Genomic DNA, 55995 nt, shown 5'->3' with positions numbered 1-55995 from the left:
GCTCGGTCCCCTCGGCGGGGGCCGCGCCGGGCCACTGCACGATCCGTACGTCGGCCCCCGCACCCCCGGTCCAGTGGAGCCGCAGCCCGCCGCTGTCCCGGGCCCGCGCACCGAGGCCGACGACGGCCTCGGGCCACGCGTGCACGGTGACGTCCCGCTCGACCCCGACCGACGACACGTCCCCCCGGGCCCCGGCGTACCGCGCCCGGACCCGCACGGCGTACGGCCCTGCCGCGAGCCCGCCGACCCGAACCCCTTCGCTCCCGCCCCCGCCGGGATGCGCGCCGGGCGCTACGGGATCCGCTCCCGCGTCACCGGAGCCGTGGGCGGCGGGTGCGGTCGCCGCCGTGCGACCCGGCCGCGGGTTCCCGGAGGCTGCGCGGGCGGCCGTGGCGGGTGCGGCTGCAGTGAAGCCGGGTATCACGGGCCCGTGCGGCACGGTTCGGCCGTCGGGCCCGGTCACGGTCACCTCGACGCCGACGGCCCCGGCCGGGCGTAACCAGGAGGCCTCGATCCGGGCGCGCCCGTCGGCGAGGACCAGCTCTCCCACCTCCGGCGCGACCAGCAGCACCGCACTGACCAACGGCCCGACCTCGCCGACCTCCCCGACTTCCCCGGCCGCCTCGTCCGCCGGGGCGCCGACCCGTACCCGGGCCGGGGTACGGGAGCCGGATGCGCGGGCGGCGTCGGGGCCGACCCCGGCCGCGGCAGCGCTCCCGGCCGCCGCGCCGCCGGCCGTAGCGGTTCCGCGGGGGAGGGCCACGTAGCGGACCTCGCGGGTCAGGGGGGCGTGCGGGTCGGTGACCGGGCCGTCCGCCGGGTCGCCCGGGACCTCCGTCAGCGGGACGGTGAGCGGTTCGCCGCGGGTCAGCCTGACGACCCGCCAGGACGCCCCGGACAACCCACCGACCCCGGCCGCCTCAGAAGCCCCGGGGGGTTCGTCCTCGGCGGTCGGGAGGTGCCGGAGCTCGACCGCCCCCGTCGGGGCGAGGGCGGCCGTCAGGCGGCCGTGGGACGGGGTGTGGGTGCGGACCAGGCCGCGGACCGCGCGGGGGCAGTCCCAGGCCAGCCGTGCGGCCCGCCCGTAGCGGGCCGCGGCCCCCTCCCGGTCCCCGGCGTCCTCGCGGGCCCGGGCCTCCTCCAGCAGCGCGTCCGTGTCCCGCACCCGCGCGGCGATCCCTATGAGCCGGTCCGTCAGCAGCCGGTCCCCGCCCGCCGGCGGCAGTGCGGCCGCGCACAGGGCGGCGGCGCGGATCCGGCCCTGCGCCCACGCGTCCTCCAGGCCCTCGGCGGCGGCCCGCCCGGACGCGTCCAGCCGGGCCCGCCCGGCCGCGGCCTGCGCCAGGGCGGCCGCCTCCGCGGGGTCGATCCCGAGGGCGGCGGCCGTTTCGGGCCGGTTCCCGCGGGGGTCGTCGTGCAGCAGCTGCACCAGCTGGTAGAGCAGGATCCGGCGGAGCGCGGCGGGATCCCGTTCCTGTATCTCGGCGAGCCGTTCCACGAGGCCCGCGGTCGCGGGTCCGCCGCGCGCCGCGACCGGCCCCCGCAACACCGCCGCCCCCACGTGCCGCCGCCGGCCCGGGCCTTCGACGACGAAGACCCCGTCCAGGACGCGCAGCCGCCCGCCCGGCGGGACCAGTAACTCTCCCAAGTGGCCGAGGCCGAGCTCGTGTTGCGCGGTGGCGAGTTCCCCGTACCGCTCCACCAGCGGAGCCACCGGCAGGCCGGTGAGCGCGCGCGACAGTCCGAGGGCATGCCCGAAGCCGGTCCCCGTGCCCGTCCCCGTCATGCCCCGTGCCCCCTGCGCCATGTGTCCTGAAGGTCATTCCAGCAGATCCGGGCGCCCACCGGGAGGGCTTTGCGTTCTCCCGGCGTACGGCGTGGCCGCACGGATCGCCGGGAGAGAAAGTGCTGAAGCCGGTGCGGGCCCGGATGTCCCAGCGCCTCGGCGAGCGTCCGGCAGTTGCGCCGTTCCAGCTCCATCAGCATGGCCTGCGTCATCTGCCGTGCCAGCAGTCGCGAGTCGCGACGCGGGAAGCAGCAGTCCACCTCGGCCATCACCGATCCGAACACTGTCGCCCACACCTGCTCGGTTGCCGTGGCCTCCACGGCCACCTGGTCCTCGATCGTCCTCACAAACGTTCATGGTCACGGTGGCCGTTCCCGGGCCCGCCCCGCCGACCTGCACGAACGCAGTGACTGAACGCCACAGTTGACCAACCTGAGCACGCTTGCTGGTCAGCGCCCCTGGGGCTATCCGGGGATAGTGCCGAGATCGACGCCGGTCAGGACACGGCTGGCGTCCCACAACCGCGCCGCTACGGAGGTGTCGGTGAGGTGGTTCCACGCCCGTTCACGTTGGGGCTTGCCGCGCAGGCCGAAGATGCGCGGTCCCCACAGCTGCCCTCCGCGCACGGTGGGGTCCAGCACCGCTCGGACCGCGGGCCATGCGCCGGCGTGCTTGCCCTGGACAAGGATGGCGGCTGGTGCACCGCGCAGCCGCGCACCAGCGGTCCGCACATGGACGGGCGGCCGTGACGGGGTCAGGGAGTCCAGCGCGCCGCCGGGATGGACCACCACGCTTGCCACCGTGCTGTCGACGGCGCGCAGACGGCGGTCCAGTTCGAGGCCGAAGTACATCTGCGCCAGCTTGGAGCGTCCGTAGGTGCGCTTGGGCCGGTAGTCCTTCAGGGACTGCAGGTCGTCGAGGTCGAGCCGCCCGGACTTCGCCGCGAAGCTGCCCATGGTCACGATGCGGGCCGCAGGTGCGGCCGACAGCAGCGGCATCAGCCAGCGGGTCAGCGCGTAGTGCCCGAGGTGGTTCGTGCCGAACACGAGCTCGTGACCGTCCCCGGTCTCCCGGCGCGGCGGGGCGTCGAGCGCGACGCCGGCGTTGTGGACCACCGCGTCGAGGTGTTCCACACCCAGTGATTCCACCGCCACTCTGAGCGACGAGAGGTCGGCGAGGTCCAGCCGTACGGCCCGCACCCGCGCGCCAGGGACACGCGAGCGGATCGAGGCCGTGGCGACTTCGGCCTTCGCGGGATTCCGGCTGCCCAGTACGACAGTGGCTCCGGTTGCGGACAACTGCTCGGCTACGAAGTACCCGATGCCGGCGTTGCCGCCGGTGACCAGGAAGACGCTGCCACCGGCACGCGGCAGCCGTTGCGCATCCCAGGGCGGGGTGGAGTACGTGGACGACATGGCGGCGGGGCTCCCCTGCTGTTGAAGGCGGCTGCGACTGCCCGGTCGACACCCACGGTTCCAGCGGCCCCCGACACATCGCCTACGGATCGCCGACAGCCTCGCCGGACAGCCGACATCCTGCCGAGGCGGTGCTGGGCGGTGCCGGCCCGTCGCGTCAGCGATCAAGACGTACAGTTACCGTTTCAGAGCCTGTCCGACGGGTCACGGGACCGGCGATGGACGAGACCGTTCCGGCTGCTGTGGGGTGGGGCGACCTTGTGACCGCAGCGGGCTCGGTCGGAGCCGTACCCCCGCCGGGGGCGGCTGCAGGCCCCCGGCGGCGCCGATCACGCCGGCGCGGTGGGGCGACGCACCTCAGTTGGGATGCCGGTCCTTGAGCGCGTCCGCGCACCACGGCCGGGTGGCGGTCGCCCGCGCACCCGGCCTGATCACCACAGCGGCGACGAGGCGTACTGACCGCCGCAGCCGTTCGCCTCTGGCTGCGCTCATCGCCCGCCCGGACCCCTCACGGTGACATGCGGTCAGCTCAGGCGGGCATCGGCGTAGACGGTCATCGCATCGCGCTGGTAGACGGCGAGACCGTCGGCGATCCTGTCGAAGTTGGCCCGCATCCGCGGGTCGTCGACATAGGTCTGGCCCACTCCCTTGTACGCGGCTGCGGTCGGGGTCCAGAACCGGCAGATGCCCTGGTAGTTGGCGTCCACCTCGGCCTGTACCGCGGGGTCGGACACCGGTGTGCCGGCCACCATGAACTCCGCCATACGGATCATCTGCGCCGTCACCTCACGCTGCCAGCGCTCCGTGTCCTCGGCGGTCATCGCCTCGACGGCCTGCCGGGACTGCTCCCAGGCCTGCGGCCACCGCTCCCGGACCTCGGCCTCGGCCTCCGAGGACGGCTGGAACCCCTCGAACAGGTTCTCCGGCTTGTTGATCTTCGTCATGTGGCTCTTGTCCTCACCTTCTTCCAGTTCGGCGATGGTGCGGCCGACCGTACGGGCCAGCGTCTCCAGCCGGTCCCGTTCCGCGAGCAGGCGTTGGCGGTGCTCACGGAGCACGGCCACCTGGTCGAGCCGGCTGTCCAGGACCGCCTGGATCTCGCGCAGCCCCAGGTCCAGTTCCCGCATCAGCAGAATCTGCTGCAACCGCAGCAGATCTGCCTCCTCGTAGTAGCGGTGCCCGTTGCTCCCGATCCATGCTGGCGGCAGCAGGCCGATCTCGTCGTAATGCCGCAGCGTCCGCGATGTCACCTTGGACATCCGCGCCACCTCCGCGATCGACCAGGCCATTGCCCGTGCCTCCCTCGCCGGGCCGGTCTCTCCGGCCACACGCATGACCGTAGAAGTTGCCGCAGCGGAAGGCGCAAGCCCGAAGCCCTGCCGGACGGGCACCCGGCCCTGACCCGTGGGGGTTTGCGTTCTCCCGGCGTACGGCGGGGCGTCACGGATTGCTCTCCGTCCGGTACCCCGGGGCCGCTGTTCTTGGGTCGCCCCTCGGTTCCCCGTCACCGCTCCCGGTCCCGGTCCCCGTCCCCCTCACCCGTAGAGGTCGTCATCCCCATGGCTGAACTCAACCGCCGCAGGTTCCTCCAGATCGCCGGCGGCACCGCCGCCCTGGCGATGCTGAACGAGAGCATCGCACGGGCGGCCGCCATCCCGGCGCAGGGCACCACCGGCACCCTCCAGGACATCGAGCACATCGTCGTGCTCATGCAGGAGAACCGTTCCTTCGACCACTACTTCGGCACCATGAAGGGCGTCCGCGGTTTCGGCGACCCGCGCCCGGTCGTGCAGGACAACGGCAAGTCCGTCTTCCACCAGTCCAACGGCACGAAGGACGTCCTCCCCTTCCACCCGGACGTGCCGGACCTCGGCATGCAGTTCCTGGAGGGCCTGAACCACGACTGGGCCGGCGGCCACCAGGCCTACAACAACGGCAAGTACGACAAGTGGGTCCCGGCGAAGACCGCCACCACCATGGCGTACATGACGCGGAACGACATCCCGTTCCACTACGCCCTGGCCGACGCGTTCACCGTGTGCGACGCCTACCACTGCTCCTTCATCGGCGCCACCGACCCGAACCGCTACTACCTGTGGACGGGCTACACGGGCAACGACGGCACCGGCGGCGGCCCCGTCCTCGGCAACCAGGAGGCCGGCTACGGCTGGAAGACCTACCCCGAGCGCCTGGAGGCGGCCGGGATCTCGTGGAAGGTGTACCAGGACGTCGGCGACGGCCTGAACGCGGCGGGCTCCTGGGGCTGGATCGACGACGCCTTCCGCGGCAACTACGGCGACAACTCCCTCCTCTACTTCAACTCCTTCCGCAACGCCCAGCCCGGCAGCCCCCTGTACGAGAAGGCCCGCACCGGCACCGACGCCAAGGCGGGCGAAGGCTACTTCGACCGGCTGCGCGCGGACGTGGTGAACGGCACCCTCCCGCAGGTCTCCTGGATCGCGGCCCCCGAGGCGTTCAGCGAGCACGCGAACTGGCCGACGAACTTCGGGGCCTGGTACATCTCCAAGGTCCTGGACGCGCTGACCGCGAACCCGGCGGTCTGGGCGAAGACCGCCCTGTTCATCACGTACGACGAGAACGACGGCTTCTTCGACCACGTCGTCCCGCCGTACCCGCCGGCGTCCTCCGCGTGGGGCCTGTCCACGGCCGACGTCAGGGGGGACCTGTACGCGGGCGGCGGGGGCTACGCGGCCGGACCGTACGGCCTCGGCCCGCGCGTCCCGATGATCGTGGTCTCGCCGTGGAGCAAGGGCGGCTACGTCTGCTCCGAGACCTTCGACCACACCTCGGTGATCCGTTTCATGGAGAAGCGGTTCGGCGTGCAGGAGCCCAACATCTCGCCTTGGCGCCGCGCCGTGTGCGGTGACCTGACGTCGGCCTTCGACTTCACCCGGGCCGACTCCGCGCCCGCCGCGCTCCCGTCGACGGCCGGGTACGTGCCGGCGGACAAGAACCGCCACCCCTCCTACCACCCCGTCCCGCCGGCGGCCGGCGCCCTGCCGCGGCAGGAGTCCGGCGCCAAGCCGACCCGTGCCCTGGGCTACGCCCCGTACGTGGACGGCCGGGCCACCGTCTCCACCGGCAAGTTCACCCTGACCTTCGCGTCCGGCCCCACCCTCGGCGCCCACTTCCACAGCACCTCGGGCAACCGCACGGACGGGCCGTGGCCGTACACGGTGGAGGCGGGCAGGACCCTGTCCGACACCTGGTCGACGAGCGGCTCCACCGGCAACACGATCGACCTCACGGTCTGGGGCCCCAACGGGTTCCTGCGGACGTGGAAGGGCCCGGCGAAGAGGACCGGCCCCGAGGTGACGGCCCGCCACGACGCCGCCACCGGCAACCTGGACCTGACCCTGACCAACTCCGGCACGGCCGCCGTCGACCTCACGGTGGCCAACGCCTACGACGGCGCGGCGACCCGCACCCTCCGGCTCGCGGTCGGCGCGACCGTCACCCACACGGTGGACCTGCAGGCCTCGTCCCGCTGGTACGACGTCACGGTCGTCTCGGACCGCGAGGCCACGTTCCTGCGCCGCTTCGCGGGCCACGTGGAGACGGGCGCACCGGGCGTCTCCGACCCGGCGCTCAGGACCGTCTGACCCGGCCCGGCGCACCGCGCGGCAGCCGCCGCTCCAGGACCTGCCGGTCCCGGGGAGGCGGCTGCCGGCGTGCGACGGGGGCGGAGCGGTATGGGCGCGGGCCCGGTGGGCAGTACGTACGGCGTCGGATTCCGCCACCTCCGTCACAGAGGGAGAACGCATTGGCCATCGCCCACCGCAGGATCGGCACCGGACCGCTGCGCGCCATCGTGCTGCACGACTGGTTCGGCACCTCCGCCAACTGGGGTTCCGTGCTGGACTTCTTCGACCCGGAGGGCTTCTCGTACGCCTTCCCGGACTACCGCGGCTACGGCGACCGCCGGGACGTCCCCGGCCGCTACAACCTCGCCGAGATCGCCGATGACGTCCTCGCCCTCGCCGACGAGCTCGGCTGGGCCACCTTCTCCCTCATCGGCCACTCCATGGGCGGCAAGGCCGTCCAGCAGGTCCTGGCCCGCGCCCCCGAGCGGGTCGAGAAGCTGATCGGCGTCAACCCGGTCCCGGCGGGCCCGTACGAGATGGACGACGCCACCCACGCCCTCTTCCACGGCGCGGCCGCCAGCCCGGAGAACCGGCGGGTCATCCTCGACCTGGTCACCGGCCACCGCGCGAGCCGGCACTGGCTGGAGCGGATGGTCGCGCACTCGGTCGCCGTCTCCCGCCCCGAGGCCTTCGCCGCGTACCTGTCGAGCTGGCAGTCGCTGGACCTGTCGGCGGCGGTGAAGGGCAGCACCGTCCCGGTGCTGGTCCTCGCGGGCGAGTACGACCTGGCGCTGAGCCCCGAGGTGATGCACGCCACCTGGCAGGTCACGTACCCGAACTGTCGGGTCCTCCCGCTCCCCGGGGCCGGCCACTACCCGCCGCACGAGACGCCGGTGGCCTTCGTCACAGCGGTCGAGGAGTTCCTCCGCTCCGACCGTGAAGGCAGGGAGTAGCGGAAACGCCCGCAGGGGCACGAGGAAGAACCTCGTGCCCCTGCGGTACGGAAGGGTGAGTGACGGGACTCGAACCCGCGGCCACCTGGACCACAACCAGGTGCTCTACCAACTGAGCTACACCCACCACGACGGGCGGCGGACCGCCCGTTCGATGTGCACGCACAGCATAGCCGATCAGACGGGGGGTCCTGCGACGCGATATCCGGCCGGGCCGGGAGCCCGCGCCCCGCGCGCGGCCCCGGGCCCGCCGGGCGCGCGGCTACGCGGTCGGCGCGGCGGCGGCGTGCGCGACGGCCGCGGCGGCGAGCGCCCTCACGATCGGGTGCGGCCGGCTGCCGTCGCCGTGCAGCTCCGGCTGGAACAGCGTGGCCAGGAAGAACGGGTGGCCCGGCAGCTCCGCGATCCGCGGCTGTCCGTCCTCGTCGTGCCCCGACAGGCGCAGGCCGTGGGCGGTGAGCGCCGGCAGGTGCCGGGGCGCGGGCCCGTAGTTGCAGTGGTAGCGCTCGGTGGTCCGCTCCGCGCCGAGCACGGACTCGGCGAGCGAGCCGGACTCCACCCGGACGACCCCCTCGTGCCCGACGAGCGAACAGGCCAGCGGGCCGATGAGGAGGTCCTCGGCGCCGGGGTCGTTCTCGGCGTGCGCGACGTCGGACAGCCCGCAGACCGTGCGGGCGTACTCCAGCAGGGCGTGCTGGAAGCCGCCGCAGGTCCCGAGGAACGCAATGCCCTCCTCACGCGCCACCCGGATCGCCGCCAGCGCCCCGGCCTCGCTGGCGTACGGGCTGCCGGGCAGCACCCAGACGGCGTCGAAGCGGGCCAGGGCCCCGGACGCGGCCTCGGCCTCCGCCTCGGCGGTGGAGATCCAGTACGCGTCCAGGACCAGCCCGTCTCGGGAGGCGAGGGCGTCGAGGAGGAGCGGGATCCGGGTGTGGGAGGTCACGTGCGGGGAGCGGTCGCCGACGAGGGCGATCCGGGCGACGGGGGTGACGCCGGTGGTGTCGGTGGTCGTGTCGGTGGAGGTGCCGCGGGTGGCGTTGCTGGTCATGACGATCATCCTGGGGGCGACCCCCACTTCAGCACCAACGATTGTTCCTGGTTGCTCCATAAGCAAAGCTGATGACCATGGATCCGCACCTCCTGCGCACCTTCGTCACCGTGGCCCGGTTGGCCTCCTTCTCCGCCGCCGCCCGCGAGCTGGGCTACACCCAGTCCGCCGTGTCCCAGCACGTCGCCGCCCTGGAGGGCGACCTCCGCACCGAGCTGCTCACCCGCCGGCCCGTCGCCCCCACCCCCGCCGGGCTGCGGCTGCTGGAGCACGCCGCACCGCTGCTGCTGCGGCTCGACGCGGCCCGGGCCGACGTGCTCCGGCTGGCCGCGGCCCCACCCGGCCGGGTCACCCTCGCCGTCTCGCCGCTCGCCGTCGGGCCGAGGCTGCTGGCCGCCCTGCCGGCCACCGGGGTCGAGCTGCGGGTCGTACCGCCCGACCAGGTGCCGGCCGCCGTCGCCACCGGCGGCTGCGACCTCGGGCTCGTCGACGGCCTCGCCGCCGCCAGCGACCCGCTGCGGCTGCCCGACGTGGCCCCGCTGACCGTCACCGGCGTCGGGGAGGAGCCGCTCGCCGTCCTCCTCCCGGCCAGGCACCCCCTGGCCGGGCGGGCCGCCCTCCGCCTGGACGACCTCGCCGACGCCCGCTGGCTCGACGCCCCGCACGCCGGCCTCGCACCGCCCGCCGCCGTCCGCACCGCCCCGGCCCTGCGCTACGACGGCACCGACCTGTACGCCCTGTGCGCCCTGGCCGCCGCCGGGCACGGCCTGGTCCTGCTGCCCCGCCGGGTCGCCGTGACCGCCGTGACCGCCGCGGCCGGGGTGGCCGTACCCCTGGCCGACCCCCGCCTCGTCCACCGCACGGAACTCCTCACCCCCCGTACGCCCACGCCCGCGGCCGCCGCCCTGGCCGCCCGGCTCGCCGCCCCGAACTGACCGGCGAGACTACGGCGCCAGCAGGACCGCCGACTCGGCCGGGACGTGGACGCGGCCCTCCGGGTCCGGGGGATCGACGGCGGCCCAGGAGGCCAGCACCCGGACGCCGTTGCGGCCCAGGGCGACCACCGCCGGCTCGGGGGCGAGGTTCACCACCACCCGTACGTCGCCCCGCCGGAAGGTGATCCAGCGCCGCTCCTCGTCGTACGCCACGCGCACCGAGGCCAGGTCCGGGTCCCGAAGGTCCGGGTGGCCGCGGCGCAGCCCGACCAGGGTCCGGTACCAGGCCAGCAGGCGCGCGTGCGGGTCGCGTTCGGGCTCCGCCCAGTCCAGGCAGGACCGGTCCCGGGTGGCCGGGTCCTGCGGGTCCGGGACCTCACCGGCCCGCCAGCCGTGGGCCGTGAACTCCCGCCGCCGGCCGGTGCGGACCGCCTCCGCGAGCTCCGGGTCGGGATGGTCGGTGAAGTACTGCCACGGAGTGCCGGCCCCCCACTCCTCGCCCATGAACAGCATCGGCACGAACGGCCCGGCCAGCACCAGCGCCGCCGCGCACGCCAGCAGCCCGGGGGAGACGGACGCGGCGAGCCGGTCGCCCTGCGCCCGGTTGCCGATCTGGTCGTGGGTCTGGCTGTAGCCGAGGAACCGGTGCGCGGGGGTGCGGCGGCGGTCCACCGGCCGGCCGTGGGTGCGGCCCCGGAACGCCGACCAGGTCCCGTCGTGGAAGAACGCCCGGGTCAGGGTCTTCGCCACGGCCGCGAGCGGCGCCTCGGCGAAGTCGGCGTAGTACGCCTGGGATTCGCCGGTCAGCGCCGCGTGCACGGCGTGGTGGAAGTCGTCGTTCCACTGAGCGTGCAGGCCCTGCCCGCCCTCCGTGCGCGGGGCGGTGGTCCGCGGGTCGCACCGGTCGGACTCGGCGATCAGGAACAGCGGCCGGCCGGTCTCGGCGGCGAGCGCGTCCACCGCCGCCGACAGCTCCTCCAGGAAGGTCAGCGCCCGCCCGTCGGCCAGTGCGTGCACCGCGTCCAGGCGCAGCCCGTCGATGCGGTAGTCGCGCAGCCAGGCGAGCGCACTGCCGGTGAAGTACGCGCGGACCTCGTCCGAGCCGGGCGCGTCCAGGTTCACCGCCGCACCCCAGGGCGTGTGGTGGGTGTCCGTGAAGTACGGGCCGAAGGCGGTGAGGTGGTTGCCGGAAGGCCCGAGGTGGTTGTGGACCACGTCCAGCACCACCCCGAGGCCGGCCGCGTGCGCCGCGTCCACGAACCGGGCGAGCCCCGCGGGGCCGCCGTACGGCTCGTGCACCGCCCACGGCGCGACCCCGTCGTACCCCCAGCCGTGCCGGCCGGGGAACGGGCAGACCGGCATCAGCTCGACGTGCGTGACGCCGAGCGCGACCAGGTGGCCGAGGCGGGCGGCGGCCGCGTCGAAGGTGCCCTCCGGGGTGAACGTCCCCACGTGCAGCTCGTACAGGACCGCGTCCTGCAGCCGGATGCCGGGCGCCGGCGCCCCGGGCGCCAGGGATGCGACGTCCACGACGGCCGAGGGGCCGTCCGGCCCGTCCGGAAGCCGCCGCCCCCGCGGATCGGGCCGTACGGTCGGGTCGTCGCCCAGCAGGAACCCGTACCGGTCCCCGTCGGCGGCCGGGGCGGCGACGGCCCACCAGCCGTCCCGGTCCGGGTCGCGCTCCATGTCGTACACGGCCCAGGCCTCGGCCCCGGCGTGCGCGAGCCGCAGGGCGACCCGGTCTGTCTGCGGTGCCCACACCTCGAAATGCACGGGCGGCTCCCTCGTCTGCGGCGGTACCGGAACGTGAGCTTTGCCATGTGTCGTACCCATCATCGCCGGTGGCCGGAGCGCTTCTGGACACTCCGGCCCTGACGGGCCGACAATCACCCTGTGACGTCGAGTTTCGAGTTCCCCGCCTACCCCGCGCCGCGCCTCTCCGATGCTGAGCGCGACCTCGCCCTGGGCAAGCTCCGCGAGGGAGCCGCCCTCGGCAAGCTGTCGCACGACACCTTCCTGCGCCGGATGGAGCTCGCCCTCGTCGCCCGTCGCCCGGAGGAACTCGCCGTCCTCGTCGCCGACCTCGACGGGCGGGACAAGGAAGCCGCCTGGACGCGCCGCCTGTTCGGCTGGGTGGGTCGGGTCTCGGCCCTGTCCGCCGGGGTCCGGCGCGCCTGGCACGCGGAACGGCTGCCGAAGCTGCTGCTCCCGCACCCGGGCGCGCAGCCCCTGCGGATCGGCCGCGACCCGGGCAACGGGCTCCGCCTCACCGACGAGACCGTCTCCCGGGTCCACGCCGAACTCGGCATGCGCGACGGGATGTGGGTCCTGACCGACCTCGGCTCCTCGAACGGCACCACCGTCAACGGCCGCAGGGTGACCGGCTCCATCGTGGTCCGGGACGGCGACCAGGTCGGTTTCGGCCGCATGTCCTTCCGCCTGTCGACGGTCTAGCCCCTTCCGGCGGGCGGGGAAGGGGCGGCGCGCGCCTGCCCCGCCTCGTCGAGCTGATCGGCCGGATCGAGCCCGTGGGGCCCGTGGGGCCCCTGCGTGGGGCCGTCGGACCCGTACGGCCCGTCGGCCGGCGCCGGCGTCAGGGGGAGGCGCGTTCGGCGTCGGCGAGGCGGGTGTACGCGGCGAGGACGGTGCGCGTCTGGTGCTCCACCTGGTCGGCGACCGGGACCCGGCGGGCGTGGAACCGGGTGGCGAACTCCGCGCACCAGCCGGTGACGAGCCGGTCCAGGCCGGGCGCGGCCGGGTGGTCCTGGGCGTGCAGCACCCGCAGCAGCATCGCGGCCGCGCGCAGGGACAGCCGCCGCCCGAAGGCGTCGATGCTGGCGATGCGGGCGGTCGAGGCCTCGGCGGGGGCTCCGGCGCCCGTCCACTCGGCGGTGATACCGGGGATCAGGCCGAGCGTCCAGTCGACGGCGCGCAGCAGCGGGGCGGCGTCCGGGGCCGCGCCCGGCAGCGCGTCCGCGGCCCGGTCCCGCACCGCGGAGACGAGCGCTGCGTCCCCGGCGAGCCGGTCCGCGAGGAGCCGCAGCGCACCGCGCGGGTCGGGGTGCGGGGCCGGGTCGTCCACCAGGTCGGAGGCCCACATCGGGACTTCCACGATGGCGGTGGTGCCGGCGTAGCGGTGGGTGCGGTACCAGGTGCTGAGCCGGATGTCCTCGGGGTGGAACGCCCCGGCCGCATCGTGCCCGTGCGGGGGCATCACGAAGATCCCGGGCCCGGGGGAGGGCCAGCCGACCGCGTCCGAGGCCCCGGTCTCCACGGGGATCCGCAGTTCGGCGGCCGACTTGGCGAACGGCTCGGCGAGCCCGGGTATGTTCCGCGTGACCTGCACCCAGGAACCGCCGAGGTCGGTGCCGTGCAGGGAGACCTGGAGCATCGGCCGCAGCTTGTCGATGAGGCCGGTCAGCGCCCGCGTTTCCGGCGGCAGCCGGTCCGGGGGCAGTAAGGACGGCGCCCACTCGGGCTGCTCGGGGCCGGGCGGCCGGTAGAAGTTCCGGTGGTAGTCGAGCAGGGAGTCCGGGCGCGGGGCCCGGTGCAGGGCGGCGCCGTCGGGATCGGCGCACAGGAGGAAGTGCCAGGTGCGGTCGGCGGCCTCCGGCGGCGTCCCGGGCCGCCCGGCCGGGGCGAGGCGGCGGGCCAGGGCGAGGGCGGTGGCGCCGCCGACGGGCTCGTTGGCGTGCGCGCCGGCCACCACGAGCACGCAGCGGTCCTGCGGCCGGCCGCCGTCCGCGGCGGCCACGGACAGCAGCCAGAGGGGTTCCCCGCCCCGGGAACTCCCGACCTGGCGCAGCCGGATCCGGCGGGGGTGTTCGTCCGCCAGAGCGCGGGCGGCCAGCGCGAGTTCGTGCGGTGTGGGGTAGCGCAAATCGCGGAGGTGGGTCACGTCTGATGCAATGCCCGCCGCGCACGCCCCCTACTGCTCCGCGCGCCCCACACTTCCCGATATCCCCTGGCCAAAGCCTCCCCCGCGGGGGAGGCATCCCGCCGTCCACCGCTGGTGCAGGCCGCGGCCGGCCAGCGTCAGGAACACCTCGCCCACCGCCTCCGACAGCGTCGGGTGGGCGTGGACGTGGCGGGCCACGTCGGACGGATCCGCGTCCCAGCCCACGACCAGCTGGCTCTCCGCGGTCATCTCCGACACGTGCGGCCCCACCAGGTGCACGCCCAGCACCTGCCCGCCCCGCTCCGCGACCACCTTCACCCTCCCGCCCTGCCCGTGCACCAATCCCCTTGCCGACGGCCGGCAGCGGCATCGAAGCCCACCACCACGTCGTACGCCAGGCCGCGGGCCTTCGCCTCCGTCAGCTGCTGTCCTTCGACCCGCCGTGGCACCGGCCCCTCGCCGTCTTCTCCCGCGTCCCGCTCACGGGCGCGGCGGAGGCCTTCGCCGGCCTACTGGCCGTCCCGCCCCGGGCCGCTCCCGCCGGGTCCGCCGCTCCCGCCGCCCCCGTCGTCCCGTAGGAGGACCGCCACCGGCCGGGCCGCCAGCAGCTCCGCCAGCCCCACCCCGCCCTCGTACGGGCCCTGCGGCGGCGCCGTGCCGGCCGCGGGCGGCAGGACGGGCCGCCACCGCCCCGGCGGCAGCGGCAGGACGGTGCCGCGCCAGCCCCCCGACCGGGCCAGCCGGAGCGAGAGCCGGGTCGCCACCGCGACCAGGCCGCCCGGCCGGACGAAGGCCAGGCAGTGCCCGGCGGACGGGCCGCGGGCGGCCAGCGCCGCGTACCCGGTGAACACCCCCGGTCGGTCCCGGCGCAGCCGCAGCAGGGCGGCCGTCAGCGCGAGCTTCTCCTCCGCCACCCCCTGGGGCGCGGCCCCCGCATCGAGCCGGGCCAGAGCCTCGCGGGGGAACAGCGCCGCGCGCCGGTTGTCCGGGTCCACCAGCGCCCGGTACTCCGTCTCGGCGCCCTGGTAGACCTCCGGGACCCCGGGCATCGCCAGGTGCAGCAGCGCCATCCCCAGCAGGTTGGCGCGGGCCGCCTCCGCGAGGGCCCGCGGGAGCTCCGCCCCACCGGCTCCCGCGGAGGCGTACCGGGCGACCGAGGCCTCGTACGCCGGGTCCTGCTCGGTCCAACTGGTGCGCAGGGCGGCCTCCCGGACGGCCTTGAGCAGCGCCGCCCCGAGCCGCTGCGCGCGGTCCGGGACCTCGCCGAGGCCGTACGCCGTCTGCCGCGCCACCCAGGCCAGCTGGGGGTCGTCCCCCGGGGTGGCCGCACCGGCCCCGGCCGGGTCCATCGCCTCCGGCGCCTGCGACAGGGCCGCGATCCGGGCCCGGACGTCCGCACTGCGCTTGGTGTCGTGGGTGGACAGCACCGTTCCGGAGCCCGGCCAGTCCTGATCGAGGGCGGCGCAGTACGCGTGGAACCCGTCCGGGTCCACCGCGGGCCGCCCGGGATCCCCGCCGACCTCCGTCGCCGACAGCAGCGGGGCGTACCGGTAGAAGGCCCGGTCCTCCAGCGCCTTGGCGCGCAGTGCCGCCGAGGTCTGCGCGAAGCGCGCCGCGAACGCCGAATCCCCCCGCAGGAGGTCCCGTACGCCGTCCGCCGCCCGCGCGCCGGCCCGTCGGGCGGCCTCCGCCAGGGCCCCCGCATCCGGCTCCCCGTCCCCGGGGTACGGCCGGTAGACGGGGTAGGCGATCAGCGCCTCGCGCACGGCCGGCGCCGCCTCCGGCCCGGCCGCCCGCTCCAGCGCCCCCAGCTCGGCCGCCAGGTCGCCGGTCAGAACCTCCCGGGCGCAGGCGCGGGCCGTCTCCTCCCAGCCGGGCAGCCCCGTGGACTCCCGGTAGCGGCGGTCCAGTTCGGCGGCGCCCGCCGGGTCGACGAACACCCCGTCCACCCGCCGCAGCGCGTCGTACCCGGTGGTCCCGGCCACCGGCCAGCCGGCCGGCAGCCGCTCCTGCCCGGCCAGGATCTTCTCCACCACCACCCAGCAGCCGTCCCCGACGGCCGTGCGCAGCCGCCGCAGGTACGCCGCGGGGTCCGCGAGCCCGTCCACGTGGTCGATCCGCAGTCCGGCGGCGACGCCGTCGCGCACCAGCTCCAGTACCTTCGCGTGCGTCGCCGCGAACACCTCCGGGTCCTCCACCCGGACCCCGATGAGCTGCGCGATCGTGAAGAAACGGCGGTAGTTGAGCCCAGTGCGGGCCTCCCGCCAGCACGCCGGCCGGTACCACTGGGCGGCCAGCAGCTCGGGCAGCGGCAGCCCCTCCGAACCGGCGCGCAGCGGGAACTCCCAGTCGTCGCCGACCCGCAGCAGCCCCGCGTCGGCCGTGCACGCGGCCGGGTCGAGGGGCTCCCCGAGCACCGGCAGCAGCAGCTGCCCGCCGCCGGCCTCCCAGTCGATGTCGAACCAGCGGGCGTACGGAGAGCGCGGCCCCTCCCGCAGGACCTCCCACAGGGGCCGGTTCAGCCGCAGCGGGGAGGGCACCGCCATGTGGTTCGGCACGATGTCCAGCACCAGCCGGAGCCCGTGCTCCCCGGCCGTTGCGGCCAGCCCGCGCAGCCCGCGCTCGCCGCCGAGCTCCTCCCGCACCCGGGAGTGGTCGGTGACGTCGTAGCCGTGGGCCGAGCCGGGAACCGCTTCCAGGACGGGGGACAGGTGCAGGTGGGAGACCCCGAGCGAGGCGAGGTGCGGAACGGTCTTCTCGGCGGCGGCGAAGGGGAACTCCGGGCACAGCTGAAGGCGATACGTCGACGAGGGCGACGGGGGCGACGAGGGTGACGAAGACGTCGCCCGGGCGACGGCTGTCGGAACGTCAGATTCTGTTGTGAGGTGAGTATGACGCCGGCTCATGAGAACGTACGTACCCTCCTCACCGGATTCCGTGCCCTGACCCAATGCATTCGGGTGACTGCGCCGGGTCAGCGTCTCCCGAGTGGTTGGAACCGTCGCTACCTATCGAAGAGGCGTCGCCCCGACCGGGCCCTCCTCCGCTCGTCTCCTTTCTCGCCCGGCAGCCCGTCGCCATGACGCAGTTCGGGAACGTGCTGCTGGTCGTCTCGGGGCGGCTCGCCGAGGCGTACGGGCCCGGTGGCGCCTTCGCGGTCGCCGTCGGCGCGGCCGCGGCGGCCCTGCTGCTCGCCCTCACCACCCGCGTTCCGGCCGCCCGCGGGCATTCCGCCGGCCGGGCCTTCATCCCGGCCCGGCAGACCGCGCCACCACAGGCGGTGGCCGCTCGGGCCGAGGCGCCGCGGGAGGTCGCACCGCGCTCCGTCTGACCGAGGCGCCGCCGCCCGGTCCCATCCGTCACGCAGGCCTTTGGAGCACCACCAGGGAGCGTCCCGCCAGCGTCACCCGGTCCCCGGCCGCGAACTGCGGCCCGGTGCCGGGTGGCAGCACCTCCGGCCGCGCCGTGTCCACCACGAGCCGCCACTGCGCACCGTGGCCGGCCGGCAGCGCGAACTCCTGCGACTCCGCGCCCGCGTTGAACATCAGCACGAACGAGTCGTCGACGATCCGCTCCCCGCGCGCCCCCGGTTCGGAGATGGCCTCCCCGTTCAGGAACACCGTCAGCGCCCGCGCGTGCTGCGCCTGCCAGTCGCGGGCCCGCATCGGCTCCCCGTACGGGGTGAACCAGGCGATGTCCGACAGCTCGTCGTGGGTTCCCTCGACCGGCCGCCCGTGGAAGAAGCGGCGCCGCCGGAAGACCGGGTGGTCCCGGCGCAGCCACACCATCCGGCGGGTGAACTCCAGCAGCGGGGGCACCTGTTTGCCAGGTTCCGGCCACTCCAGCCACGACAGCTCGTTGTCCTGGCAGTACGCGTTGTTGTTGCCGTTCTGGCTGCGGGCGAACTCGTCGCCGTGGCTGAGCATCGGCACCCCCTGCGACAGCATCAGGGTGGCGACGAAGTTGCGCATCTGCCGCTCCCGCAGCTGGAGGACCTCCGGATCGTCGGTGGGGCCCTCCACCCCGCAGTTCCAGGACCGGTTGTGGGGCTCGCCGTCCCGGTTTCCCTCCCGGTTCGCCTCGTTGTGCTTCTCGTCGTACGAGACGAGGTCGTGCAGCGTGAAACCGTCGTGGCAGGTGTGGAAGTTGATGGAGGCGAGGGGGCGCCGGCCGTCGTCCTGGTAGAGGTCCGAGGAGCCGGTCAGCCGGCTCGCGAAGTCCGCGAGCGTCTTCGGCTGCCCGCGCCACAGGTCCCGCACCGTGTCCCGGTACTTGCCGTTCCACTCGGTCCACAGCGGCGGGAAGTTCCCCACCTGGTAGCCGCCCTCGCCCAGGTCCCAGGGCTCCGCGATCAGCTTCACCTGGCTGACCACCGGGTCCTGCTGGACCAGATCGAAGAACGACGACAGCCGGTCCACCTCGTGGAACTGTCGGGCGAGCGTGGCCGCCAGGTCGAAGCGGAACCCGTCCACGTGCATCTCGGTGACCCAGTAGCGCAACGAGTCCATGATGAGCTGCAGGACGTGCGGGGAGCGCATGAGCAGCGAGTTCCCGGTCCCGGTGGTGTCCATGTAGTGCCGCGGATCGTCCGCCAGCCGGTAGTACGAGGCGTTGTCGAGCCCCCGGAAGGACAGCGTCGGGCCCAGGTGGTTGCCCTCGGCGGTGTGGTTGTAGACCACGTCCAGGATCACCTCGATCCCGGCCTCGTGCAGGGCCCGGACCGCCGACTTGAACTCCAGCACCTGCTGGCCGCGGTCGCCCGAGGCGTAGCCGTTGTGCGGGGCGAAGTAGCCGATCGTGTTGTAGCCCCAGTAGTTGGTCAGCCCGTCGTCGACCAGCCGGTGGTCGTGCACGTACTGGTGCACCGGCATCAGCTCCAGCGCGGTCACGCCCAGCTTCGTCAGGTGCCCGATGACCGCAGGGTGCGCGAGGGCCCCGTACGTGCCGCGCAGCTCCTCCGGGAGCTCGGGGTGACGCATGGTCAGCCCCTTGACGTGCGCCTCGTACAGCACCGTCCGGTGGTACTCGTGGCGCGGCGGGCGGTCGTTGGCCCAGTCGAAGTACGGGTTCACCACGACCGAACTCATCGTCCGCGGGGCCGAGTCGAGGTCGTTGCGCGAGTCGGGCCGGCCGAAGTGGTAGCCGTACACCTCCTCGCCCCAGTCGATGTCCCCGGCGATCGCCCGTGCGTACGGGTCGAGGAGCAGTTTGGCCGGATTGCAGCGCTGCCCGCGCTCCGGCTCGTACGGCCCGTGGACCCGGAAGCCGTACCGCTGGCCCGGCATCACGCCCGGTAGGTAGGCGTGCCGGACGAAGGCATCGGTTTCGCGTAGTTCCACGGCCGTCTCGGAGCCGTCATCGTGGAGCAGACACAGCTCGATGCGGCGTGCGGCCTCGGAGTAGACCGCGAAATTGGTGCCTGCGCCGTCGTAGGTGGCACCGAGCGGATACGCGTGTCCCGGCCAGACCTGCATGGACAACGACTCTTCTCCCGTCTTCCCCTCGGCGTCGGGCGGCCCGTCCGCGGCGCTTGGGCCGCCGATCCGTGCCATGGGCAGGATCTTCCCCGAAAGAGGGGCTGTACGCGGGGACTTGGGATACTCCTGCCGGGTGACCCGGTGTGGCGATATGCGGGTCAGCGGACTGTGTGCGCATCCGATAATGGGTCAACAGATCACCTGTGTACGGTCCATCGGGTCGCATCGGGCTGCACCGGGCGCCGACCTCGGAGTACCCTTCCGTGATCACTGGAGACGGGCGTCCAGAACGCAGAAGGCGGTGCACGGGTGAGCTCGGGAGGGCTGGAGCTTCCCCCTGGTGACGGCGGTCACGAGGGTGGCTCGGCGGACGCCCCAGGAGGCGCACCCGGCGGTGCCTCCGGCGGGGTGCCGGAAGGGGCCGGGGGCGGCGGGATCGGGGGGCCTGGCGGGTCCGGGGGAATCGGGGGCTCCGGGGGGCCCGGGGGATCTGGGGGAACCGGAGTACCCGGTGGGTCCGGAGTGCCCGCAGGTTCCGGCACGGTACCCGGCGGGACGGTGTCCCTGGCGGTGCCGGAGGCGCCCGGGACGGTACGGGCCGGCGCCGAGCTGGACTGGGGCGCGGACGCCTGGACCGAGGTGCGCACCCGGGCGCAGCGCGCGGGCCGCGCGTACATCTGGCTGAATCTGATCGAACAGCGGCTGCGGTCGGTGGTCGGCGCGGTCCTGCGCCCGATCTACGAACCCGTCCACGGCGAGGACGACTGGGTCGTCGCCGCCGCCGGACCCGCCGGACAGGAATGGGTGCAGCGGGCCGTCGCGGTCCGCGAGGTCAGCCGCCGCAAGGGGTACCTCCTCGACCCCGCCGACGACAACGTCCTCAGCTTCCTGACGCTGCCCCAGCTGCGCGAGCTCATGGTCCAGCACTGGCCCTGCTTCGAACCGTACTTCGACGACCGGCGCGAGATCGAGCTCGCCCTCGACGAGCTCGAAGTCACGCGGAACGTGGTCTCCCGCAACCGCGCCCTGTCCCGGCCCGTGCTGGAACAGGCCGAGCGCGCCTCGGCCCGGCTGCTGGAGGTGCTGGGAGGGGGAGCCGGCTCCCCGTCGGCGGACCGGCTGCCGATCGACGCCGTCGAGGACCTGGTGGGCGACCGGTACGCCGACGTGGTCTCCGTCCACCCCGACCGGGTCCGGCTCCAACGGCAGCTCCCCGCCGAGGACCTCTTCGGCGGGGCGCGGCGGCTCGACGCCATCGGGATAGGGCTCAACCTGCTCGTGCAGAACTACTCCGGCCGAAGACTCGTCCGGCTCACCGAAGCCGGCTGCCGGGTCCGGCTGCTGTTCCTCAACCCGGCCAGCAGCGCCGTCAAGCGCCGCGAACGGGAGCTCGGGCTGCGCAAGGGCGAGCTGAGCCGCTCGGTCGAGATGAACATCCTCCACGTCCGGCGGGTCCGGGCCGGGCTGCGGGACCCCTCGCGGTTCGAGATCCACGTCTTCGACGAGACCCCCCGCTTCACCGCCTACCTGGTGGAGGGGGAGAACTCGGGCATCGCGGTCGTCCAGTCGTACCTGCGCCGGGCGCGCGGCATGGAGGCCCCGGTGCTGGTCCTCCGGGGCGGCGGGGCGCGGGCCGCCGCAGCCTCGCCGCGTGATGTGGAACACGGACTTTTCCCCACGTACCGGGAGGAATTCGAGTCCATCTGGCAGGACTCCCGCCCGGTGTCGTGACTGTCAGTGGGTCGTGGCAGGCTGAAAGTCGTTGGCCGGGGGATGTGCGCCGGTCGACGGCTCATGGCTGACGGCTGGCCTATGGCCGACTAGTGGTGCCGGGAACCGAGGACTTGCGGCCCGGACGGTACGGGGGAGGGGCGCGTGATGGGGGACCGGCACGCCGGAGCGGGGGGTACGCGATGACCTGGATCAGCGGGCCCTTGGTGGCGTTCGACCTGGAGACCACGGGTACGGACGTCGAGAACGATCGCATCGTCACCGCGGCCCTCGTCCGGCTGGAGCCGGACGGGGTGGTCTCGGCGGAGCGGACGTGGCTGCTCGATCCGGGGGTGGCGATACCCGAGCAGGCCTCCGCCATCCACGGCATCTCCACGGACCACGCCCGCGAGCACGGGATCCCGGCCCCGTCCGGGGTCGAGGAGATCGCTCGGGACGTCGCCGAGGTCCTGCGCTCGGGGACGCCGCTCGTGGTGATGAACGCGCGCTACGACCTGTCCCTGCTGGACCGGGAGTGCCGGCGGTACGGGCTGGAGTCGATCGGGGAGCGACTCGGCGGCGAGCCCTCGCCGGTCATCGACCCCCTGGTCATCGACAAGCACGTCGACCGGTACCGCAAGGGCAAGCGCGCCCTGCACGCGCTGTGCGCGCACTACGGCGTCTCGCTCGACGACGCGCACGACGCGCGGGCGGACGCCGTGGCCGCCGCCCGCGTGGTGCGCCGCATGGCCGAGAGGCACCGACCCGTCGGGGCGATGGCCCTGACCGACCTGCACGACCTCCAGGTCCGCGCGGCGGCGGCGCAGTCCGCGTCCCTGCAGGCCTACCTGCGGCGGACCACGGACCCGGCGGCGGTCGTCGAGCCGTCCTGGCCGCTCATACCGCGGAGCCGGTAGGTCTCGGACTAGAAGGCGTGCCAGCGCAGTTCCGTGTCGCCCTCGCGGAGGGATGTCACCCGGCGCCGGAACTCGGTCAGGGCCTGCGGGTTGGTGGGGGCGTGCTGGGCGACCCAGGCGCAGCTCGCGGTCTCGCGGGCGCCGCGCAGGACGGCGCAGCCCTCCCAGTCGCGCACGTCCCATCCGTAGGCGGTCGCGAACGCGTCGTACGACGCGGCGGGCAGGCCGTACCGGTCCCGGGACAGGGCCATGACGACCAGGTCGTGCTCCCGCAGGTCCGTCGAGACGGTCTCCAGGTCCACCAGGACCGGACCGTCGGGGCCGACGTGCACGTTGCGGGGGAGCGCGTCGCCGTGGATGGGGCCGGGCGGCAGGTGCGGGGTGAGGGCGGCGACCTGGTCGGCGTAGCCGTCGCGCCGGGCCCGTAGGTACGCGGCGTCCGCCGGGTCGACGGCGTCGCCGGCCAGCCGCAGCCATCGCTCCACCCCGCCCAGCAGGTCGCGCGCGGGCAGCGCGACCTGCGGCGCCGGCAGTGCGTGGATGCGGCGCAGCAGCACCGCCAGGTCCTCCGGTCCGGCGGGCCGGACCGCGTCCGGCAGCCGGTGCCACACCGTCACCGGATGCCCGTCCACCAGGCGCGGTTCCGGCTCGGCGGCCCGCACCGCCGGGATACCGGCCTGCTCCAGCCAGAGCGCCACGGCGAGTTCCCGCTCGGCCCGCGGGAGGAGGGTGTCCTCCCGGCCGACCTTGACGACGAGGTCGGCGATGGCGAACACCGCGTTCTCGCCGAGAGAGAGGAGGGTGGCGGTGGCGGACGGTTCTCCGGGCGGTCGGGTGAACCCTGCGGTCGCCAGTACGTCTCTGGCCCGGGCCTCGTCCATGGGGGTCACGGCCTTCTTCCGGATGGGGTGGTGGGGTGGGTGCCTTGAGGCGTTCAGTCTCGCACTGGGGGGAGGGTGCGCCGGTCACGCCCAGGGTGCGCGGGGGCTCGCCCGCTTTCCGCGGGAACACCACATCACCGTGGTGGAGGTGGACCGGCTCTACGGGCGGTGGTGTGCGATCAGGGTTGAACGAGACGTCTCGTCTCGTTATGGTTCTGGGCATGACCTCAGCCAAGGCCGCACACATCGCCATGTTCTCGATCGCCGCCCACGGGCACGTGAACCCCAGCATCGAGGTGATCCGCGAGCTCGTCGCCCGCGGGCACCGTGTCAGCTACGCCATCCCGGCCTCCTTCGCCGAGAAGGTCGCCGCGACCGGCGCCACGCCGGTCGTGTGGTCCTCGACCCTGCCCACCGACGACGAGCCCGAGGCCTGGGGCACCGAGCTCATCGACCACCTCGAGCCGTTCCTCGACGACGCCGTGCAGGCGCTCCCGCAGCTCGCCGGTGCCTTCGAAGGGGACGAACCCGATCTCGTGCTGCACGACATCACCGCCTATCCGGCGCGCGTCCTGGCCCACCGGTGGGGAGTGCCCGCGGTGTCGCTGTCGCCGAACCTCGTGGCCTGGGAGGGGTACGAGGAGGAGGTCGCCGCGCCGATGACGGCCGCGCTGCGGGCCTCCGAGCGGGGGCGCGCGTACTACGCCCGGTTCGCCCGGTGGCTCGCCGAGAACGGGATCGACGACGATCCGGACCGGTTCGTCGGGCGGCCGCGGCGCAGCATCGTGCTGATCCCGCGGGTGCTGCAACCCCATGCCGATCGGGTCGACCCGGACGTGCACACGTTCGTCGGGGCCTGTGAGCGCGGGGTCGAGGGCGTGTGGGAGCGGCCGGCCGGGGCGGAGAAGGTGCTCCTCGTGTCGCTCGGGTCCGCGTTCACCAAGCAGCCCGCCTTCTACCGGGCGTGCATCGAGGCGTTCGGGGGACTGCCCGGCTGGCACGTCGTGCTGCAGATCGGCCGGTTCACGGATGTCGGGGAGCTGGGGGAGGTGCCGGCGAACGTGGAGGTGCACCGGTGGGTTCCGCAGCTGGACGTGCTGAAGAAGGCGGACGCCTTCATCACGCACGCCGGGGCCGGGGGCAGCCAGGAGGGGCTGGCGACGGGGACGCCGATGGTCGCCGTGCCGCAGGCCGTCGACCAGTTCGGGAACGCCGACATGCTGCAGGCGCTGGGCGTCGCCCGGCACCTGCCCATGGAGGAGGCGAACGCCCGTACGCTGCGGGAAGCCGTCGAGGCTCTGGTCGCCGACCCCGAGGTCGCCCGGCGGGCCGCCGAGATCCGGGCGGAGATGGCCCGCGAGGGGGGCACGCAGCGGGCCGCCGACCTCGTCGAGGCTATGGTTCGGGCATGACCACATACGCGGCCCTGCTGCGCGGCATCAACGTCGGCGGGAAGAAGAAGGTTCCGATGGCCGAGCTGCGCGAGGTGCTCGAAGGCCTCGGGTACGAGGACGTGCGCACGTACCTGCAGAGCGGCAACGCCGTCTTCGGGGGCCGGGACGCCGCTCCGGAAGTGCTGGCCGCGGAGATCGAGCGGGGCGTCGAGGAGCGGTTCGGGTTCTCCGTGGCCTGCCTCGTGGTGGACGGCCCGTATCTGGAGTCCGTGGTGGAGGGGTGTCCTTATCCCGCTTCCGAACTGGAAGGGAAGCAGTTGCACGCCACCTTCCTCTCGGCGCAGCCCGACGAGGGGCGGTTCGCCGCCATCGACCGGGAGGCCTTCCTGCCGGAGGAGTTCAGCGTCGGCGAGAAGGTCGTCTACCTGTACGCCCCCGAGGGGCTGGGGCGGTCCAGACTGGCCGAGGCGGTGTTCCGGCCGGCGGTGTTCAAGGGCATCGACGCCACGACCCGGAACTGGAACACGGTCGTGAAGCTGGTCGAGATGACGCGCTAGCCCCAGTCGGTCCGGGCCGGAGCACGCGGCCCGCCTCGCGGCCCGCCCCGGCGGCCGCACCGGCCGCCGCATGTGCCAGGCTCCGCACATGCGCTACATCATCATCGGCGCCGGAGCGATCGGCGCGACGATCGGCGGCCGGCTCGCCGAGGCAGGCAACGAGGTCGTCCTCGCCGCGCGGGGCGCGCACGCCCGGGCCCTGCAGGCGGACGGGCTGCGGCTCACCACGGCCGACGGGACCCGGGTCCACCGGCTGCCCGTCGTCGACGGTCCGGCGGAACTCGGCGAACTGCGGCCCGACGACGTCCTGCTGCTGGCGGTGAAGACACAGGACGCCGTCGCCGCGCTCGACACCTGGGGCGCCGCGGAAGTCGCCGGCGGCGGGACGGCCGCCCAGCGGCTGCCGGTGCTGTGCGCACAGAACGGCGTCGAGAGCGAACGCCTCGCCCTGCGGCGCTTCGCGCGGGTGTACGGGGTCTGCGTGTGGCTGCCGGCCACCTTCCTGGAGCCGGGTGTCGTCAGCGCCCTCGGCGCACCCCGGACCGGCATCCTGCACGTCGGCCTGGCCGTCGGTGGTTCGGACGCGCGGGCCCGGCGGATCGCCGCCGACCTGGCCGACGCCGGCTTCGACGCGCCGGTCGTCGGGGACGTGATGCGGTGGAAGCACGCGAAGCTGCTGGGCAACCTCGGCAACGCGATCCAGGCCACCACCGGGCCCGAGCCCGACCCCGCCAAGGCGGCGCTGTACCGGCGGGCCCGCCGGGAGGGCACGGCCGTCCTCGCGGCGGCCGGCATCGGCTACGCCTCGGAGGCGGAGGAGACCGCGGCCTGGGAGGGCCGGGCCGTGCAGCCGGCGGTGCTGCGGGGCGGGTCGTCCTGGCAGAGCCTGCAACGCCGGACCGGGTCCATCGAGGCCGACTACCTCAACGGGGAGGTGTGCCTGCTGGGGCGCCTGCACGGGGTGCCGACGCCGGTGAACGAGGTGCTGCGGCACGCGGCGAACATCTTCGCCCGCGAGGGCATCGCGCCGGGCTCGATGTCCATCGCCGACCTCACGGCCCTGGCCGACGAAGCCACGGCCCGCAACTAGCCACCGTGCCCGGGGCCTCGCCCCCGTACCCCCGACGCCTCAAGGGGCTGGATCGTGCCGGCAGTGTCGACGCTTCGGGAAGGGGCGGGGTCGGGGAACGGCTCCGCGCGGCGGGACCCGGTGCTGCGGCTCGGCCCGGCGGAACGCGGCTTGCGGCCGAGGGAGTCGGCGCGGGGCGGCGTCAGGGCGGGGCGGTGCCGGGCCGCGTCACGCCGAGAGGGGGGTGCGGTGGCGGCCGGCGGGAGCCACGGCGGCGGCGGCGTACCGCCGCAGCAGGAGCCGGGCCAGCTGCGGGGCGGCGCCCAGCACCCCGGCCACCACGTCCGCCCCGGCCTCCCGCGCCCCGCCGGCGATCCGGTCCGGCAGCCGCCCGGGGGCGATGACGTAGGACGCCACCGCGACCCGGCGGGCACCCTCGGCCCGCAGGGCCCGTACGGCGTCCTCCGTACGGGGCAGAGCGGCGGAGGCGAACGCAGGCCGCACGGCGCACCAACCGGTGTGCCGCCACTCCCGCGCGGTTTCAGCGATCACTGCGATCGCCTCCGGGTCCGATGAGCCGGCGGACGCGAGCACCACACCGGTGGTGGCCCGGTCCGCCGGGGTGATCCCCGCCTCCCGCAGCCGCAGCTCCAGCGCCGCCGTCAGCAGCGGGTCGGGGCCGAGGACGTCGGCGACGCGGACGGTCAGGCCCGGCAGCCGGACCAGGGCCTCCGCGAGCACCGCGGGGACGTCCGCCTTCGCGTGGAAGGCGCGGGTGAGCAGCAGCGGCTGCGCGACCACGTCGTGGACGCCGTCGGCATGCAGGGCGGACAGCACCTGCTCGACCCGGGGGGCGTTGAAGTCGAGGAAGGCCGTCTCCACCCGCAGACCAGGCCGCAGCGCCCGTACGCGCCGGGTGAGGGCGTGCACGGTCGCGGCGTGCCGCGGGTCGCGGCTGCCGTGGGCGATGACGAGGAGGACGGGGGCGGGGGACACGGCGATCAGCTCCGGGCCAGCAGGCCGCGGCTGCGCAGCACCCACCGCTCGACCGGGCTGAAGATCAGCAGGTCGATGGCGATGCCGACGACGAGGATCAGGATGATCGCGAGGAAGACGCCGGGCAGGTCGATGTTGTTGCGGCCGTTCTCCAGCAGCTGGCCCAGGCCCAGACCGAGGTCGGGGGAGGAGGCGATGATCTCGGCGGCCATCAGGGACCGCCAGGAGAACGCCCAGCCCTGCTTGAGGCCGGCGAGGTAGCCGGGCAGCGCGGCCGGCATGACCACGTGCCAGACGCCCTTGACGCCCGTCGCGCCGAGGGTGCGGCCGGCCCGCAGGAACAGCGGCGGCACCTGGTCGACTCCGGAGACGAGGCCGTTGGCGATGGAGGGGACGGCGCCCAGCAGGATCACCGTGAACATCATGGCGTCGTTGAGGCCGAACCAGAGGACGGCCGGGGGCACCCAGGCCACCGACGGCAGGGACTGCAGGCCCGACAGGATCGGGCCGAGCGCCGCGCGGACCGCCTTGACCCGGGCGACCAGCAGGCCGAGGGGGGTGCCGATGGCCAGGGCCAGCAGGAAGCCGAGCAGGCCGCGGGAGACGGAGGTCCATATGACGTCGAGCAGGGTGCCCTTGAGCCACATGTCGGCCAGGCTGGCCCACACCGCGGACAGCGGTGGCAGCTTGCTCTCCTCGGTGACGCCCGCGGTCACGAGGACCTGCCACACGGCGAGGACGAGGGCGACGGCGAGGACCGGCGGGAGGACCTTCGCGAGGAGGACTTCGCGGACCGGGGTGCGGCGGACCTCGACGGCGTCGAGCGCGTCGAGGCCGGCTTCCAGGCCTGCGAGGTCGTCCGTCTTCGCCTTCGTTTCAGTGCTGGCCATGGCGGCGGATCTCCCCACGCAGGTGTTCGGTGATCTCCAGGGACAGTTCCGCGACGTCCGCGTCCTCGATGCGGCGCGGCTGCGGGATGTCGACGGCCCATTCCTTCGCGACCCGGCCGGGCCGGGACGAGAGCAGGACCACGCGCTGGGCGAGGCGTACGGCCTCGCGCACGTTGTGGGTGACGAAGAGGACCGACAGGTCGGTCTCCTGCCAGATGCGGGTGAGCTCGCCGTGCAGCACGTCACGGGTGATGGCGTCGAGCGCGGCGAACGGTTCGTCCATCAGCAGCAGCCGGCTGTCCTGGGCGAGGGCGCGGGCCAGGGCGACGCGCTGGCGCATGCCGCCGGACAGCTCGTGGACGCGCTTGCCGTACGCCCCGCCGAGCCGGACCAGTTGCAGCAGCCGCTCGGCCTCCGCCTTGCGGTCGGACCTGGGCACGCCGCGCAGCCGCAGGGCGAGTTCGATGTTCTTGCCCGCGGTCAGCCACGGGAAGAGGGCGTGCTCCTGGAACATCAGGGCGGGGCGGCCGGCGGTCTGGATGCTGCCGGCGGTGGGCCGGTCGAGGCCGGCGACCAGGTTGAGCAGGGTGGACTTGCCGCAGCCCGAGGCCCCCAGGATGGTGACGAATTCGCCGGGAGAGACATCGAGACTGATGTCGTCCAGGACGAGCTGCGATCCGGCCGGGCCGGTGAAGGACTTCGAGACGTGCTCGATCCGGGCGGCGGGGGCGGCCGTCGCGACGGCGCCCTCGGCGGCCTTGGCAAGCGTGGTGGCCATGGTCGTCACCTCCTGGGGGTTGTTCGTGCGGACTTACTTCGCGCCGAGGCCGGCGTCGGCGACCTCGGGCTTGCCGGCTTCCTTCAGCACCTTGTTCAGGAGCGTCAGGTCGTAGATGCCGGCGAGGTCGGGCTGCTCGATGAGCTTGGCCTTGACGGCGTGGTCGGCCTGGGATTTGAGGGTGGCGGCCAGCGGGTCGTCGGTGACGAGGATGCTCTTCCAGGCCGGGTCGAGGACGGCCGCGTCCAGCTCCTTGCCGGTCTCCTTCTTCAGGGCGGCGTTCGCGGAGGCCTTGGCCTTGTCCGGGTTGGCGTTGATCCACTCGTTGGTCTTCACCGTGCCCTTGAGGACCGCCTCGACGACGTCGGGGTGCTCCTTGAGGAACTTCTGCGACACGATGACGTTGGTGATCACGAACTTCTTGTCGGGCCACAGGTCGGTCTCGTCGAGGAGGACCGAGGCGCCGTCGGCGACCAGCTTGGAGGCGGTCGGCTCGGGCACCCAGGCCCCGTCGACGGAGCCCTGCTTGAAGGCGTCCGGGGTGACCTTGTTGTCGGTGCGGACGACGGAGACGTCGCCCTTGCCGGACTCGGGGTCGACCTTCCAGCCCTTCTGGGCGATCCAGTTGAGGAAGGCGACGTCCTGCGTGTTCCCCTTCTGCGGGGTGGCGATCTTCTTGCCCCTGAGGTCGTCCGGGGTCTTGATCTTCTCCGGGTTCACGACGAGCTTCACGCCGCCGGATGCGGCGCCGGAGACGATCCGCAGGTTGGATCCCTTGGACTTGACGTAGCCGTTGATGGACGGCGAGGGGCCGATGAAGCCGATGTCGAGGGAGCCGCCGCTCAGGGCCTCGATCTCGGACGGGCCGGCGTTGAAGGTCTGCGGCTTGATCGCGGTGCCGCCGAGCTCCTTCGCGATCAGGCCTTCCTGGAGGCCGACCAGGGCGGTGGCGTGCGTCAGGTTCGGGAAGTAGCCGATGCGGACCTCGGACGCGGACAGCTTGCGGCCGGTGTCGGCCGCGGCGCCGGCCTTCGTGTCGGTCCTCTCCGCCTCGGATCCGTAGCCGCACGAGGCGAGCGCGCCGATCAGGAGCGGGAGGGCGGCCGCGGCGGCGAGGCCGCGGCGGGGGGTCTTGCTGGCGGTGCGGTGGGTGGCAGGCACGGGAGGACTTCCTCTCGTGACGTCGTCGTCATGACGCACGTCTTCGTCTGTGGAGCGAGGTCGGGTCGAGCTCGTGGCGCTCGTGGGCGGTGGGGGTGCGCCGGCAGGATGCCGACGGCGATTCGGTCATCGCACACATCGCGCCACCCCTCCCTGGCCGCTGCCGAGGGCGCCGCTGCCGACGCGGCCGCCCTCCTTGGCGAAGGTCGCGAAGACGTCGCTGTCCATGGTGTCCATCGGTTAGAAGTCCCACCCCTCGTCGTCGGCGGGCGCGCCGGCCTCGGCGGCGCGGGACGCGAAGGACTCTCCGGCCATGCCCGCCGCGAGGGTGGTGCCGTCGGCCGGGTCGATGAGCAGGAACGATCCGGTGCGGCGCGAGTCGGCGTACGCGTCGAGCGCGAGCGGCTCGGCGGTGCGGACGACGACGCGGCCGATGTCGTTGGCCACCAGCTGGCCCGGGGCGGGGTGCTGGGACAGGTCGTCCAGCGTCAGGCGGGACGGGATCTCCTTCACGATCGCCTTGACCGTGCGGGTCGTGTGCTTGAGGAGCACCCGCGCGCCCACGGCCAGCGGCTGGTCGGCGACGTGGCAGACGGTCGCGACGACGTCCTGCGTGGTGGCGGGGGCCGCGGCGGCCGGCGCGATCAGGTCGCCGCGGGAGATGTCGATGTCGTCCTTCAGGCGGAGCGTCACCGACTGCGGGGCCCAGGCGATGTCGACGCTCCGACCGAGTGCGTCGATGCCCTCGATGACCGAGGTGCGGCCCGACGGCAGGACGGTCACCGGCTCGCCGACGCGCAGCACGCCGGAGGCGATCTGGCCGGCGTAGCCCCGGTAGTCGGGGTGTTCGGCGGTCTGCGGGCGGATCACGTACTGCACCGGGAAGCGCGCCGGGCAGGCGGCCAGGTCGTGGCTGACCGGGACGGTCTCCAGGTGCTCCAGCACCGTCGGGCCGCCGTACCAGTCCATGGTGGCGCTGGGCTCGACGACGTTGTCGCCGGCCAGGGCCGAGATCGGGATCGCGGTGATCTCCGGGACGCCCAGCTCGGAGGCGTACGCGGTGAACTCCTCGGCGATGCCCGCGAAGACGGCCTCCTCGTACCCGACCAGGTCCATCTTGTTCACGGCCAGGACCACGTGCGGGACGCGGAGCAGGGCGGCGACCGCCGCGTGCCGGCGGGTCTGCTCGACGACGCCGTTGCGGGCGTCGACCAGGACCAGCGCGAGGTCGGCCGTCGAGGCGCCGGTGACCATGTTCCGGGTGTACTGCACGTGCCCGGGGGTGTCCGCGAGGATGAACCGGCGGCGGGCGGTGGCGAAGTAGCGGTAGGCGACGTCGATGGTGATGCCCTGCTCGCGCTCGGCCCGCAGGCCGTCGGTGAGCAGCGCCAGGTCCGGGGCGTTCTGCCCGCGGTCGGCGGAGACCCGCTCCACGGCCTCCAGCTGGTCCTCCAGGACCGACTTCGAGTCGTGCAGCAGCCGGCCCACGAGGGTGGACTTGCCGTCGTCGACGGAACCCGCGGTGGCGAAGCGCAGCAGCGTCGTCGCGCTCAGCTGCTCGGTGGTGCTGGTCATCGTTAGAAGTACCCTTCGCGCTTGCGGTCTTCCATCGCGGCCTCGGACAGCTTGTCGTCCGCCCGGGTCGCGCCCCGCTCGGTGAGGCGGGAGACGGCGATCTCGGCGATCACCGCGTCGAGCGTGGTGGCGTCGGAGTCGACGGCGCCGGTGCAGGACATGTCACCGACGGTCCGGTAGCGGATCAGCCGCTTCTCCACCGTCTCGCCGTCCTTGGGGCCGCCCCAGTCGCCGGCGGTGAGCCACATGCCGTTGCGGGCGAACACCTCGCGCTCGTGGGCGAAGTAGATCTCCGGGAGCTCGATGCCCTCGCGGGCGATGTACTGCCACACGTCCAGCTCGGTCCAGTTGGACAGCGGGAAGACGCGGACGTGCTCGCCCGGCGCGTGCCGGCCGTTGTACAGCTGCCACAGCTCGGGGCGCTGGCGGCGCGGGTCCCACTGGGAGAACTCGTCGCGCAGCGAGAACACCCGCTCCTTGGCGCGGGCCTTCTCCTCGTCACGACGCCCGCCGCCGAACACCGCGTCGAAGCGGTGGTTCTGGATGGCCTCGGTCAGCGGGACCGTCTGCAGCGGGTTGCGGGTGCCGTCGGGGCGCTCCCGCAGCTTGCCGGCGTCGATGTACTCCTGGACGGAGGCCACGTGCAGCCGCAGGCCGTGCTCGGCGGCCGTGCGGTCGCGGTAGTCGATGACCTCGGGGAAGTTGTGCCCGGTGTCCACGTGCAGCAGCGCGAACGGCACCGGCGCCGGGGCGAACGCCTTCAGCGCCAGGTGCAGCATGACGATGGAGTCCTTGCCGCCGGAGAACAGGATCACCGGCTTCTCGAACTCGCCCGCGACCTCGCGGAAGATGTGCACCGCCTCCGACTCCAGGGAGTCCAGGTGCGACAGGGCGTACGGGGCGTCCGCGTCGGCGGCGCTGTCGTGCAGGTGCGCGGCGGTGGTCATGCCAGTCCCTTCTCGGTGAGCAGCGTGAACAGGGACGCCGCGGACTCCTGGACGGTCTGCGTGTGCGACTCGATGCGCAGGTCCGGGGTGACCGGGGCCTCGTACGGGTCGTCGACGCCGGTCAGGCCGGAGATCTCGCCCGCCGCCTGCTTCGCGTACAGGCCCTTGACGTCGCGGACGGAGCACACCTCGACCGGGGTGGCCACGTGCACCTCCAGGTACGTCGTGCCGGCGGCGGCGTGCCGCTTCGCGACGGCCTCGCGGCTGTCGGCGTAGGGGGCGATCACCGGGACCAGGGCCTTCACGCCGTTGCTGGCGAGGAGTTCGGCGACGAAGCCGATCCGCTGCACGTTGGTGTGCCGGTCCTCGCGGGTGAAGCCCAGGCCCGCCGAGAGGAACTCGCGGATCTCGTCGCCGTCGAGGACCTCCACCCGGTGGCCGCCGCCGCGCAGCCGTTCGGCCAGCGCGTGGGCGATCGTGGTCTTGCCCGCGCTCGGCAGACCCGTCAGCCACACCGTGGCTCCCCGGTCCGTCACGCTCATCTGCTTCTCCGTAGGTTCCGTCATCAGCCGTGCAGTCCGCACTCGGTCTTGGCCCGGCCTGCCCAGCGGCCGGCCCGGGCGTCCTCGCCCTCCGCCACGCGGCGGGTGCAGGGGGCGCAGCCGACCGAGGCGTAGCCGTCCATCAGCAGCGGGTTGGTGAGGACGCCGTGCTCCGCGACGTACGCGTCGACGTCGTCCCGGGTCCAGCGGGCGATCGGGGAGACCTTGACCTTCTGCCGCTTCTCGTCCCAGCCGACGACGGGCGTGTGGGCCCGGGTCGGGGACTCGTCGCGGCGCAGCCCCGTTGCCCAGGCGTCGTAGCCGGTCAGGCCCTCTTCCAGGGGCTTGACCTTGCGCAGGGCGCAGCACAGGTCGGGGTCGCGGTCGTGCAGCTTGGGGCCGTACTGGGCGTCCTGCTCGGCGACCGTCCGGCGGGGGGTGAGGGTGATGACGTTGACGTCCATCACGGCCTCGACCGCGTCGCGGGTGCCGAGGGTCTCCTCGAAGTGGTAGCCCGTGTCGAGGAAGACGACGTCCACGCCGGGGAAGGCGCGGGACGCCAGGTGGGCGACGACCGCGTCCTCCATGGACGAGGTCACGCAGAACCGGCGGCCGAACGTCCGCGCCGCCCAGGCGAGGATCTCCGGGGCGGGGGCGTCCTCCAGCTCGCGGCCGGCCCGTTCGGCCAGCTCCTTGAGCGTGGTGGTGGTCATGTGTCCTCCCCTCCTGCGGTCGCGGACCGCAGACCGCGGGCCAGCAGTCCCAGGTACTTCAGCTGGAAGGCCCGGTTGCACGAACGGCACTCCCAGGCGCCGTGGCCCTGCTCGTTCGGGAACAGGTCCTCGTCGCCGCAGTACGGGCAGTGGAACGGGGCTGCGCGCTCGCTCATGCCAGGCTCTCGTCACTCGCGCGGGCGACCCAGGCGGCGAAGCGTTCGCCGTCCTCGCGTTCCTCCTGGAAGCGGGTGACGACCCGTTCCACGTAGTCCGGCAGCCCGGCCGAGGTGACCTTCAGGCCGCGGACCTTGCGGCCGAAGCCGGCCTGGAGGCCGAGCGCGCCGCCGAGGTGGACCTGGTAGCCCTCGACCTGGTTGCCGTCGTCGTCGAGGACGAGCTGGCCCTTGAGACCGATGTCCGCCACCTGGATGCGGGCGCAGGCGTTCGGGCAGCCGTTGATGTTGATGGTGAGCGGCTCGTCGAAGTCCGGCAGGCGGCGCTCCAGTTCGTCGATGAGCGAGGCGCCGCGCGCCTTGGTCTCGACGATCGCCAGCTTGCAGAACTCGATGCCGGTGCAGGCCATCGTGCCGCGCCGGAACGGGGACGGCTTGACCCGCAGGTCCAGCGCCTCCAGGGCGGCCACGGCCGAGTCGACCTGGGCCTCCTCGATGTCGAGCACGATCATCTTCTGCTCGGCGGTGGTGCGCAGGCGGCCGGAGCCGTGCTGCTCGGCGATGTCCGCGATCTTGGTGAGGGTGGCGCCGTCGACGCGGCCGACGCGCGGGGCGAAGCCGATGTAGTAGCGGCCGTCCTGCTGCTGGTGGACGCCGACGTGGTCGCGCCACCGGCCGATCGGCTGCTCGGGCGCGGGGCCGTCGGTGAGCTTGCGCTCCAGGTACTCGTCCTCCAGGACCTGGCGGAACTTGGCCGCGCCCCAGTCGGCGACGAGGAACTTCAGCCGGGCGCGGGTGCGCAGTCGGCGGTAGCCGTAGTCGCGGAAGATCGAGATGACGCCCTCGTAGACGTCCGGGACCTCCTCCAGGGAGACCCAGGTGCCCAGGCGCACGCCGAGCTTGGGGTTGGTGGACAGGCCCCCGCCGACCCAGACGTCGAAGCCGGGCCCGCGCTCGGGGTGGTTCACGCCGACGAACGCGACGTCGTTGATCTCGTGGGCCACGTCCAGCAGCGGGGAGCCGGAGATCGCGGACTTGAACTTGCGGGGCAGGTTGGAGAAGTCCTTGTTGCCGACGATGCGGCGGTAGATCTCCTCGATGGCGGGGGTGCCGTCGATGATCTCGTCCTTGGCGATGCCGGCGACGGGCGAGCCGAGGATGACGCGGGGCGTGTCACCGCAGGCCTCGGTGGTCGACAGGCCGACGGCCTCCAGGCGGCGCCAGATCTCCGGGACGTCCTCGATGCGGATCCAGTGGTACTGCACGTTCTGGCGGTCGGTGAGGTCGGCGGTCCCGCGGGCGAACTCCTCGGAGACCTCGCCGATCACGCGGAGCTGCTCGGTGGTCAGCCGGCCGCCGTCGATGCGGACGCGCAGCATGAAGTACTTGTCGTCCAGCTCCTCCGGCTCCAGGACGGCGGTCTTGCCGCCGTCGATCCCGGGCTTGCGCTGGGTGTACAGGCCCCACCAACGCATGCGGCCGCGCAGGTCGTTGGGGTCGATCGAGTCGAATCCGGACCTGGAGTAGATCGTCTCAATGCGTGTCCGCACATTGAGACCGTCGTCGTCCTTCTTGAACTGCTCGTTGCCGTTGAGGGGAGTGTGGTGTCCAACGGCCCACTGGCCCTCGCCGCGGTGGCGGCCGGGCTTGCGGCGCGCGGCGGCGGGTGTTGCAGGGGTGGCGGCCATGGCGGTACGTCCTTCTTCGGCGGCTCAAAAGCAAGGGCAGGGGGAGTCGGCGGCGCGGCCCCTGTGACGTCGCTGATGCGGAGCAGGTGCGGCCGACCGCCGCGCGGCTCCGGTTGTGCCGGAGGTCAGGGGCGGGGTCTGGCTTCAGGGGGCTGGCGGGGTGACGGCGCACCCGCGACGACGCTGTGCGGTGCGCTGTGCGGCGGTGGCTGGTTCTGTCAGCTCGCCGGACAGATGGCGCTGGACATGCGGCCGAGGTCGACGTGCCGCCGACTCACCAAGGCTGTTCCAGCTCCATTCATGGCCGAAGCGTGTCACGGGGCTATTGGAGGAGTCCACTACTGTCCATCATGCGGACGATGTGGTCCCGAAATGCGAGACGAAGTGACGGGGGTCACGTACGGGAGGGGCGCCCGGGGCCGGTGGTTCCGACCCCGGGGGGCGCGCAGGGCGTACGGGAAGGGGTGCAGGGGGCAGGTGGGGCGTGCCGGCGCCGGAACTACGCGCCGGGCCAGGGGCCGGGCGTCGGGGTGTCCTCCTTCTCCTCGGTCTCCGTCCTGAAGACCTTGAAGCCGCGCCGCAGGTAGTTGTCCATCGCCGTCGGGCCGTCCTGGCTGCAGGTGTGCACCCACACCCGGCGCGTGGGCGTGCGCCCGGGCCAGCGCTCCGCCAGCGACCAGGCCGCGGCAGTGCCGGCCGACAGCAGGTGCCCGCCGATGCGGCGGCCCCGGAAGTCGGGCAGCAGCCCGAAGTACATGATCTCCACCACGCCGTCGTCCTGCGGGTCGAGCTCGATGTACCCGGCCGGCGTCCCGCGGTCGTACGCCACCCAGGTCTCCACCCCGGGCCGGTCGAGGTACTCGACCCACTGGGCCCGGGTCAGCGACAGCCGGTCCGTCCAGTGGATGTCGCCGCCCACCGAGGCGTAGAGGAAGCGGCTGAACTCGGGCGAGGGGACCTCCGCCCGCTGGACACGTATCTCGGATCCCGGAACGGCGGCCGGGACGAGGTCCTCCGGGGAGGTCATCTCCAGGGACCAGGTGGTGAGGGTGATGGTGCTCATGCACGTCAGGGAACCACGCCGGACCCCGAACGGCCCAGGCGGGCCCTCACCACCGCCGGCGCGGTGGAATGCGGCAGCAGCCCCGCCGGGTCCGCGGGCCGGACCAGCTCCACCTCCACGTCCTCCGCGAACCGGTACGGGCGGTGGGCCAGCACCCCCGCCAGGTGCCGCCGCACCCGCGACAGCTCCGCCCGGACCGTCACCGTCCGCGTCGGGTCCCCGAACAGCTCCTCCGACAGCTCGGCCGCCGTCCGCCCCCGCGGGCTCTGCGCCAGCAGGAACAGCAGCTCGGCGTGGCGCGGGCTCAGCTCCAGCGACCAGCTCCCGGCGGCCCCGTACACCGTCGCCGTCCACACCCGGGGCCGGCTCAGGTCCAGCACCACCCGGCCCGCCGCCGCCCCGACCGGCGGCGCCTCCGCGACCCGCAGCAGCCAGCCGCCCGGCAGCGGCTCCACCGCGCACTGCCCGAGCTGCGGCAGCCACCCCCGCCCCGGCCCGAAGCCCTTCGGCAGCGGGATCCGCTCGGGCGGGGCGAAACCGGTCACCGCCGCCGTCCAGCCGTGCGGGTCCACCACCGCCGCCCGCGCCGGGTGCAGCCGGGCCAGCAGCGGCGCCGCCACCGCCCGCAGCCGCTCCAACGACTCCAGGTGCCGCACCCGCAGCTCCCGCTCCGCGAGCCGGGCCACCGAGCTCACCCAGGCCAGGGTGGCCGGGTGCATCGTGGCCAGCGGGCCGCTCACGTCCACCACGCCCAGCAGCCGCCCGTCCCGCGGATCGTGCAGCGGAGCCCCGGCGCAGGTCCACTCGTGGTGGCTGGAGACGAAGTGCTCCGCCGAGAACACCTGGACGGGCCGCCGCGCCACCAGGGCGGTGCCCACCCCGTTGGTGCCGACCACCGCCTCGTCCCAGTCGGCGCCCACCCCGAAGCCGAGCCGGTCCGCCGCCCGCAGGATCGGCGCGGCCCCCTCCCGCCACAGCAGCCGCCCGTCCGCGTCGGCGACGACCATGATGTGCAGGGTCGTGTCCAGCGCCGGCAACAGCCCCTCGCGCAGCACCGGCAGCATCTCCCGCAGCGGCGACCCCTGGCGCCGCTCCTCCGTCTCGGACGCCGACAGCAGCCGCGAGCGGTGGTCCCGGTCCGGGTGCACCCCGCGCTCCAGCATCCGGCGCCAGGACTCCGCGATCTCCGGGCGCGGCAGCGCCGGCGGGCGCTCCCCGGCCAGCGCGGCCGCCCGCACCCCCTTGAGCAGCCGCGTCGCCTCCCGCGGCTCCATGGCCGAGATGCGCGCCACATCGACCGTGCTTCCTGCGGTGTCGGCCACCGGAACCTCCCCGTGCGGAACAGGACGTACGAGGGAACCCGCCCGGGTCGGCCCGGGCGCGCGCTTCCCCTCGCGCACCCGGCGGACGGTTCCGTCTCAGAGGGTTGCAACGGTATGCAACCCTCGCCAAGTCCCGGTCACCCGACCGAAACTGTCCGCGCGCCGTGAGCGGCGTGACAGCTCCTCCTCGGGGCTTTCGGGCCAGCGGTGGTGCCGAGTCGGCGCGGCGCCACCCCTGGTCCGGTCAACGGGTCCGGATCCCGGCGGCGGCGTGGTTTGGGGACCCGCCTATCCCGTGATCCGCGCCCGTTCCACCAGCGCCCCCAGGTCCAGGGTGTGCGGCAGCGTGCCGAAGGCCCCGCCCCGGTCCCCGCCCAGCCGTCCCGCGCAGAACGCGTCCGCCACCTCCGGCGGGGCCCACCGCACCAGCAGCGACGCCTGCAGCACCAGTGCCATGCGCTCCGACACCCGCCGCGCCCGGGCCTCGATGCCCGTCAGGTCCGCCAGCTCCGTCAGCAGCCCCCGGACCGCCGCGTCCAGCCGGTGGTCGGCGCCGCTGGCCTGCCCGATCTCCCGCAGGAAGGCGTCCAGCGCCTGCGGCTCGCGCCGCAGCACCCGCAGCACGTCCAGGGCCTGGACGTTGCCCGAGCCCGCCCAGAGAGAGTTCAGCGGGGACTCGCGCAGCAGCCGCGGCAGCCCGGACCCCTCCAGGTAGCCGCTGCCGCCCAGGCACTCCAGGGCCTCCGCCACCATCGGCGTGCAGCGCTTGGTCACCCAGTACGTCGCGACGGGCACCGCGATGCGCAGGAAGGCCCGCTCCCGGTCGCTGTCCGCGTCGCAGGCGGCGGCCAGCCGCAGGGCGAGGGTGGTCGCCGCCTCCGACTCCAGGGCCAGGTCGGCGAGGACGTTGCGCATCAGCGGCTGCTCGACGAGCGGAGCTCCGAGAACAGAGCGGTGCTCCGCATGGTGGACGGCCCGGGTCAGCGCCTGCCGCATCAGCGCCGCCGACCCGAGCGCGCGGTCCAGCCGGGCCGCCGCCACCGTCCCCATGACGGTCCGCACCCCGCGCCCCTCCTCACCGACCCGGCGCGCCCACGCCCCGTCGAGCTCGACCTCCGCCGAGGCGTTCGACCGGTTGCCGAGCTTGTGCTCCAGCCGCTGGACCCCGAAGGCGTTGCGCGTCCCGTCCGGCAGCACCCGCGGCACCAGGAAGCAGGTCAGGCCGTCCCGTCCCGCCCCGGCCGCCGCCCGCGCCAGCACCAGGAACCCGTCCGACATCGGCGCCGAGCAGAACCACTTGTGCCCGGTCAGCTCGTACGCGCCGGACCCGCCGCCCAGCGGCCGCGCCGCCGTCGTGATCGCCCGGACGTCGCTGCCGGCCTGCTGCTCCGTCATCGCCAGGCCGAGGAGCGCGCCCGCCTTCCGCCCGGCCGGCCGGAGCCCCTCCTCGTACACGTGCGAGGTCAGCCGCGGCTCCCACTCGGCGGCCAGCTCCGGCTCCGCCCGCAGCGCCGGCACCGCCGCGTGCGTCATCGACACCGGGCAGCCGTGTCCCGCCTCGGCCTGCGTCCACACGAAGAACCCGGCCGCCCGCCGCAGGTGCCCGGCCGGCCGGGTCCGGGCGTCGGTGAGCCCGGCGCCCACCGCGTGCCCCAGCAGCCGGTGCCAGGCCGGGTGGAACTCCACCTCGTCGATCCGGTTCCCGTCCCGGTCGTGGGTGCGCAGCCGCGGCGGGTGCTCGTCGGCCTGCCGGGCCCATTCCTGCACCTCCGCGGACCCCGCGGCCCGCCCCAGCTCCGAGAGCTCCCCGCGCACCCCGGCGAGCAGTCCGGGCGGTGCGTCGCCCAGATGACGCTCCACGTTCTCGGTGAGGACCCGGTCGCCGGCGTAGACGTCGTGTCCCACCAGGGGAGGAGCCTGATTCGTCACGGTGTGGGTGGTGGCTGCCATGCGGATACCGTAAGGACGTGCAGCCAGTAGAAGAAACTCCCGGGCGGGTCCCCGGGCGACTCCACCGGGCCCGAGCCCTCTACCGCAACGTCTCCAAGCGCAGGATGGCGTGGCTGCTCCTCAAGGACACCGTGAACTCGTGCATCGAGTACCGGATCCTGGGACTGGCCGCGGAGGCGGCGTTCTTCACGCTGCTGTCCCTCCCGCCGCTCTTCCTCGGCCTCCTCGGCGTCCTCGGCTACGTCGACGGCTGGACCGGCGGCACCTTCGTGGCCTCCATCGAGGAGAACATCCTCCGCGCCGTCGGCACGGTCCTCTCCGACCGGGGCGTCCAGGAGATCGCGAGACCGATGCTGGACGACGTGACCTCGCGCGGCCGGCCCGACATCATCTCCCTCGGCTTCGCCTTCGCCCTGTGGTCCGGGTCGCGCGCCGTCAACGTCTTCATCGACACCATCACCGTCATGTACGGGCTCGACGGCCACCGCGGCATCGTCAAGACCCGGCTGCTGGCCTTCCTGCTGTACGTGATCGCCCTGATGATCGGCGCGGTCGTGCTGCCGCTGATGGTGGCCGGGCCGGACGCCGTCGTGCGGTGGCTGCCCTGGAGCACGGAAGTGATCGCCGTGCTGTACTGGCCCACCGTCACCCTGCTGTCCATCGTCTTCCTCACCACCCTCTACCACGTGTCCGTGCCCGTGCGCTCGCCGTGGATCGAGGACGTCCCCGGTGCGCTCGTCGCGCTCGCCATGTGGGTGCTCGGCTCGTTCCTGCTGCGGCTCTACCTCATCAACACGGTCGAGGGCCCCACCATCTACGGATCACTGGCCGCCCCCGTCGCCGTGCTCCTGTGGATCGGCGTCTCCGCCTTCGCGGTCCTCGTCGGCGCCGCCGTGAACGCCGCCATCGACCGGGTCTGGCCGTCCGTGGCGACCGCCGCCGCCCGCGAGGCCAACGAACGGGCCCGCGAGGCGGAGGCCGCCCAGCTCGTCGCGCGGGCCGCCGCCTGGCGCGCACTGGCCGAAGGAGAGTCCGAGGACGAGGACGACGAGGACGGCGACGGGGACGCCGGCACCCCCTCGGAGTTCCCCGAACGCTGGTCGAACTTCCTCCCCCCGGAGGACTACACGGCCCGCCTGCGCAAGCACTGACCCGGCCGGTGGACGCGGCGGAAAAACAATTGGTGCCGCCGCGGGCGTACTTGCTACGGTGGATCCGTCCTCGCCGAACGGTGCGGGGCCGATCGAGCGTTACCCGAGCGGGAGGTGAGTCCATTGATGACTGTCACTGCGCAGAGTGCTGTCCGCACTCAGAAGACCATCAATGCCACTCCCGTGGCCTCCGGCTGACCTCGCACCCTCTTTCGCGCGCCACAGGCGCATGCGAGGCCGGGGCCACCCTGTGAAGGGTTCCCCTTGACGCTCTCCTCCTTCTCCTCTGCTTCCGCTTCTTCTTCTTCGGCTGCTGCCGTTTCCCCGATCTCCTCGGGACCCTCGGACTCCTCCGCGCTGACCTCCCTCGGCTGGGACGCGGCCTGGGAGGCCGAGTTCGCCCCGTACGCCGCCCAGGGCCTGCTGCCGGGCCGCGTCGTCCGGGTCGACCGCGGCCAGTGCGACCTCGTGACCGCCGAAGGCACCGTCCGCGCGGACACCGCCTTCGTCACCCCGCACGACCCGCTGCGCGTCATCTGCACCGGTGACTGGGCCGCGGTGGAGCCGGCCGGGAACCCGCGGTACGTCAAGGCCTACCTGCCGCGCCGCACCGCGTTCGTCCGCTCCACCTCCTCGCAGCGCTCCGAGGGGCAGATCCTCGCCGCCAACGTCGACCACGCGATCATCGCCGTCTCCCTCGCCGTCGAACTCGACCTCGGCCGCATCGAGCGGTTCCTGGCCCTCGCGTGGGAGTCGGGCGCGCAGCCGCTCGTGGTCCTGACCAAGGCCGACCTCGTACCGGACCCGGCCGCGCTGGCGTACCTGGTCCAGGACGTGGAGACCGCGGCGCCCGGCGTCCAGGTCCTCACCGTCTCCTCCCTCACCGGGGAGGGCACGGACGTCCTCGCGGCGATCGTCGCCGACGGTACGAGCGTGCTGCTCGGCATCTCCGGCGCCGGCAAGTCCACCCTGGCCAACGCCCTGCTCGGGGCCGACGTCATGGAGGTCCAGGCCACGCGCGACGTGGACGGCAAGGGCCGCCACACCACCACCACCCGCAACCTGCTGGCCCTGCCGGGCGGGGGCGTGCTGATCGACACGCCGGGGCTGCGCGGCGTGGGCCTGTGGGACGCCGGGACCGGCGTCGGACAGGTCTTCTCCGAGATCGAGGAGTACGCCGCCGACTGCCGCTTCCAGGACTGCGCCCACGAGGCGGAGCCGGGCTGCGCGGTGCTGGCGGCCATCGCCGCCGGGGAGCTGCCGCTGCGCCGCCTGGAGAGCTACCGCAAGCTGATGCGGGAGAACCAGCGGATCGTGGCCAAGACGGACGCACGGCTGCGCGCCGAGATCCGCCGCGACTGGCGCAGCAAGGCGGCCGAGGGCCGCGCCAACTACGCGGCCAAGCGGGGCCGGAACGCCTGACCGGCCTCCGGCGGTGCCCGGTCCGACGGGGCCCGGGTGCGGGCGGGGCGTGGCGGGTGCTGCCGGGGCGGGGGCGGTGGGGCGGTGGCGGCGGCCCGGGCGGTACCTGCCGTCGCCGCCCCCGCCCCTGCCGCCGCCCCGCCCCGTCCGGCTCGTCCGTCCTGCCCGACCCGTGGCTCACGGGCCGTCGAGGCCCCAGGCGAGGACCCGGTCCGGGTGGATCCGGATGACCTCCGGGCTGAAGTGGGCGCCCAGGGCGTGCGGTCCGACCTCCAGCGTGGCGCGGCCGCGGATCTCGATGCCGCGGACCCGCCACGGCCGGGTGCTCACCAGGTCGTCGACGACCAGCGCCAGCCGCGGGTTCCCCTGCAGGTTCCGCCACTTCTTCGTCGTCCCCATGGCGAGCCCGCCGACCAGGATCGTGCCGTCCTCCTGGGTGAAGAACCCGACCGGATTGGCCTGCGGCTGGCCCGTCGCGTCCACCGTCGCCAGCCGGCCCAGCGGCTGCGACCGGAGGTATGCCAGCTCCGCCTCGCTGAAACCCTCGAACTCCCTCATACGCACACGGTCCCGCATCCCGGCCGGCGCCGCATCGGACGGCAGGCCGATACGGGACCCGTACCGGACCCAGGTCCGCGGTCCCGGCCCGGTGCGCGGCGCGTCGGCCCCGCTTCCGGACGCCCGAAACCCCGTCCGTGCCCCGTTCGTGCTCCCGTCCGGCCCTTCGGCCGGCCGGGGGTACGGGAGCGTCAGCTCGACAGCACCATGCCCACCCACGCCCCCACCACCATCAGACAGGCCAGCAGCTCCACCAGCACGCTCGTCCCCACCGCCCGCATCACCGCCCGCACCGACGCCCACGCCTCGCCGTGCGTGCCCAACCGCATGCGCTCGCACAGGTAGATGCCGCCGACGAAGCCCGGGACCGCGCCCACCACCGGCAGCAGCACGAAGCCGAGCAGCGTGCCCACCCCCGCGTACACCGCCATCCGGCGGGACGCCCCGACCCCCTGGAGCCGGCGCGGCGGCAGTTGCCACTTGACCACCTGCACCACCAGCAGCAGGGCGGTCGCCGAGACCAGCAGCGACCAGGCCGCCGCCGACCGCTCCCTCAGCGCCCACCACAGCACTCCGGCCCAGACGAGCAAGGTTCCGGGAACACCGGGGACCAACACCCCGGCCACCCCGAGCAGCAGCACCAGCCCCACCAGGAGCAGCTGTGGCAGATCCACATGCTCAGCGTGCCCGACCAGGGGCTACCGGGCCACCCAGCCCCGCTCCCGCGCGTGCCAGCCGAGCTGGAGCCGGGTCGTCACCCCGGCCAGCTCCATCAGCCCCTTGACCCGCCGCTGCACCGTCCGCAGCCCCAGCTCCAGGTGCTTGGCCACGCTCGCGTCGGTCAGCCCGGCCAGTAGCAGCGTCAGGATCTCCAGGTCCGTGGCGTCCGGCACGCCGCCCGACTCCTCCGCCGCCCCCGTCGTGCCGAGCCGCAGCGGTACCGCCTCCCGCCACACCGCCTCGAACAGGCCGGTCAGCGAGTCGAGCAGCCCCGACGCATGCACCACCAGCGCCGTCGGCTCCGCCCCGCGCGCCGTCAGCGGGACCATCGCCAGGGACCGGTCTGCGATCACCAGCTTCGTCGGGACCCGGTCCGTGACCCGTACCTGCTCCCCGCGCGCCAGCGCCGTCGACGCCTCCCGGATCCCCGTCGGCCCGCCCAGCACGTCCTGGTCGACCACCACCCGGAAGACCACCCCCCGCGCGGCGGCGGCCCGCTCCTCCTCCTCGTTGTCGGCCGCCGTCACCGCGTGCGGCCGGCCCGTGACCAGCGCGCACACCTCCTGCACCGCGCCCAGCTGGAGCTGCCGGAACCGGTGCGCCACCGCGCTCGCGCCCGTCACCACCTCCAGCAGGTCGTGCACCGTCGGCTCGGCCGCCTCCCCCCGGTACTCCTGCGCGAGCAGCGCAGCCGACAGCTCCGCCTGCTCCAGCTCGCTGCGCTGCCGCGCCAGCAGCGCAGCCAGCGCCACCCCCGGCGGGGCCGCCACCCAGCGGCCCGGCCGGGCCGAGGACTGCGCGGCCAGGCCGTGCCGTTCCAGATGGCGCAGCGCCCGCTCGGTCTGCGGCACCGGCAGCGCCAGCCGGTGCGCGAGATCCGGCACCTCCGACGCCCCCAGCGCGACCAGCGCGCGGTACGCCGCCTCCTGGCCCTCGTCGAGCCCTATCGCCGTCAGCACATCCGTCCACCCCCACCTCGCGGCACACCGCCCCTGGCGGGAAGCGGCCACGGCGCAAACCCGCCGCGGACATCATCGCCGTACGCCCGGCCGCAGCACCAACACCCCCCGGTCGAAAGCAACTTGTGCGACGGTTGCCCGGAAATCTCCGGGAGGGGCAAATGCACCCGATTTCGCGAGCGGGAGCGGGGCCGCGTCGGGCCGGTCGGACGGCCGGGCGAGCGGCCGTACGGATGTGCGGAATTCGCGGAGCTGCGGGAAAGAAACGGAAGGGACCCCATTTCGTGTATTCCGCGTTCTCCGCGGCGGCGGGGGGCCGAGAATAGCGGCATGAGTCAGCAGGGCGCGGACGACTGGTGGCAGAGGCTGTACGAGGACCCCGACGCGGGCCCGGACCCCGACCCGGGGGACACCCTCGAAAGCCGGTACGACTCGGCGGCCTCCGTGACCGCCCCGCTGCCCCCGCCCGCACCGGTCGCGGCGCCGCCCGGAGTACCGCCGCAGCCGGGGCCGCCGGACGCGCCGCCCCTGCCGGACGGGCCGGTGGGGGCCGGGGGATACGGTGCGGCGCCGGGGGACCGGCCGGGGCTGCCCCGGCCGCGGGATCCGCGCGAGGGCGGGATGACCGGGTACGGGCTGGGGGACGTGACCGTGCCGCCCGTCCTGGCCGAGGAGGACACGCCCCCGCCCCCGCGGCCCGCACCGCAACCCGTACCCGAACCCGCGCGGCCACCCGCCCCGGTCGCCCCGCGCGTGCCACCCGCCCCGCAGGCTCCGCCACCGTCCGCGCGGCCCGAGGTGCGCCACCTCGGGGACCGGGCGCCCACGTACGCCCCCGAGCCCGGCGCACTGCCCCTCGCCGACCCCGCCGCGCTCGACGCCCTGGTCCCGGACACCGTCCTCGAAGGCGCCCGTCACGGGATCTGCACCCTGCGCGCCGCCTCGGTCCGCGGGGACTCCGCCCGCTACCGCGGTGAGGCCCGCCGGGACGTCCTGCTCACCGCCCGCTTCGGCACCGGCGACGACGCCCTCGTCCTGGTGGTCCTCGCCGGCGGCGACCGCGCCGCCCCGGCCGCCGCCGACGCCGCCGCCGAACTGTGCCACTGGATCGGCGCCGCCGTCGGCCGCAGCCAGTCGAGGCTGGCCGACGACATCCGCTCCGGACGCCGCGAAGCCCTCCGCTCAGGGCTCCAGCGGCTCACCGACCGCGGCTACGGGCGGCTGCGGGCCCGCGCCGCCGAACTCGGCCACGCGGAGGACGCGTACACCGCCGGGCTGCGCGCCCTGCTCCTGCCCATCGACCCCGAATGCCGCACCCGCGTCTGCTTCGGCGCCGGCGCCGGCGGGCTGTTCCGGCTCCGCTCCGGTGCCTGGCAGGACCTGGAGGCCGCCGAGCCGCCGCCCGCACCCGCACCCGCACCTGCGCCCGCGCCGACCGCCCGGTCCGACCGGAACCCCGGCCTCGACCCGGGGCCCGGCTTCCGGTTCCGTGCGGCCGTCGCCCGTCCCGGCGACACCCTGCTGCTCTGCTCCGGCGGCCTGGCCGAACCGATGCGGGAGGAGGAGCTGCTGCCCGCCGAGCTCGCGGCCCGCTGGTCCGACGGGGAACCGCCCGGCCTGGCCACCTTCCTGGCCGACACGCAGCTGCGCGTCAAGGGGTACGCCGACGACCGCACGGCCGCCGCGGTCTGGGAGTCGTGAAGCGCATTCGCGTCCCGGTGTCCCGGCCGCGCGGAACCGAGGGGAGATTTCCTGGCCCTCCTGCAGTACGGCCCGACCGTCAAAGTAGTCCCGTCCGGTAACGCGCCCCCGCGGAACGGGCGTGTGGGGAATGCCGCTTTCCGGCCTTTTTCCGGACGGGACCCCGTTCCGGTCCTTGAGTGCTCCGGAGCGGACCCTTCCTCGTGGGCGGGGTGACCGGCCCCGGACCGCCGTACGTTCCACCGGGGAACGGACCCGGGACGGTGGCCGGATTCGGACCTTCCGACGGGGCGTCGGTGCTCGGCGGCGGGGCGGCCGGGAGACCGGGATGGCCGGATTACCGCGCTGCGACGTGATGCGGCCGGGAGCCCGCAGGAGTGCGGAAAACCCCCGCGGGCATGCATTCCGGAGACCTGTTCGAGATCCAGGGGATACGGGGGAGGGGCATCGCCGTGCGGGTGGAGGCGAAGACCGGGAAGCAGTGGCGCAGAGGGCGGCCCCTCCAGCGGGAGCCGTCCGCTACGGAGCCGGCGGCGGGCAAGGAGGCGGCCATGGAGCTGCGGCACAGTGTGCGCCGTGCCGATCTCAGGGCCGTCGGCGAGGTCCGCAGGGCCCTCAGGGAGCTGATGCGGCACCGCTGCCGGGCCGACACCGCCGAGGCGGCCGAGCTCCTGGCCACCGAGATCGTCACCAACGCCCTCGTCCACACCGACCAGGGCGCCGAGGTGTCCGCCCGCCTCTGCGCGGGCCGGCTCCGGGTGGAGGTCCGCGACCACGCCGCGGGCCGGCCCCCGCTCCCGTACGTACCGGCCGCCGACGACGGTACGCACGGGCGGGGGCTCGTACTCGTGCAGGCGCTCGCCGACGCCTGGGGCGTGGACACGGCGGGCGCCCCGGCGGCGGGCAAGGTGGTGTGGTTCGAACTGCACGGCGTCGCCGAGGCCTGAACGACCTGAGCTACCTGCACGACGTGCGCGACGTGTGCGACGTGAACGGTTCGAACGTCGAAGGGCCCGCCTTGACCAGGCGGGCCCTTCGGGCTGACCGGCCCCCGCCCGGCGACGGGCGGGCGGGACCGGCGGGACGGCGGGACCTCAGCCGAACTGCTGTTCCAGGTCCTTGAGTTTGCGTTCCAGGGAGTCGAGCCGGGGGATCGTCTGGGTGTCGTCCTCGGCTGTCAGGTCGACCGTGCGCGGGCCGGACACGTCACCGAGGTCCGATCCGGTCACGGCCTGCAGGGAGAGGTGTCGGCGCGGGGAGGGCAGCTGTCCCTGATCCGCTATGGCCGGCTCCGCGCCGACCGGCGCGGAGCCCGTCGCGGAGGCAAGCCCCGCCATGTCCACCTGGCGCCCGCGCGAGCGCCCGAACACGAACGTCCGGTTCTGCCGGCCCAACGCCTTCAGCCGGGCCCGGTTCAGCCGGTTCTGGTCCCGCCTGCGGTGGCGGTCCAGTTCCTTCTCCCGCTTGTCCTCGCGCACCTCCTCGACGGCCTCGTCCAGGGTGCGGACGCCCTCCAGCAGCATCAGTGACCATGCGCCGAACGTCTCGCGCGGCGCCCGCAGCCAGCGGACCATGCGGATCTGCGGCAGCGGTCGCGGGATCAGGCCCTGCTCGCGCAGGGCGGCCCGGCGGGTCTGCTTGAGGGCCCGGTCGAAGAGGACGGCGGCCGACAGCGACATGCCGGCGAAGAAGTGGGGCGCCCCGTCGTGGCCGATGCCGCGCGGCGCGTGCACCCAGTTGAACCAGGCCGCCGCGCCCGCGAACAGCCAGACCAGCATGCGGGAGCCGAGGGCGGCGTCACCGTGGCTCGCCTCGCGTACGGCGAGCACCGAGCAGAACATCGCGGCGCCGTCGAGGCCGAAGGGGACCAGGTACTCCCAGCCCCCGGAGAGGTTCAGGTTCTGCCGGCCGAAGCCGACCAGCCCGTGGAAGGAGAGTGCGGCGGCCACCGCCGCACAGCAGAACAACAGGGCGTAGGAGGCGGTTCCGTAGACGGCTTCCTTGCGCCGCCGCCGTTCCTCGCTGCGCTCCCAGGAGTCGTCGTTCGCCGCCTTCTCGCTCTCCCGCTTGCCCCGGGCCAGTACCGCAACTGCCGCAAGTACGCCCAGGATCAACAGGCTGCCGGGCAGCAGCCAGTCCAGCGATATGTCGGTCAGTCTCATGCGGATGTCCCTCGCCTTTGCATCGACTTGCGGCCTACCGGGGCCATGGTGGCGCAGGAGATCGGCTCGGCATGGGGGTTTCTGGGCAAGTGGACGCCATCGGGGTGCGCGGCCCGCCGGATAGGGTGTTGTCGTTCGAACTCCCGCCCGCGTGGCGGGAGTTGTGTTCGATTAAGGTCAGCCGGACGGGTGGGTTGGCGCGCGAGCCGCTTGACGGGGACCGGCGGCTACGCCTCGGGGAGGAGGACTCCTTCGAGGACGGTCTCGTCGATCAGGGGCCGGTCCCACAGGGCGAGCAGCTCGTTGGCGACGGCCACCACGCTCCGCCGGTCCTGCCCCTCCTCCCTGACGGCGGCGGCCGACAGGGTGCGCGGTACGGCGCCGGCGTCCAGCAGGGTGCGCCATTCCTGCGGGCCGAGTGCCAGGAACTCCAGCCCGGTGAGCCCCGGGATCTCCAGGGGGTCGGCGAGCGTCCCGGGGGCGGCGGTGAGGGTGCGCAGACGGGGTAGCCCGGTGACGGGGGCGAGGCCGAACGGCGCGCCGTGCCCGGCGCCGACGGTCAGCACTTCGAGGGCCGGATGGGCTGCCGCCCGGACGGTCGGCAGGCCGGCGCCGCCGACCTCGGCCACGACCGGAAGCCCCTCGTGGCGGGCCCGGGGCCGCTCCCCGTTCCGGCCCAGGACCAGGTCGGTGAAGGAGTCGGCGACGAGTTCGGCGCCGAGGCTCTGCTCGTGGTCGATCAGGACGACCTGCCCGAGGTACCCGCCCGGGCCGGGGGTCAGGTCGACGGCTATCTCGTCGCCGCCGTTGCTGCCGAAGACGATCCAGCCGGGCGAGCCGGCCAGGCCCTGCACCGCGGCGTCGGGCGCGGTGCGGAGCCCCTTCGTCGCGCCGAACCTCCAGCGGGAATGACGGACCGCCGGGTCGGCGGCGTACAACTCGTCCAGGGCGCAGACCTCGTAGCCGACCGCCTCGGAGGCCCGGTCCAGCTCGTGCAAGTCGCTCCGGTCCTCCCCCTGTACTCGGGTCACCCGGTAGAAGACCTTCAGCTCGTCCGGGAGGGTGACGCCGAGCCGGGCCTCGGCCGCGGCGATGTCCTCCTCCGTCGCTCCGACGGCGTCCGGGAGCTCCTCGCGGAGCGTGCGCTCCAGCAGCTCCAGGTCGGCCGAGGGGGCCGGAGCCGCCCCCGGCACCGGGTCGGGGAGGCGGCGCCAGGGCTCGGGCACGGAGCCGTCGACCAGGACGAGCACGCCGAGGTCCGGGTAGCCGACGGCGGCTTCCACGGCCGGGCAGGGCCAGACCAGGCGGAGGGTCGTCCGCCCGGTCGGCGTGATCTCCGCCGAGAACGCGACCTCCTCGACACCGCCGCGCGCGAGCGCCCGCTGGACGTGCTCCACCGCCGCCGGCCTCTGCGGGGACATCCCGCCCGGCAGCCACAGGCTCCAACCGCGCCGGCCGATGCGTCCCGCCACGCGGGCGGACCCGTCGGGACGGATCTCCGGGTGGCCGGCGAGCAGGAGCCGCAGCACCGGATCCCAGGGGGCGAAGTCGTGGAGCGAGGACAGCGGGGGCCTGTGGTCGATCATCCGCTGACCGTACGCGCCACCACTGACACCCGGTGCGGGGGTTCCGGAGGGTGCCGTCGGACGGCGGGCGCTCAGCCGGTCGCGGCGGCGGCGGCGCGGGCCGTGAGGCGGGCGACCCGGTCCACGTCACAGGTCCGGGGGCAGGTCACGCAGGTCTCCTCGGGCCGGATCGTGTAGAAGAGGCAGCAGCTGACCCGGTCCCGGGTCGCCAGCGGCTCGCCGTCCGGGCCCGCCAGCGTACGGAATCCGGCGCCCCCGGTGTACGGGGCCGTGGCGCCGGGCAGCAGGGCCTGAAGCTCGGCGATGGCCCGCGGCTCCTCGTCGAGGAGCTTCGCCGCGTACCACAGGCCCGCCACCAGCGAGTCCGTCGCGAGGCCCCACAGGGCGCGCTGCCTGCGCCGGGTGCGCGGGCCGAAGCCGTCCAGCACCGGTTCGAGGTGCTGCGCCACCGCAGCGCGCACCTCGGCCCGCAGGGCCTCCCCGTCGGGCACGACCCGGGCCCCGGGGAGGACCGCCGCCGGATCGTCCGGCAGGCAGGCGAAGGACTCGGCGCGGACGCTGATCCGCCCGAGGGGCCGGTGGACGGCCACGTCCGCCGGGCCGAACCGGGGCACCCGGCGGTCGAGGAACCACGGAACGGTGGTCAGCAGGCACGCGCGCCACGCGTACCGGTGCAGGCCGAAGGTGGCGACGACGTCGGGGCGCGCCTCACGCCCGTAGTCCTTCATGACCTGGGCCCTGTCCCAGGCCAGGAACGCGTCCAGGGCCGGGCCGCCCGCCGCGAGCTCGTCCGCGCCGATCCACCCCGCGCCGCGGGGGGCGGGTGCGTGCGCGGCGTGCTCCTCCACCCGCAGGCCCTCGTAGACCGCCGTCAGCCGTGCGTACGCGTCCGCCAGCGGGGAGGCGGGGGGCGCGAGTACGGGGGCGGGGGTGAGGGCGAGGGCAGGCGCGGGCATGCGGCATCACCGATCAGAGGTCGTGATCGACATAGGTAAGCCTTACCTTAGCCGATCTGAGGCCGTCTGTATCCACACTTCCCGGACGGATTCAACTATTCTCCCGACAGGCCGAGACCCACAGGAGGACCGAGTGCACAAAGCGGCCCGTGTCGGGGTGTCGGCTCTGATCCCGACCCAGAAGGTACTGCGCCACTCCGTACGCGGACAGGTGCTGGAGGCGCTGCGCGCCGCGCTGGTCGACGGCGAACTGGTACCGGGAGAGATCTACTCCGGGCCCGTGCTCGGGGAGCGCTTCGGCGTCTCCGCGACGCCGGTGCGCGAGGCGATGCAGCAGCTCGCCCTCGAAGGGGCCGTGGAGTGCCTGCCGAACCGCGGCTTCCGGGTGCTGGAGCGGACCCCGCGGGCGCTGGCCGAGCTGGCCGAGGTACGGGCGCTGATCGAGGTGCCGGTGATGCTGCGGCTGGCCCGTACGGTCCCGGCCCGGACCTGGTCCGCCCTGCAGCCGGCCGCCGCCGCCACGGCGGCCGCCGCCGCTGCCGGGGACCTGGCCGGCTACGCGGACGCCGACCGGGCCTTCCACCGGGAGGTGCTGGCCCTGGACGGCAACGACCAGCTGGTCCAGGTCGCGGAGGAGCTCCACCGGCGCTCGCAGTGGCCGGTCCCCGGTGCGGCACGGGTGCGCCGGGCAGACCTGGTCGCGGACGCGGCGGAGCACTCGGCGCTGCTGGAGGCGTTGATCGCGGGCAACCTGCCGGTGGTCGAGTCCCTGGTCCGGGAACACTTCGCCGGCTCGGCCGCCGCCTGACGCCTACCGCCGCCCTGCGCCTCAAACGCCGGCGAGGCTGCACCGGGCAGGCTGCGCCGCCCCGGCTCGCTGCTCGTGCGGGGGCGCGCCGCCGTGCCGGGGCCGGCCCGGACCCCCGCGCCTCATCGCCGGCGGGGCTGGTTCGTCCCGGCGGGGCCGGATTGCCAGGGCAGGGCTGGATCGGTCGGCTCCGCCGCCTGCCCCTGGCGTGCCCGTTCGTGGGCGGGCGCGGCGCCGTCGCCGGGGGCCGGCCCCCGCACCCCGGCCCTCGATCGGCGGCCGGGCTGGACTGCCGTGGCGGCCTGCGGGCTCGGCCATTCAGCCTCGCCGGCGTTCGAGGCGAATGCTCGGGCGGAGCCCGGCCCGTCCAGCCCCGCCGGCGTTCGAGGCGGTTGGCCGGGCGATGCTCGGGAGTGCCGGGTGCCTGCCCGGTCGATCCAGCCCCGCCGGCGTTTGAGGCGCGGGTCCGGGCAGCGCCCGGGCTGGGGGCCGGGATCGGCAGCCCAACCCCCCGCCGCCGATCGAGGCGAGGGGTCGGGCGGGGTCAGGCGGCCGGGGTCGGGTGGAGTTGGTCGGCGAGCCAGGTCGGGATGCCGCCCAGGAGGCGGAACAGGCGGCGGGCCTCGGCCCGGAGCCGGCTGGCCTCCGGCTCGGGTTCGGCCTCCGCGAGCGCCGCGAGGGCCGGGGCGGTGCCGACCAGGAAGCCGAGTTCCTCGCGGATGCGGAGCGACTCCGCGAAGCCCTTGCGGGCCTCCGCGACCTCCCCGTCCCGCAGGGCCAGCGCCGCCAGGTGCCGCCACGTGAACGACAGCAGCAGGGTGTCCCCGTGCGCCGCGGCCCCGGCGTGCGCCCGCCGGTACGCCGGCCGGGCCGACTGCGGGGCGTCCGCCAGGTGCTCCGCGACCAGCCCCCGCCGCAGGTCCAGCAGCGGTCGGGTGCGGGAGTCCGGCGACAGCAGGGCGGCGGCACGGCCCAGCGCCGCCCGCGCCTCGTCCGCGCGGTCGCGTACGCCGAGGACCGTGGCCGCGTACGCCAGGTGCCCCCGCTCGCAGGCCGCGGCCCCCCGCTCGTCGTCGTCCGCGGCCACCGCCTCGGCGACGCGCAGCGCGTCCTCCGCCTCGGCCCAGCCCTGCCCGGTGAACAGGCACCGCTCGATCAGCAGCGCGGTGCGCTGCACGGCGGCGCCGGCGTCGTCGTCGACATGCGGGGCCAGCAGGGCCGCCGCATCGGTCCAGCAGCCGCGCGAACGCAGCCGCCATATCGCCCGCTGGAGGGGGTCGTCCCCCCCGGTGGTTCCGGCACCGGACATGGCGGTGTCCGCCACATTGCCCTCCCCAAAGCAACAAGCAGCAAGCACGTCTTCGAGCCCTGGGGCGAAATGAGAGCACGGATCGGCGGGTTCGGCCAAGGGGTCGGGTGAACTCTTTCACAAAGTCCGGACGCCGCGTCAGCACTTTCCGGAACACGCCCCTCCCGCCCGTGCGGCGGAATGCTCAGCTCATGCGCAGGGCCAGGAAGAAGTCGAGCTTGTCCTCCAGCCGCGACAGGTCACGCGACGTCAACTGCTCGATTCGCCCGACCCGGTAGCGCAGCGTGTTGACGTGCAGGTGCAGCCGCGAGGCGCACCGCGTCCACGACCCGTCGCAGTCGAGGAACGCCTCCAGCGTCGGGATGAGCTCGGCCCGGTGCCGGCGGTCGTAGTCACGCAGCGGGTCCAGCAGCCGCGCGGTGAACGCCCGTCGCACGTCGTCCGGCACGAAGGGCAGCAGCAGGACGTGCGAGGCCAGCTCGTGGTGGCCCGCCGCGCAGACCCGGCCCGGGCGCGCCGCGGCCACCCGGCGGGCGTGCCGCGCCTCCTCCAGCGCCCCGCGCAGCCCCTCGGCGGAGTGCACGGCCGCGCTGACGCCCAGGGTGAGCCGGCCGTCGCCGTCCAGCCCCGCCTGCAGCGGCTCGCGTACGGCGGCCAGCAGCTCGTCGGCGTGGAGGGCGGCGGCCGGGCCCTTGTCCTCGCCCGGCTCCCCGGGGCGGGAGGGCAGCGGCACCAGCGCGATGGCCTCGTCTCCGGTGTGCGCGACGGCGATCCGGTCCGAGGGCTCCGGGCCCGAGGCGGACGGGTCGACGAGGATCTCCTCCAGCAGCGACTGGGCCACCGGGCCGCCGGGGACGTCCCCGCCGTCCCAGTCCACCCGGGCCACGACCACCTGCCAGTGCGGGGCGGCGCCCAGCCCCGGCAGCAGCACCGGGGCCGCCACCCGCAGGCGGCCCGCGATCTCGGCGGGCGCGGCACCCGTCTGCACCAGCTCCAGCACCTCCTGCGCCAGCCGGCGGCGCACGGTGCGGGCCGCGTCGCGCCGGTCCCGCTCGACGGCGATCAGCTGGGTCACGCCCTGCAGCAGGTCCAGCCGCTCGGCGGGCCACTCGCCCGCGTCCGCCTCGACCGCCAGCAGCCAGTCCGACAGCACGCTCTCGCGCACGTCGCGGCTGCCGGGCCCGCCGGGGCCGGCCGCGCCGCGCCCCCCGCTTCTGATCGGGAACAGCGAGTAGGTAATACCCTGGATGGAGATCCGGTGCGGGCCCCTGCGCCCGGTGCGGACCGCCGCGAGGTGCTCGCCGGCCAGAGCCGCACAGATGCCCGGCGCCAGGGGTTCTCCCGCTCCGGCGATCTGCCGGCCCGTGGGGGACAGCACCCAGGCGCGCAGATCGAGGTCGGTGGTGAGCAGATCGAGCACCACGTCCGGCCCGCCGCCCGCGGGGCCCGAGGTCATCAGACGGCGGTGGCGGTCGACGACGGCCGCGAGGTCGCCGGCGCGCTCCCCGGAGACCTGCCGTACGACGTACTCGGTGATCGTGGCGAATGCAACGTCCTCGTTCACGGCGAACAGCGGCAGGCGGTGGTGTGCGCAGGCCGACACGAGATCGTCCGGGATGTCGCCCAGCTCGGCTTCGCCGGCGGCGAGTCCGGCGACGCCCGCGCTCGCGAGGATTCGTACGAACGGCTCGGAGTCGGCCGAATTTCTTCGCCAGGCCAGCCCGGTGAGGACGAGTTCGCCCCCGGTGAGGTATCGGCTGGGATCCCTCAGGTCGGTCGTCATGACGCCGCGGACCGTCCGGTCGAGTTCTTCCTCGCCGCCCAGCAGCCGCAGCCCCAGCGCCTCGGTTTCCAGCAGTGCGCGCAGCCGCATGGTGTCGCCGCCGATCTGTCTCGAATGTTGCCGTTGGAAATCGGGCAGGTCGTTGCATCCTGCCTTTCATACGAATCTACAAGACGAGGGAGGCCGCCAGCCAACTCCTTCATGGTTTCAGTGACTGCACCCGAGGGACACCCGGCTTGTGTACTGGCTCCACACCGCGTTAACACCACGTGAACGACCAGTCGAGGGCCCGTCCGCCTCCTGGCTTGAAGTGAACGACCCGATTACAAGAAGAGAGCCGCGCATGGACTTCCTTCGCCCCGCCAGCTGGGAGGAGGCGCTCGCCGCGAAGGCCGAGCACCCGACAGCTGTGCCGATTGCGGGTGGCACCGACATCATGGTCGAGATCAATTTCGACCACCGCCGTCCGGAGTACCTCCTCGACCTGGGCCGCGTCGAGCTGCTGCGGGAGTGGGAGGTCGGCGAGGAGGTCACCAGGCTCGGAGCCTCCGTCCCCTACACCCAGATCATGGAGAACCTGCGGGAAACGCTGCCGGGTCTCGCGCTCGCCTCGCACACGGTCGCGTCCCCGCAGATCCGCAACCGCGGCGGTGTCGGCGGCAACCTCGGTTGCGCCTCGCCCGCCGGCGACTCCCACCCGGCCCTGCTCGCCGCGGGCGCCGACGTCGAGGTCGAGTCCGTACGCGGCACCCGCATGATCCCGATCGACGAGTTCTACACCGGCGTCAAGCGCAACGCGCTCGCCGCGGACGAGCTCATCAAGACGATCCACGTCAAGAACGCCACCGGCCCGCAGCAGTACTCCAAGGTCGGCACGCGCAACGCCATGGTCATCGCGGTGTGCGCGTTCGGCCTGGCCCTGCACCCGCGGACCCGTACGGTCCGCACCGGCATCGGCTCGGCCGCGCCGACCCCCATCCGTGCCCGGGCCGCAGAGGAGTTCCTGAACGCCGCGCTCGAGGAGGGCGGGTTCTGGGAGTCCGGCAAGGTCATCACCCCGTCGATCGCCAAGCAGTTCGGTGAGCTCGCCTCCGGTGCGTGCAACCCGATCGACGACGTCCGCGGCACGGCGAAGTACCGCCGTCACGCGGTCGGCATCATGGCTCGCCGCCAGCTGGTCTGGACGTGGGAGCAGTACCGCGGCACCAACGGCCGCTCGCTCGAAGGGGCTGCGTAACCATGCGCGTCAATTTCACCGTCAACGGCCGTCCGCAGCAGGCTGACGACGTCTGGGAGGGCGAGTCCCTCCTCTACGTCCTGCGCGAGCGCCTGGGCCTGCCCGGCTCCAAGAACGCCTGCGAGCAGGGCGAGTGCGGTTCCTGCACGGTGCGCCTCGACGGCGTGCCGGTCTGTTCCTGCCTCGTCGCCGCCGGC

General features: G+C 74.1%; 48 protein-coding genes, 1 tRNA gene and 3 pseudogenes (2 of these 52 cut by a window edge). 18 read left to right on the top strand and 34 right to left on the bottom strand.

Annotated elements, in window-relative coordinates; all coding sequences use genetic code 11:
- From ACSHWO_RS08275 to ACSHWO_RS08265, 3 genes and pseudogenes are all read right to left on the bottom strand, one after another.
- Positions 1 to 1786, bottom strand: the 5' portion of a protein-coding gene (locus ACSHWO_RS08275) for a hypothetical protein (RefSeq protein WP_438310827.1). It extends 797 nt beyond the left edge of the window; 1786 of the gene's 2583 nt are visible here — the first part of the coding sequence; the start codon lies at positions 1784 to 1786; its stop codon lies beyond the left edge, outside the window.
- A gap of 107 nt (positions 1787 to 1893) precedes the next feature.
- Positions 1894 to 2133, bottom strand: a pseudogene (locus ACSHWO_RS08270) (IS701 family transposase); the annotation flags it as partial.
- Between the two features lie 117 nt (positions 2134 to 2250).
- Positions 2251 to 3201: an SDR family NAD(P)-dependent oxidoreductase gene (locus ACSHWO_RS08265; RefSeq protein WP_438310825.1), complete on the bottom strand. Its 951-nt coding sequence runs from the start codon at positions 3199 to 3201 to the stop codon at positions 2251 to 2253.
- 244 nt (positions 3202 to 3445) lie between these two features.
- Between ACSHWO_RS08265 and ACSHWO_RS08260 the strand changes: the two are divergent.
- Positions 3446 to 3657: pseudogene (locus ACSHWO_RS08260) on the top strand (IS5/IS1182 family transposase); the annotation flags it as partial.
- 68 nt (positions 3658 to 3725) lie between these two features.
- Here ACSHWO_RS08260 and ACSHWO_RS08255 read toward each other — a convergent pair.
- Positions 3726 to 4490, bottom strand: coding sequence for a MerR family transcriptional regulator (locus ACSHWO_RS08255; protein WP_385805340.1), 765 nt, complete (start codon positions 4488 to 4490; stop codon positions 3726 to 3728).
- A gap of 270 nt (positions 4491 to 4760) precedes the next feature.
- Between ACSHWO_RS08255 and ACSHWO_RS08250 the strand changes: the two genes are divergently transcribed.
- Positions 4761 to 6824 carry a phosphocholine-specific phospholipase C gene (locus ACSHWO_RS08250; RefSeq protein WP_438310823.1) on the top strand — a complete coding sequence of 688 codons (2064 nt, stop codon included), beginning with the start codon at positions 4761 to 4763 and terminating at the stop codon, positions 6822 to 6824.
- A 161-nt stretch (positions 6825 to 6985) separates the two neighbouring features.
- The gene (locus ACSHWO_RS08245) at positions 6986 to 7759 is read left to right on the top strand and encodes an alpha/beta fold hydrolase (protein ID WP_438310821.1); all 774 of its coding nucleotides are present in this window, start codon (positions 6986 to 6988) and stop codon (positions 7757 to 7759) included.
- A gap of 54 nt (positions 7760 to 7813) precedes the next feature.
- Here ACSHWO_RS08245 and ACSHWO_RS08240 read toward each other — a convergent pair.
- A tRNA-His gene (locus ACSHWO_RS08240) sits at positions 7814 to 7886 on the bottom strand.
- Positions 7887 to 8021: 135 nt separating this feature from the next.
- Positions 8022 to 8807 (bottom strand): CTP synthase C-terminal region-related (seleno)protein, encoded by a 786-nt coding sequence (locus tag ACSHWO_RS08235; RefSeq protein ID WP_438310819.1) that lies wholly within the window; start codon positions 8805 to 8807, stop codon positions 8022 to 8024.
- Positions 8808 to 8884: 77 nt separating this feature from the next.
- Here ACSHWO_RS08235 and ACSHWO_RS08230 point away from each other — a divergent pair, with 77 nt between their 5' ends.
- Complete coding sequence (locus ACSHWO_RS08230; RefSeq protein WP_438319011.1) at positions 8885 to 9742, top strand: LysR family transcriptional regulator; 858 nt, start codon at positions 8885 to 8887, stop codon at positions 9740 to 9742.
- A 9-nt stretch (positions 9743 to 9751) separates the two neighbouring features.
- Here ACSHWO_RS08230 and treZ read toward each other — a convergent pair whose 3' ends face one another.
- Positions 9752 to 11515: a malto-oligosyltrehalose trehalohydrolase gene (gene treZ, locus ACSHWO_RS08225; protein WP_385805336.1), complete on the bottom strand. Its 1764-nt coding sequence runs from the start codon at positions 11513 to 11515 to the stop codon at positions 9752 to 9754.
- A 120-nt stretch (positions 11516 to 11635) separates the two neighbouring features.
- On the opposite strand from treZ, the gene ACSHWO_RS08220 reads away from it, so the two are divergent.
- Positions 11636 to 12196, top strand: coding sequence for a DUF1707 and FHA domain-containing protein (locus ACSHWO_RS08220; RefSeq protein WP_385805335.1), 561 nt, complete (start codon positions 11636 to 11638; stop codon positions 12194 to 12196).
- Between the two features lie 139 nt (positions 12197 to 12335).
- Here ACSHWO_RS08220 and ACSHWO_RS08215 read toward each other — a convergent pair whose 3' ends face one another.
- From ACSHWO_RS08215 to treY, 3 genes and pseudogenes are all read right to left on the bottom strand, one after another.
- Positions 12336 to 13640 carry a M14 family zinc carboxypeptidase gene (locus ACSHWO_RS08215; RefSeq protein WP_438310817.1) on the bottom strand — a complete coding sequence of 435 codons (1305 nt, stop codon included), beginning with the start codon at positions 13638 to 13640 and terminating at the stop codon, positions 12336 to 12338.
- Positions 13641 to 13748: 108 nt separating this feature from the next.
- Positions 13749 to 14062, bottom strand: a pseudogene (locus ACSHWO_RS08210) (dihydrolipoyl dehydrogenase); the annotation flags it as partial.
- Between the two features lie 87 nt (positions 14063 to 14149).
- Positions 14150 to 16546 carry a malto-oligosyltrehalose synthase gene (gene treY, locus ACSHWO_RS08205; protein ID WP_438310815.1) on the bottom strand — a complete coding sequence of 799 codons (2397 nt, stop codon included), beginning with the start codon at positions 16544 to 16546 and terminating at the stop codon, positions 14150 to 14152.
- A gap of 173 nt (positions 16547 to 16719) precedes the next feature.
- On the opposite strand from treY, the gene ACSHWO_RS08200 reads away from it, so the two are divergent.
- Positions 16720 to 16971 carry a hypothetical protein gene (locus ACSHWO_RS08200; protein WP_438310812.1) on the top strand — a complete coding sequence of 84 codons (252 nt, stop codon included), beginning with the start codon at positions 16720 to 16722 and terminating at the stop codon, positions 16969 to 16971.
- Positions 16972 to 16999: 28 nt separating this feature from the next.
- Here the strand turns inward: ACSHWO_RS08200 and glgX are convergent, their stop codons facing one another.
- Positions 17000 to 19114, bottom strand: a complete 2115-nt coding sequence (gene glgX / locus ACSHWO_RS08195; RefSeq protein WP_385805499.1) for a glycogen debranching protein GlgX — start codon at positions 19112 to 19114, stop codon at positions 17000 to 17002.
- A 312-nt stretch (positions 19115 to 19426) separates the two neighbouring features.
- On the opposite strand from glgX, the gene ACSHWO_RS08190 reads away from it, so the two are divergent.
- Positions 19427 to 20848 (top strand): SAV2148 family HEPN domain-containing protein, encoded by a 1422-nt coding sequence (locus ACSHWO_RS08190; RefSeq protein WP_438310810.1) that lies wholly within the window; start codon positions 19427 to 19429, stop codon positions 20846 to 20848.
- A 182-nt stretch (positions 20849 to 21030) separates the two neighbouring features.
- Entirely contained in the window at positions 21031 to 21744 is a 714-nt protein-coding gene (locus ACSHWO_RS08185) for an exonuclease domain-containing protein (RefSeq protein ID WP_361089666.1), read from the top strand.
- Positions 21745 to 21752: 8 nt separating this feature from the next.
- On the opposite strand, the gene ACSHWO_RS08180 is transcribed toward ACSHWO_RS08185, so the two are convergent.
- The gene (locus tag ACSHWO_RS08180) at positions 21753 to 22625 is read right to left on the bottom strand and encodes a phosphotransferase enzyme family protein (protein ID WP_438319007.1); all 873 of its coding nucleotides are present in this window, start codon (positions 22623 to 22625) and stop codon (positions 21753 to 21755) included.
- A gap of 209 nt (positions 22626 to 22834) precedes the next feature.
- Between ACSHWO_RS08180 and mgt the strand changes: the two genes are divergently transcribed.
- From mgt to ACSHWO_RS08165, 3 genes are all read left to right on the top strand, one after another.
- A complete protein-coding gene (gene mgt / locus ACSHWO_RS08175) occupies positions 22835 to 24037 on the top strand; it encodes a macrolide-inactivating glycosyltransferase (protein WP_438310808.1) in 1203 nt (400 codons plus the stop codon).
- Positions 24034 to 24576 (top strand): DUF1697 domain-containing protein, encoded by a 543-nt coding sequence (locus tag ACSHWO_RS08170; protein ID WP_438310806.1) that lies wholly within the window; start codon positions 24034 to 24036, stop codon positions 24574 to 24576. Before mgt ends, ACSHWO_RS08170 begins: the two co-directional genes overlap by 4 nt.
- Positions 24577 to 24664: 88 nt before the next feature.
- Complete coding sequence (locus tag ACSHWO_RS08165) at positions 24665 to 25666, top strand: ketopantoate reductase family protein (protein ID WP_438310804.1); 1002 nt, start codon at positions 24665 to 24667, stop codon at positions 25664 to 25666.
- A 207-nt stretch (positions 25667 to 25873) separates the two neighbouring features.
- On the opposite strand, the gene ACSHWO_RS08160 is transcribed toward ACSHWO_RS08165, so the two are convergent.
- The 14 genes from ACSHWO_RS08160 to ACSHWO_RS08095 all read right to left on the bottom strand — a co-directional run bounded on the left by ACSHWO_RS08160 (position 25874) and on the right by ACSHWO_RS08095 (position 39446).
- Complete coding sequence (locus ACSHWO_RS08160; protein ID WP_438310802.1) at positions 25874 to 26641, bottom strand: sirohydrochlorin chelatase; 768 nt, start codon at positions 26639 to 26641, stop codon at positions 25874 to 25876.
- Between the two features lie 5 nt (positions 26642 to 26646).
- Entirely contained in the window at positions 26647 to 27531 is an 885-nt protein-coding gene (locus ACSHWO_RS08155; protein ID WP_361089677.1) for an ABC transporter permease, read from the bottom strand.
- On the bottom strand, positions 27518 to 28318 hold the full coding sequence (locus ACSHWO_RS08150; RefSeq protein WP_438310800.1) for an ABC transporter ATP-binding protein: 801 nt from the start codon (positions 28316 to 28318) through the stop codon (positions 27518 to 27520). Before ACSHWO_RS08150 ends, ACSHWO_RS08155 begins: the two co-directional genes overlap by 14 nt.
- Before the next feature lie 24 nt (positions 28319 to 28342).
- Entirely contained in the window at positions 28343 to 29470 is a 1128-nt protein-coding gene (locus tag ACSHWO_RS08145) for an ABC transporter substrate-binding protein (protein ID WP_438310797.1), read from the bottom strand.
- Positions 29471 to 29710: 240 nt separating this feature from the next.
- Positions 29711 to 31045: a sulfate adenylyltransferase subunit 1 gene (locus ACSHWO_RS08140; RefSeq protein WP_385847190.1), complete on the bottom strand. Its 1335-nt coding sequence runs from the start codon at positions 31043 to 31045 to the stop codon at positions 29711 to 29713.
- A 2-nt stretch (positions 31046 to 31047) separates the two neighbouring features.
- On the bottom strand, positions 31048 to 31992 hold the full coding sequence (gene cysD / locus ACSHWO_RS08135) for a sulfate adenylyltransferase subunit CysD (RefSeq protein WP_361089685.1): 945 nt from the start codon (positions 31990 to 31992) through the stop codon (positions 31048 to 31050).
- A complete protein-coding gene (cysC, locus tag ACSHWO_RS08130; RefSeq protein WP_361089688.1) occupies positions 31989 to 32534 on the bottom strand; it encodes an adenylyl-sulfate kinase in 546 nt (181 codons plus the stop codon). Before cysC ends, cysD begins: the two co-directional genes overlap by 4 nt.
- A 23-nt stretch (positions 32535 to 32557) precedes the next feature.
- Complete coding sequence (locus ACSHWO_RS08125) at positions 32558 to 33247, bottom strand: phosphoadenylyl-sulfate reductase (RefSeq protein ID WP_361089690.1); 690 nt, start codon at positions 33245 to 33247, stop codon at positions 32558 to 32560.
- Positions 33244 to 33423, bottom strand: a complete 180-nt coding sequence (locus ACSHWO_RS08120) for a hypothetical protein (RefSeq protein ID WP_361089692.1) — start codon at positions 33421 to 33423, stop codon at positions 33244 to 33246. Before ACSHWO_RS08120 ends, ACSHWO_RS08125 begins: the two co-directional genes overlap by 4 nt.
- Complete coding sequence (locus tag ACSHWO_RS08115) at positions 33420 to 35111, bottom strand: nitrite/sulfite reductase (RefSeq protein ID WP_361089694.1); 1692 nt, start codon at positions 35109 to 35111, stop codon at positions 33420 to 33422. Before ACSHWO_RS08115 ends, ACSHWO_RS08120 begins: the two co-directional genes overlap by 4 nt.
- 218 nt (positions 35112 to 35329) lie before the next feature.
- The gene (locus ACSHWO_RS08110) at positions 35330 to 35413 is read right to left on the bottom strand and encodes a putative leader peptide (RefSeq protein ID WP_312845914.1); all 84 of its coding nucleotides are present in this window, start codon (positions 35411 to 35413) and stop codon (positions 35330 to 35332) included.
- Between the two features lie 197 nt (positions 35414 to 35610).
- Complete coding sequence (locus tag ACSHWO_RS08105; RefSeq protein ID WP_385847203.1) at positions 35611 to 36174, bottom strand: GNAT family N-acetyltransferase; 564 nt, start codon at positions 36172 to 36174, stop codon at positions 35611 to 35613.
- 5 nt (positions 36175 to 36179) lie between these two features.
- Positions 36180 to 37448 carry a GAF domain-containing protein gene (locus ACSHWO_RS08100; RefSeq protein ID WP_361089797.1) on the bottom strand — a complete coding sequence of 423 codons (1269 nt, stop codon included), beginning with the start codon at positions 37446 to 37448 and terminating at the stop codon, positions 36180 to 36182.
- A gap of 336 nt (positions 37449 to 37784) precedes the next feature.
- A complete protein-coding gene (locus tag ACSHWO_RS08095; protein ID WP_438310793.1) occupies positions 37785 to 39446 on the bottom strand; it encodes an acyl-CoA dehydrogenase family protein in 1662 nt (553 codons plus the stop codon).
- A 17-nt stretch (positions 39447 to 39463) separates the two neighbouring features.
- Here ACSHWO_RS08095 and ACSHWO_RS08090 point away from each other — a divergent pair, with 17 nt between their 5' ends.
- On the top strand, positions 39464 to 40597 hold the full coding sequence (locus ACSHWO_RS08090) for a YihY/virulence factor BrkB family protein (protein ID WP_361089701.1): 1134 nt from the start codon (positions 39464 to 39466) through the stop codon (positions 40595 to 40597).
- A gap of 264 nt (positions 40598 to 40861) precedes the next feature.
- Positions 40862 to 42019, top strand: coding sequence for a ribosome small subunit-dependent GTPase A (rsgA, locus tag ACSHWO_RS08085; RefSeq protein WP_438310791.1), 1158 nt, complete (start codon positions 40862 to 40864; stop codon positions 42017 to 42019).
- 177 nt (positions 42020 to 42196) lie between these two features.
- Here rsgA and ACSHWO_RS08080 read toward each other — a convergent pair whose 3' ends face one another.
- From ACSHWO_RS08080 to ACSHWO_RS08070, 3 genes are all read right to left on the bottom strand, one after another.
- Complete coding sequence (locus ACSHWO_RS08080) at positions 42197 to 42577, bottom strand: PPOX class F420-dependent oxidoreductase (protein WP_361089705.1); 381 nt, start codon at positions 42575 to 42577, stop codon at positions 42197 to 42199.
- 191 nt (positions 42578 to 42768) lie between these two features.
- On the bottom strand, positions 42769 to 43251 hold the full coding sequence (locus ACSHWO_RS08075) for a DUF456 domain-containing protein (protein ID WP_361089707.1): 483 nt from the start codon (positions 43249 to 43251) through the stop codon (positions 42769 to 42771).
- Positions 43252 to 43275: 24 nt separating this feature from the next.
- Positions 43276 to 44256 (bottom strand): helix-turn-helix domain-containing protein, encoded by a 981-nt coding sequence (locus ACSHWO_RS08070; protein WP_361089709.1) that lies wholly within the window; start codon positions 44254 to 44256, stop codon positions 43276 to 43278.
- A 330-nt stretch (positions 44257 to 44586) separates the two neighbouring features.
- Here ACSHWO_RS08070 and ACSHWO_RS08065 point away from each other — a divergent pair, with 330 nt between their 5' ends.
- Positions 44587 to 45957 (top strand): protein phosphatase 2C domain-containing protein, encoded by a 1371-nt coding sequence (locus tag ACSHWO_RS08065; protein ID WP_438310788.1) that lies wholly within the window; start codon positions 44587 to 44589, stop codon positions 45955 to 45957.
- Positions 45958 to 46526: 569 nt separating this feature from the next.
- Positions 46527 to 46904: an ATP-binding protein gene (locus ACSHWO_RS08060; RefSeq protein ID WP_438319002.1), complete on the top strand. Its 378-nt coding sequence runs from the start codon at positions 46527 to 46529 to the stop codon at positions 46902 to 46904.
- A gap of 147 nt (positions 46905 to 47051) precedes the next feature.
- On the opposite strand, the gene ACSHWO_RS08055 is transcribed toward ACSHWO_RS08060, so the two are convergent.
- The 3 genes from ACSHWO_RS08055 to ACSHWO_RS08045 form a co-directional block, all read right to left on the bottom strand.
- Positions 47052 to 48119, bottom strand: a complete 1068-nt coding sequence (locus ACSHWO_RS08055; protein ID WP_438310786.1) for a DUF2637 domain-containing protein — start codon at positions 48117 to 48119, stop codon at positions 47052 to 47054.
- Between the two features lie 227 nt (positions 48120 to 48346).
- Entirely contained in the window at positions 48347 to 49705 is a 1359-nt protein-coding gene (locus ACSHWO_RS08050) for an SMI1/KNR4 family protein (RefSeq protein WP_438310784.1), read from the bottom strand.
- 71 nt (positions 49706 to 49776) lie between these two features.
- Positions 49777 to 50661, bottom strand: coding sequence for a (2Fe-2S)-binding protein (locus tag ACSHWO_RS08045; protein ID WP_438310781.1), 885 nt, complete (start codon positions 50659 to 50661; stop codon positions 49777 to 49779).
- On the opposite strand from ACSHWO_RS08045, the gene ACSHWO_RS08040 reads away from it, so the two are divergent.
- Positions 50660 to 51469 carry a GntR family transcriptional regulator gene (locus ACSHWO_RS08040; RefSeq protein ID WP_438310779.1) on the top strand — a complete coding sequence of 270 codons (810 nt, stop codon included), beginning with the start codon at positions 50660 to 50662 and terminating at the stop codon, positions 51467 to 51469. The two genes, ACSHWO_RS08045 and ACSHWO_RS08040, sit on opposite strands and share 2 nt — an antisense overlap.
- Before the next feature lie 544 nt (positions 51470 to 52013).
- Here ACSHWO_RS08040 and ACSHWO_RS08035 read toward each other — a convergent pair.
- Both ACSHWO_RS08035 and ACSHWO_RS08030 read right to left on the bottom strand, forming a co-directional pair.
- Positions 52014 to 52778: a hypothetical protein gene (locus tag ACSHWO_RS08035; RefSeq protein WP_385849252.1), complete on the bottom strand. Its 765-nt coding sequence runs from the start codon at positions 52776 to 52778 to the stop codon at positions 52014 to 52016.
- Positions 52779 to 52962: 184 nt separating this feature from the next.
- Complete coding sequence (locus ACSHWO_RS08030; RefSeq protein ID WP_438310777.1) at positions 52963 to 54651, bottom strand: PucR family transcriptional regulator; 1689 nt, start codon at positions 54649 to 54651, stop codon at positions 52963 to 52965.
- A gap of 253 nt (positions 54652 to 54904) precedes the next feature.
- Between ACSHWO_RS08030 and ACSHWO_RS08025 the strand changes: the two genes are divergently transcribed.
- Positions 54905 to 55798 carry an FAD binding domain-containing protein gene (locus ACSHWO_RS08025; RefSeq protein WP_438310775.1) on the top strand — a complete coding sequence of 298 codons (894 nt, stop codon included), beginning with the start codon at positions 54905 to 54907 and terminating at the stop codon, positions 55796 to 55798.
- Positions 55799 to 55800: 2 nt separating this feature from the next.
- Positions 55801 to 55995 carry the 5' portion of a (2Fe-2S)-binding protein gene (locus ACSHWO_RS08020; RefSeq protein WP_361089727.1) on the top strand. The gene runs 408 nt beyond the window's last position, so only the first 195 of its 603 coding nucleotides appear in the window; it begins with the start codon at positions 55801 to 55803; its stop codon lies off the right edge, out of view.

Source organism: Streptomyces pallidus (ex Mingjun et al. 2026), assembly GCF_051550185.1.
Classification (GTDB): Bacteria; Actinomycetota; Actinomycetes; order Streptomycetales; family Streptomycetaceae; genus Streptomyces.
This window is presented reverse-complemented; position numbering and strand designations above follow the sequence as displayed.

What these genes read in the sequence shown, in the direction of transcription:
- ACSHWO_RS08050 (WP_438310784.1), bottom strand. Translation starts at nt 49,705, where the DNA reads ATGATCGACCACAGGCCCCCGCTGTCCTCGCTCCACGACTTCGCCCCC.
- ACSHWO_RS08255 (WP_385805340.1), bottom strand. Translation starts at nt 4,490, where the DNA reads ATGGCCTGGTCGATCGCGGAGGTGGCGCGGATGTCCAAGGTGACATCG.
- ACSHWO_RS08125 (WP_361089690.1), bottom strand. Translation starts at nt 33,247, where the DNA reads ATGACCACCACCACGCTCAAGGAGCTGGCCGAACGGGCCGGCCGCGAG.
- ACSHWO_RS08080 (WP_361089705.1), bottom strand. Translation starts at nt 42,577, where the DNA reads ATGAGGGAGTTCGAGGGTTTCAGCGAGGCGGAGCTGGCATACCTCCGG.
- glgX (WP_385805499.1), bottom strand. Translation starts at nt 19,114, where the DNA reads ATGCAGGTCTGGCCGGGACACGCGTATCCGCTCGGTGCCACCTACGAC.
- ACSHWO_RS08025 (WP_438310775.1), top strand. Translation starts at nt 54,905, where the DNA reads ATGGACTTCCTTCGCCCCGCCAGCTGGGAGGAGGCGCTCGCCGCGAAG.
- ACSHWO_RS08055 (WP_438310786.1), bottom strand. Translation starts at nt 48,119, where the DNA reads ATGAGACTGACCGACATATCGCTGGACTGGCTGCTGCCCGGCAGCCTG.
- ACSHWO_RS08140 (WP_385847190.1), bottom strand. Translation starts at nt 31,045, where the DNA reads ATGACCAGCACCACCGAGCAGCTGAGCGCGACGACGCTGCTGCGCTTC.
- ACSHWO_RS08030 (WP_438310777.1), bottom strand. Translation starts at nt 54,651, where the DNA reads ATGCGGCTGCGCGCACTGCTGGAAACCGAGGCGCTGGGGCTGCGGCTG.
- ACSHWO_RS08250 (WP_438310823.1), top strand. Translation starts at nt 4,761, where the DNA reads ATGGCTGAACTCAACCGCCGCAGGTTCCTCCAGATCGCCGGCGGCACC.
- ACSHWO_RS08180 (WP_438319007.1), bottom strand. Translation starts at nt 22,625, where the DNA reads ATGGACGAGGCCCGGGCCAGAGACGTACTGGCGACCGCAGGGTTCACC.
- ACSHWO_RS08120 (WP_361089692.1), bottom strand. Translation starts at nt 33,423, where the DNA reads ATGAGCGAGCGCGCAGCCCCGTTCCACTGCCCGTACTGCGGCGACGAG.
- cysD (WP_361089685.1), bottom strand. Translation starts at nt 31,992, where the DNA reads ATGACCACCGCCGCGCACCTGCACGACAGCGCCGCCGACGCGGACGCC.
- treY (WP_438310815.1), bottom strand. Translation starts at nt 16,546, where the DNA reads ATGAGCCGGCGTCATACTCACCTCACAACAGAATCTGACGTTCCGACA.
- ACSHWO_RS08115 (WP_361089694.1), bottom strand. Translation starts at nt 35,111, where the DNA reads ATGGCCGCCACCCCTGCAACACCCGCCGCCGCGCGCCGCAAGCCCGGC.
- ACSHWO_RS08065 (WP_438310788.1), top strand. Translation starts at nt 44,587, where the DNA reads ATGAGTCAGCAGGGCGCGGACGACTGGTGGCAGAGGCTGTACGAGGAC.
- ACSHWO_RS08235 (WP_438310819.1), bottom strand. Translation starts at nt 8,807, where the DNA reads ATGACCAGCAACGCCACCCGCGGCACCTCCACCGACACGACCACCGAC.
- ACSHWO_RS08040 (WP_438310779.1), top strand. Translation starts at nt 50,660, where the DNA reads ATGCGGCATCACCGATCAGAGGTCGTGATCGACATAGGTAAGCCTTAC.
- ACSHWO_RS08095 (WP_438310793.1), bottom strand. Translation starts at nt 39,446, where the DNA reads ATGGCAGCCACCACCCACACCGTGACGAATCAGGCTCCTCCCCTGGTG.
- ACSHWO_RS08105 (WP_385847203.1), bottom strand. Translation starts at nt 36,174, where the DNA reads ATGAGCACCATCACCCTCACCACCTGGTCCCTGGAGATGACCTCCCCG.
- cysC (WP_361089688.1), bottom strand. Translation starts at nt 32,534, where the DNA reads ATGAGCGTGACGGACCGGGGAGCCACGGTGTGGCTGACGGGTCTGCCG.
- mgt (WP_438310808.1), top strand. Translation starts at nt 22,835, where the DNA reads ATGGTTCTGGGCATGACCTCAGCCAAGGCCGCACACATCGCCATGTTC.
- ACSHWO_RS08185 (WP_361089666.1), top strand. Translation starts at nt 21,031, where the DNA reads ATGACCTGGATCAGCGGGCCCTTGGTGGCGTTCGACCTGGAGACCACG.
- ACSHWO_RS08100 (WP_361089797.1), bottom strand. Translation starts at nt 37,448, where the DNA reads ATGGAGCCGCGGGAGGCGACGCGGCTGCTCAAGGGGGTGCGGGCGGCC.
- ACSHWO_RS08110 (WP_312845914.1), bottom strand. Translation starts at nt 35,413, where the DNA reads ATGAATGGAGCTGGAACAGCCTTGGTGAGTCGGCGGCACGTCGACCTC.
- ACSHWO_RS08265 (WP_438310825.1), bottom strand. Translation starts at nt 3,201, where the DNA reads ATGTCGTCCACGTACTCCACCCCGCCCTGGGATGCGCAACGGCTGCCG.
- ACSHWO_RS08230 (WP_438319011.1), top strand. Translation starts at nt 8,885, where the DNA reads ATGGATCCGCACCTCCTGCGCACCTTCGTCACCGTGGCCCGGTTGGCC.
- ACSHWO_RS08045 (WP_438310781.1), bottom strand. Translation starts at nt 50,661, where the DNA reads ATGCCCGCGCCTGCCCTCGCCCTCACCCCCGCCCCCGTACTCGCGCCC.
- ACSHWO_RS08165 (WP_438310804.1), top strand. Translation starts at nt 24,665, where the DNA reads ATGCGCTACATCATCATCGGCGCCGGAGCGATCGGCGCGACGATCGGC.
- ACSHWO_RS08170 (WP_438310806.1), top strand. Translation starts at nt 24,034, where the DNA reads ATGACCACATACGCGGCCCTGCTGCGCGGCATCAACGTCGGCGGGAAG.
- ACSHWO_RS08200 (WP_438310812.1), top strand. Translation starts at nt 16,720, where the DNA reads ATGACGCAGTTCGGGAACGTGCTGCTGGTCGTCTCGGGGCGGCTCGCC.
- ACSHWO_RS08155 (WP_361089677.1), bottom strand. Translation starts at nt 27,531, where the DNA reads ATGGCCAGCACTGAAACGAAGGCGAAGACGGACGACCTCGCAGGCCTG.
- ACSHWO_RS08035 (WP_385849252.1), bottom strand. Translation starts at nt 52,778, where the DNA reads ATGTCCGGTGCCGGAACCACCGGGGGGGACGACCCCCTCCAGCGGGCG.